Consider the following 56849-nt stretch of genomic DNA (forward strand, 5'->3'; position numbering starts at 1 on the left):
TCGGGGGCCAGGGTGATGTATGCGTCTGCCTCCGGCTTTTGCGCCAGCCATTCTGGCAGGCCGATCGCGGGTGCCACGCTGGGTATGTAGGCGCGCCCTGACTGCTCGCAGGCGGAGATTGCCACATTCTGCCAATGCTCGCGGCGTTTCTCGGCGCGATCGCCAGCAAGCTTGACGATGCTGCGCTGGCTGGCGATCGGCTGGATAAAGGATACGCCCATTTCCACCGCTTTCTGGATCGTGAAATCCATGCGGTCACCGGAAGAGATCGCCTGGGCCAGCGTGATCTTCAGAGGGGATTCCGTCTGGCAGGGCTGCGCTTCCAATATACCGAGCCGTACCTCCTGCTTGCGGATGGAGGTTATCTTGCCCAGGTAGTTCTGCCCATCGCCATTGAACAGGACCGCATGGTCTCCCGCTTGCATGCGCAGGGCCTTGCTGGCATGGATCGCCGCATTGTCTGGCAATGCCGTCTCGCTGCCGGGGGTAAGCGCTCCAGGGTGGTAAAAGCGAGGAATTGTCATGACGTGGTGGTAGTATTGAAGGTGAATAATTCTAATTGAAGGAGTAGGCATTATGGCAAGTCTGAACCCGCCAGTGTGTGATTTTGGCTGGAAAGCGCCTGATTTCAACCTGCCTGGCGTGGATGGCAGGCATTGGTCGTTGGCCGAGGCGAAGGGGGTCAACGGCACGCTGGTGATGTTCATCTGCAATCATTGCCCGTATGTGCAGGCCATCAGGGAACGGCTGGTGGCGGATGCGCGCGCGTTGCGCGAACTGGGCATCAATACCGTCGCGATTTCCTCGAATGACGCAGAGGCTTATCCCGAGGACTCTTTCGAGAAAATGGCGGAGGTCGCCCGCGAGTTTCATTTCCCCTTCCCCTACCTCTTCGATGAAAGCCAGGAAGTCGCCAAGGCGTATGGCGCGGTGTGCACGCCGGACTTCTTCGGCTTCAATGCGCATCTTGAGCTGCAATACCGCGGGCGCTTCGACAACCAGGGGCGCGTGATGACGCCGGTGGAGAACCCGACCCGTGATCTTTTCGACGCCATGCGGCATGTCGCCGAGACAGGGCGCGGCCCGGTCGAGCAAGTGCCGTCGATCGGATGCTCCATCAAGTGGCGGGAGCCTGTCTAATTGGTCTGCTAGGGAAATGGGGCGTTACTTCAGATATCAGCATTGGCATCAACATTCATCGTTGGTATTGCTGAAACCGCTCATCTAAGGAATAATTATGGGCTAAATACCTCTTCGGAACTGTGGCTTGCAACAGTTTCCGCATTCCGTCGATTCAAAGGGGTTTTCAAGAATTTGAGTGAGGCTTCCTCCAGCCTTTCCTGTGCTGGTGAAGCCTTTTTCTCTTCAACCGTAGGGAGATATGTATGGCAGCAACTCGTCAAGAATTGGCAAATGCCATCCGCGTGTTATCCATGGACGCAGTTCAGAAGGCAAATTCTGGACACCCTGGTGCACCGATGGGCATGGCAGACATCGCAGAGGTTCTCTGGAACCACCATCTGCGCCACAACCCAACCAACCCTAACTGGGCTGACCGTGACCGTTTCATCCTGTCCAACGGCCATGGCTCGATGTTGATCTACTCCCTGTTGCACCTGACAGGCTACGATCTGGGTATCGAAGACATCAAGACTTTCCGTCAACTGCATTCCCGTTGCGCCGGCCACCCAGAATACGGCTACGCACCTGGCATTGAAACCACCACCGGTCCCCTGGGCCAAGGCATCACCAACGCGGTCGGTTTCGCGATGGCTGAAAAGTTGCTGGCAGACCAGTTCAACAAGCCAGGCCACGAGATCGTTGACCACTACACCTACGTATTCCTCGGCGACGGCTGTCTGATGGAAGGCGTTTCCCACGAAGCCGCCGCATTGGCTGGTACATGGGGCCTGGGCAAGCTGATCGCCATCTGGGATGACAATGGCATCTCCATCGACGGTCACATCGAAGGCTGGTACACAGACGACACCGCCAAGCGTTTCGAGGCTTATGGCTGGCACGTCATTCCTAACGTTGATGGCCACGATCCTGCAGCGGTTGATGCCGCGATCCAGGAAGCCAAGAAGGTCAAGGACAAGCCAACCTTCATCGCTGCCAAGACCATCATCGGCAAGGGTTCCCCGAACAAGTGCGGTTCCCACGACTGCCACGGTTCCGCACTGGGCCTGGAAGAAGTGGCTGCAACCCGTGAAGCGCTGGGCTGGACACACGAGCCATTCGTTATCCCTGAAGAAGTTTACGCAGGCTGGGATGGCAAGGAAAAGGGTTCCAAGCTTGAAAACGACTGGAACGCCAAGTTCGAAGCTTACGCCAAGATCTACCCAGCGGAAGCTGCCGAGTTCAAGCGCCGTTTCGCAGGCGAACTGCCAGCAAACTGGAAGGAAGTGACTGACGCTTTCATTAAGGCAACCAACGAGAAGGCTGAAGGCGTTGCAACCCGCAAGGCTTCCCAGAACGCGATTGCTGCACTGGCTCCGGTATTGCCAGAGTTCATCGGCGGTTCCGCCGACTTGACTGGCTCCAACCTGACCAGCTACTCCGGCTTCAAGCACGTGAGCGGCAAGGAACCAGGTAACTACATCTCCTACGGTGTACGTGAGTTCGGTATGTACGCGATCATGAACGGTATGGCGCTGCACGGTGGCGTATTGCCATTCGGCGGTACTTTCCACATGTTCTCCGACTACGCGAAGAACGCGCTGCGTATGGCTGCATTGATGAAGCAACGCACTATCGCCGTGTTGACTCACGACTCCATCGGCCAGGGCGAAGATGGTCCTACTCACCAGCCAATCGAGAACACTGCCGGCCTGCGTTACATTCCTCGTATGGATGTATGGCGTCCTGCTGATTCCGTTGAAACTGCAATCTCCTGGGTTGCTGCCATCGAGCGCAAGGACGGTCCATCCAGCCTGGTGCTGAGCCGCCAGAACGTGCCTGGCATCAAGCACGACGAGAAGCACTTCGAACTGATCCGCAAGGGCGGTTATGTATTCTCCGACGTGGAAGGCAAGGCAGACGTGATCCTTATCGGCACCGGTTCCGAGCTCGACCTGGCAATCAAGGCTGCTGCAGAGCTGAACGCTGCCGGCACCAAGGTGCGCGTGGTTTCCATGCCATCCACCAACGTGTTCGACCGCCAAGACCAGACCTACAAGGACAGCGTATTGACTCCAGGCGTGAAGCGCGTGGCCGTTGAAGCCGGCGTGACCGACTTCTGGCGCAAGTACGTCGGCCTCGAAGGCGCTGTGGTCGGTATCGACACCTTCGGCGAATCCGCTCCAGGTGGCGCACTGTTCAAGCACTTCGGCTTCACTGTTGAAAACGTAGTGAACACCGTCAAGTCCGTGCTGTAATGGCGTGAACTAACTGAAAAAAAGGGGGCCAGTGTTACTGGCTCCCTTTTTGTTTTTCATAGAGAGGAAAACCCTATGACAATCAAGGTTGGCATCAACGGCTTTGGCCGTATCGGCCGCATGGCGTTCCGCGCGGCGATCAAGGATTTTACTGATATCGAGGTCGTGGCGATCAATGATTTGCTCGAGCCCGACTACTTGGCTTACATGCTCAAGCACGATTCCGTGCACGGCCGCTTCGATGGCGACGTTGCCGTCAGCGGCAACAACCTGGTCGTGAACGGCAAGACCATCCGCCTGACTGCCGAGCGTGACCCTGCAAACCTCAAGTGGGGCGAGGTCGGCGTGGACGTCGTGGTCGAGTGTACCGGCTTCTTCCTGACCGAAGAAACCTGCCAGAAACACATTGACGCGGGCGCCAAGAAAGTCGTGCAGTCCGCACCGTCCAAGGACGACACCCCCATGTTCGTCTATGGCGTGAACCATGACACCTACAAGGGCCAAGCCATCGTTTCCGCAGCGTCTTGCACCACCAACGGCTTGGCGCCGGTCGCCAAGGTATTGCAGGACAATTTCGGCATCAAGCGCGGCCTGATGACCACTGTGCATGCGGCAACTGCCACGCAGAAGACCGTGGACGGCCCATCCAACAAGGATTGGCGCGGCGGCCGCGGCATCCTGGAAAACATCATTCCCTCCTCCACCGGCGCAGCCAAGGCCGTGGGCAAGGTGATCCCGGAACTGAACAAGAAGCTGACCGGCATGGCATTCCGCATCCCGACCAGCGACGTATCCGTGGTTGACCTGACCGTGGAACTGAACAAGGAAACAACCTACGAGCAGATCGTCGCTGCGATGAAGGCAGCTTCCGAAAGCGGTCCGCTCAAGGGCGTACTCGGCTTTACTGACGAGAAAGTGGTTTCCACCGATTTCCGTGGCAACGCCTACCCATCGATTTTCGACGCCGACGCCGGTATCCAGCTCGACCCGACCTTCGTCAAGATTGTGGCCTGGTACGACAATGAATACGGCTACACCTGCAACATGATGCGCCTGGTGCGTCACATTGCCAGCTAGGCCGGGGAGCAAGCGATGACCGTAATCAACATGACGGAGCTCGACCTCGCGGGCAAGCGCGTCTTCATCCGCGCCGACCTCAACGTGCCGGTCAGCGATGGCAAAGTCACTTCCGACGCGCGTATCACTGCTTCCATTCCCACTATACGCCACGCCCTGGATGCCAAGGCTCGCGTCATGGTGACTTCCCACCTCGGCCGCCCGGAAGAAGGCGTATATTCCGAGGAAAACTCCTTGCAGCCCGTGGCTGACGTGCTGGCCGAACAGCTCGGCCAGCCGGTGCGACTGATCAAGGATTGGGTGGATGGCGGCTTTGAAGTGGCCGAGGGCGAAGTGGTCTTGCTGGAAAACTGCCGCTTCAACAAGGGCGAGAAAAAGAACGTCGAAGAAACCGCACGCAAATATGCCGCGCTCTGCGACGTGTTCGTGATGGACGCTTTCGGCACGGCCCACCGCGCGGAAGCTTCCACCTACGGTGTAGCGCAATATGCGCCTGTCGCCGCGGCCGGCTTGCTGCTGGTAGGCGAGCTGGATGCGCTGGGCCAGGCCCTGTGCGAGCCCGCCCGCCCCATGGTCGCGATTGTCGGCGGCTCCAAGGTCTCGACCAAGCTCACCGTGCTGGAAAGCCTGGCTGAGAAGGTGGACCAGCTCGTGGTCGGCGGCGGTATCGCCAATACCTTCCTCAAGGCGGCCGGCAAACCGATCGGCCGTTCACTGAACGAGGACGACCTGGTGCCTACCGCGCAATGCCTGATGGAGAAAATGGCAAAACGCGGTGCGGCCGTGCCGATCGCGTTGGATGTGGTCTGCGGCAAGCAGTTCGATGCCAATGAGCCTGCCGTGCTCAAGTCGGCGGATGACGTGGCCGACGACGACATGATCTTCGACATCGGCCCCGAGTCCGCCAAGCAGCTTGCCGAGATTATCCTCAATGCGGGCACCGTGGTCTGGAACGGCCCGGTCGGCGTATTCGAGTTCGACCAATTCGGCGAAGGCACCAAGACCATCGCCGACGCCATCGCCAAGACCAAGGCCTTCACCCTGGCCGGCGGCGGCGACACCATTGCTGCGATCCAGAAATACGATATCTATGACAAGGTGTCTTATATCTCGACGGCAGGCGGGGCGTTCCTGGAGTTCCTCGAAGGCAAGAAATTGCCGGCGGTGGAAATTCTGGAGCAGCGTGCCAACGGTTAAGCAATTGTTGAATTGATAAGAACCAAAGGGGCCTTCTGGCCCCTTTGGTTTTTCTCTCGGCCTATGAAGTTGAGCGATATGCGCTATATTTTGACGTCATGTATGAGTTGTGGCTGGAAATTGCATGGCTTGAGTTGACAGGCCGGTGTTCAATACTCAAACTTGAACTTACTAAACTAATAACAACTTGGCATTTTGCTTAATTTTAAGGGGCTCATTAGATTGTCACACGTACCATATCCCAAAAAATGGACTGCGATTATCGTTTCTCTTTCCTTGGGGCTACAGAGTTGTGTTACCACGGATCCAAAAACAGGTAAGCCATCGCTTGGTGAAACTTTTAAACAAACGTTCGCGAGTGATGATCCTTGCGCCAACAATGCCCGAAATATTGGCATTGTTGCCGGTGCGTTGATAGGAGGGTTGATTGGCAATAAGGTGAGCGGCAGTAACAAAGCCTTGGGCACTGCCATCGGGCTGGGGCTGGGCGGAGCGCTGGGCGGCTTGATCGGATCTGAAGTGGATAAGCGTCAGTGCGAATTGGCCAAGATTCAAAAAAAATACGACTTGGACATGCAGGTCACTCCCATAGAAGTGCAGGCGACCGAAGCCAATGTTTCCAGCGTGAAACAACCACAGAAAGTAGGTTTGTCGGTATCCGTGGTCGATGTGAATGACAAACCCCAGTTTCAGAGCGGTTCCGCCATTCTCGAGCCGAATGCCAATATACATTTCGCGGAAATTGCACGCCAATATTCGTTAAAAACACAGCTTGATGCTTTGGGCCCCAATGCCACGCAGCAGGAAAAAGACAAGGTAGCGCAAGCGTTCAAAGGGAAGAGAGTCCTATTGATCGGGCATACTGATGATACTGGCAATACGAAATTGAATGCGGAGCTTTCGGAAAAACGTGCCCGTGCCGTGGCTGCTTTGTTCAAAACCAATGGCGTTGCCGAAGAGCAACTCTATTATCAAGGGGCAGGGGAGACGCTGCCTGTTGCAGATAACCGGACTGATGAAGGGCGTGCCAAAAATCGGCGGGTCGAAATCGTCGATCTCAGCAATGAAGAAGTGTTTAATCTTTATTTGCAAACACGTCATGCCAATACCGCGTATTATCGGCCGGCCGAGCCGGTGGCAGCCCCTGTGAAACAGGCCGGATCCAATCCTGTCATGGTGAAATCAGGCAGTGCAAAAACGGTTGATAAAGCTGTTTCCAAGAGTGCTCCACCACCTGCCTCCAGGGATGTGAAGAAGGTTGTGCCAAAGACCGTGGCGCCAGTCACGATGGTTGCTTCTCATGCTATTGATTTTGGCGGTGTGCCTTTTAATTCGCAGGTGGCGAGCCTGGATGTGGGAGAAGTCAAATCTCCCAGCAACGGTTTACGTCTGATCAGCGAAGCACAGGCGAGCGATATGTCGGCGATCCGAACCTGCGACCTGGATCGTCCACGCCAAACTGGCGCGGTTAAGTCCCTGAAGGGGGATAAAGCAGTCGCAACCAGTGAACATTTACCTGGTTTATATGGGCGCAGTTGGTACGATAACGTAGGCGGGCACTTGGTTGTGCTGAACAAAGTGTCCGTCCTCCGCGATGGCGCGGCACCTGCCAATGCCCCAGAACTGAAGGTGTATACACGGTATGATGCTTCCAAAGCGAATGCCAAGGCGGACGTGGAGCTAAATCCAGCCGTCAATACGTATCAGGGGAGCAATGGCTTGCTGTATCGCGTGTTTGCGGAGGGTGAAGCTGGCATTAAGTGCATGGATATTCTCTGGCCGCAAGGCAGTGCCACCGAAACGAAGGGTGGCAAGATACTTTACAGCCGGGCCGGCAGTGATTATGTAGTGGATTTCAAGCCTAAAATGGTCAATGTTAAAAAGTAATTCAATAAGAATAAGTTAAGGGGGGAATAGTATGAAAGAGTTCTTTGCAACCTATCCATTGCTGGCCTGGAGCGTGGTCAGCACCATGATTGCCTTGATCGTCGTGGTGGCGTTATGGGAAAAATTGAAATGGTGGTGGCTTAACACCTGGATGAGTTTCCCGGTGATCGGTCGAATCAATACGCTATCGAAAGACCTCAATCGCGATGTGATCAATTCCTCATGGTTCAAGGCGGAAAAGTCCCTTTGCCGAGATTATAAGAAATTTATCCGCATTCAGAATGAGCAGGATTTTAATGACAAGATTGAATACTTGACTAAAGCCGGGGATAACGGCCGCAAGGCTATTCCCATGTGGATATGGGTACTGACCGTGGCCATGGTGTTTGTAGAGGCAATGGGCTTCAGCTACGTACTGGCCGGGTATACCTTGCCAGGTGCAAGTGAAAACCTGCAGCAGACCGGCGCTTACGGTATTGCATTCCTGATATCAATCATCCTGGTTGCCTTGACCCACTTCGCGGGGCATGAACTATACAAGTCGGGAAAAATTGCGCATGCGCGGCGCGAGTGGGCGGAAGATGGTCGCAAGCACAAGCTCACGACGGGGACTGTTCCCCTGGCGAAGCCTCAATCGATTGATGACGATCAGCCGCGCTATACTCAATTATGTAATCGTGTGGGGACTCACCCTAGTTACAAAATTACCATTCTCACTGTTGTGTTTGTGATTTCTGTTGCGGTGTTCGCGACATACGTTCGTGGTCAAGTGTTGGAGAAGTCCTTGCACCAAGAAGTGGTGGGAGCTAGTCAGGCTGCGGCTGTCAGTAATGCAGATGGGCTGGATTTTTCAAACGATTTTGCATTGCCCGAAGCTGATCTGGCTCAAAACCAAGCGGCAGTGGAGAAGGCGCTTCAGGATGAAACCTCCATAGACCGCCATGGCGGCTGGGCAACGTTCATCGTGCTGGCATTTGTATTCGTGTTCCTGCAAATTCTTGGGGTGATATTCGGGCATCGCTGGGGCTTTGCCGGCCAGAATAGCGCAGCAGCATTTGCCGATATCGGTTATGGCCGCTATAACACTTACGCTGATGTTCGCGAGCACTACCAGGAAATTACTGATACTGCGCAGTCCAAGCTCGAAACGCTGCAACAAAAATTGATGGATAGAAACGCTCAGCATGGCACCGATGGCATGCATACCAGTAAAAGTTTTTATGATTTCCTGGAACTGAGCCGTCAAGAGGAAGCCAAGGATAGAGAAAGCCAGCGTCAACATACGCAGCGGCAGGCTGAGGCGCGTCAGTCCAAGCCTGTTGTTGCGGATGCTCAGGATTTGAGTGCGGCAGTTTCACTACAGGAGGCCTTGCGCACCCTTGATAGCTTGCAGGATAAAAATGCAAAGAAGGATTTTATTCATGGTTTGCCAGCCACCTTGCAACAGGAAGTGTTGGAGGCAATCAAGAATGCCAGGCTGGCTGAGCAAGAGAAGGCAAGCCGTTCCAAGCTGGATTCAGAGCTGGATGATTTGTTATGAAATATATAAAACCTGCAGTTGCCGGAATATTGCTGGGAGTAGCCGGACTAGCGCAAGCAGGCGGGGCTGTGCTTGCCTGCTATCATGCCAAGCTCCCTTCTCCAAGCTTGAAGCCAGCTACTGAGATTTTTGTAGTGATAGACCAGACTACGGTGTTTGACAATGCGCTGAAGCAGTCTATTGCGAATAATCTGCGGCCATTCCTGAGTGCGAACAATGCATTTTCCGTTATCCGCTTTTCAGCTTATACGCAGGGGCAGTACACGGAGGTGTTGACTGCGGGCAGCCTTGATCCGCTCATTGATCAGGATGCCAGAAATGATATCTCCAAGCCGGTATTGGCCAAGTTTGATCAATGCACGGCCAATCAGCCAAAACAGGCGTCGCAACTGGCTGGGGCAGCATTAAAGAAAGCGTTTGGAGGAAGCAGCGCATCCATTCCTAAGTCGGATGTGATCGGAAGTCTGAAAGATATTTCCAACCGGGTACGCCAGTCGAAGGCAAGCCAGAAAGTCGTACTGGTAGCTTCGGATATGCTTGAAAACTCTTCGGTCACGAGTTTTTATATCAATCAGGCTGTGCGTACCATTCAACCGGAGAAAGAGTTGGCGCTGGTTGAAAAGCAAGGATTGTTTGGTGACTTTGCTGGTGCGAGGGTGTATGTAATTGGAGCCGGCTTGTTGGCGGATGATGCCAGGGCTAAAGCAGTGTACCGTTCTCCTCAGACCATGCAGGCGCTGGAAAACTTCTGGAAACAATATTTTCAGCGCTCCAATGCGCAATTGTTGGAGTTTGGGCAACCAGCCTTGCTGAATTCGATAAGGTAAAAAAACAGGTTTGGGAGTTGGCTTGTTTCTTAACTTCAGGGCATCAATCCCAAACAAAATATAGTGACCTCGCGTATTTGTACGTCTTGAGTCATGTAGTGCAACAAGCTCAGTCTAGTGTTTTTCTTAGTGAAGACAACCTCAATATGATTGATTGTTTCTTGGAAAAGGTATATTTTTTATACCATGTTAACTTTTGAGTTTGACCCGGTAAAAAGTCAGTCTAATCTTCTAAAGCACGGTATCAGTTTTGTTGATGCGCAAGCGCTGTGGAACGATCCAAACTTATTGGAGATTCCTGCAAAAACAGAAGATGAGCCGAGATATCTCATGATAGGGTTGATCCATGGCAAACACTGGTCAGCGATTATCACTTATAGAGATACCAATATCAGACTGATTTCCGTCCGTCGCTCACGCACCGAGGAGGTGGCATTGTATGAAAGCTAAAGATTTTGAGCAGCAGTTTGATGAGGATGTTGATATTACTGCTTCGTTGGATTTGTCAAAGGCAAAGCGCGTCCTGCATGCGCAAAAGCGTGTCAATGTTGATTTTCCAACATGGATGATTGAGTCTCTTGATCGGGAGGCTGGAAAGCTGGGTGTTACCAGGCAATCGATTATTAAGGTATGGCTTGCAGAACGCCTCGAGAAGGTTGGTTGAGTAAATACATTGCTTATGTGCGTGGGGCTTGATTTTTTGTCTATGCGAGTGATGACCAAGTGGCAGGATTTCTCAGAGCCTCCTCACAATCTTTTCATCACCAAAGCCATTGCACCGTTGTTTACCCATGATGGATTGTCATCCCGGCCACTGAGCCGCGATCTCGTGAACAGGCTCTTAGCGTATTAACTGCTTGGAGCGGATGCATGAAAAATTCAATTGTCGTGTTGTGCATGACTCTTTAAATATTTTGCTTCAAATGGTAATGATGCTCTGCGGATCGACAGCCAACGAGCAAGCGGGATTCTGTCATTATTTTTCCTGAAGATGTACTGCTAGATCATTTGACACACGCCAATACTATTCTTGCCATTCTTGTGGCACAAGATATGCACGATTCCCCCCAAACGCTGTCAGCATTAAGATGAATTCCTGAGCAATCGCAAGGAAAGGATGTCATGGCATTACGTAAAACCAAGATTGTGGCGACGCTGGGGCCGGCTTCCAGCGATGAGGCGGTGATCGAGCGGCTGATGGATGCCGGGGTGGATGTGGTGCGGCTCAATTTCTCGCATGGGTCTGCGCAAAACCATATTGCCCGCGCCGAGTTGGTGCGGGATATCTGCCGGCGCAGCGGAAGGCCGGTGGGGGTGCTGTGCGACCTGCAGGGGCCGAAGATCCGCATCGGCAAGTTCGAGAGCGACCGCATCCTGCTCAAGGTGGGTGACAAGTTCATCCTCGATGCGGCATGCAAGCTGGGCAACCAGGAGCGGGTGGGGCTGGATTACAAGACCTTGCCATCCGAGGTGGAGGCTGGCGCGGTGTTGCTGCTCGATGACGGGCGAATTGTGCTCAACGTCGAAACGGTGAACGGCGGCGAGGTGCATTGCACAGTGGCGGCTGGCGGGGTGCTGTCAAACAACAAGGGCATCAACCGCCAGGGCGGCGGGCTATCTGCGCCCGCATTGACCTTGAAGGACCAGGAGGATATCCGTACGGCAGTGGCGCTGGAGGCGGATTATATCGCCGTCTCGTTCCCGCGTAGCGGTGCGGATATCGAGTTGGCGCGCCAACTGGTGGAGGAGGCGGGCGGCCATGCGGCGATTGTCGCCAAGATCGAGCGCGCGGAGGCGATTGACGCGCTGGAGGAGATTATCGATGCCGCCGATGTGATCATGGTGGCGCGCGGCGACCTTGGTGTCGAGGTGGGCGATGCGGCGGTGCCCGGCTTGCAGAAGCGCATGATCCGCACGGCGCGCATGCGCAACAAGCTGGTGATCACGGCGACGCAGATGCTGGAATCCATGATCAGCAGCCCGATCCCGACCCGGGCCGAGGTTTCCGATGTGGCGAATGCGGTGCTGGACGGCACCGATGCGGTGATGCTCTCGGGCGAGACGGCGGTGGGGCATTATCCAGTCGAGTCCATCCAGGCCATGCACCGGGTCTGCCTGGAGGCGGAGAAGGAGTACGACAGCCACCATTTGCAGGCGCCGATCAATGACGAGTTCGAGTTCATCGATGAGGCGATCGCCATGGCATCGGTGTATGCGGCGGAGCATTTGAACGTGAAGGCGATCGCCGCCCTGACGCGGTCAGGTTCATCTGTCACCTGGCTGTCACGCTCGAACACTAATGTGCCGATTTACGCCTTGACGACGGAGCGCAACACGCGGCGCAAGCTGACGCTGTACCGCGGGGTCTATCCCTACCATATCGAGCTGCCCAGCCAGGAACTGAGCAAGATACTCTATGATGCGGAAGAGACATTGCTGCGGCTGGGCGCGGTGCAGCGCGACGACCTCATGATGCTGACGTTCGGCGAGCCGATCGGCAATGCGGGCGGCACCAATACCCTGCAGATCGTCAAGGTAGGCGAGCACAGGCGCGAGCGACATTTAACTGCCAGCAACACTAGCCGTGAACAACCCTAGGATGGATAACGATGGCCCTGATCAGTCTACGCCAATTGCTGGATCACGCTGCCGAGCATGACTACGGCGTGCCAGCCTTCAACATCAACAACCTGGAGCAGGTGCAGGCCATCATGCGCGCGGCGGATGCGTGCAATAGCCCGGTGATCCTGCAGGCGTCTGCAGGGGCGCGCAAGTATGCGGGCGAGGTCTTCCTGCTCAAACTGGTCGGGGCGGCCATCGCCAGTTATCCGCACATCCCCATCGTGCTGCACCAGGACCACGGCGCCAGCCCGGCGGTATGCCTGCATTCCATCAAAACTGGCTTCAGCAGCGTGATGATGGACGGCTCCCTGCTGGAGGACGCCAAGACCCCGGCCAGCTATGCCTACAATGTAGAGGTAACGCGGCAGGTGGTGATGGCCGCGCATGCGGCGGGCGTGTCGGTGGAAGGCGAGCTGGGCGTGCTCGGCTCGCTGGAGACAGGCCTGGCGGGCGAGGAGGACGGCGTCGGGGCGGAAGGCCTACTAGACCACAGCCAGTTGCTCACCAGCCCGGACGAGGCGGTGGATTTCGTCGCGCAGACGGGCGTGGATGCATTGGCGATCGCGATCGGGACTTCGCACGGCGCTTACAAGTTCAAGCGTCCGCCCACCGGGGAAACGCTTTCCATCAGCCGCCTGCGCGAAATCCATGCGCGGTTGCCGAACACGCATCTAGTGATGCATGGGTCTTCCTCCGTACCGCAGGAGTGGCTGCGGGTGATCAACGAATATGGCGGCGAGATTCCCGAGACCTATGGCGTGCCGGTGGAGGAAATCGTCAAGGGCATCCGAAGCGGGGTGCGCAAGGTGAATATCGATACCGACCTGCGGCTGGCTTTTACCGGCGCGTTGCGCCGCTTTCTCGGGCAACCGGAACACCAGGCGGAATTCGACCCGCGCAAGATTCTGGCGGCCGCGACCGGTGGCATGCAAGCCTTGTGTCGGGAGCGTTTCGAGGCATTCGGCTCTGCCGGCCATGCGGCGCAAATCCAGCCTATCCCGCTTGATAAAATGGCGCAGCGATACGCTGCTTTCTAAGAGCCTGTTCACGATCAATTCATAGGGCACGCATGGCTGCAACACGTGTCCGATCAAGGCGCAGTCCGCAGGTAATGCTCATTGCCTTGCCAAGGACTGCAACGCGGAGCGGGCGCGTTTTGATGCCATGCCCTCCGGGTTGACCCGGCAGCGCAGCCGCTGCTGCGTTGCAAATCCTCGCCGGGCAATAAGCCCGGTTACAATGCGCATGCTTGTGGTTTGCGCCTTGCATCAATTACCCTGCCGGGACAACGTGCCCTATGAATTGATCGTGAACAGGCTCTATCGCTTCACGGCGGCGGATATTTACAGCGTATAATGCCGGGATCATTTGCCCGGACCAGCGCCGCTATGCAACCCAATAAATACAGTAAATTAGGCCAACGAGGCATCGGCCTCGTCGAGCAGGCATTGCTGGTGTTCATCGCCTTGGCGACGATAGTGGCGACCGGGCAGGCCGCGCTGCATATCTGGGATATGAGGGCCGTGACCGTGGCGGATTTGCTGCTGCTGTTCCTCTATCTCGAAATCCTCACCATGCTCAACCACTACTTGAGCTCGGGCACGCTGCCGGTGCGGTACCCCTTGTATATCGGCATCATTGCGCTGGCGCGCTACCTGGTGCTGGATATCAAGGAACTGGAAGCCTGGCGCATCTTCGCCGTGGCGGCTTCCATCCTGCTGATCGCCGTCGCCATCCTGGTGGTGCGCTACGGCCATGTGAAGTTTCCTTATTCCGATGGCCCCGAACAGGACCATCACAAATAGTTTTTGATAAAGGTACACGTTTTGACTACTCCCCTCATGCAATCCAGCATCAAGAGCCTGAAACTCATCAATCAGGGCAAGGTGCGGGATATTTATGACCTCGACGACCAACACATGCTGCTGGTGGCGAGCGACCGCCTCTCCGCATTCGACGTTATCCTGCCGACGCCGATCAAGGACAAGGGCGCGATCCTGACCCAGATTGCCAATTTCTGGTTCGAGAAGCTCAAGCATGTCGTGCCCAACCACCTGACCGGCATAGACCCTAATACCGTGGTGAGCGACCCTGCGGAACAGGCGCAATTGGGGCCGCGCGCATTGGTGGTGAAGAAGCTCAAGCCGCTGCCGATCGAGGCGATCGTGCGCGGCTACCTCGCAGGTTCCGGCTGGAAGGAATACAAGGCCAGCCAGAGCGTGTGCGGCATCCCGTTGCCGGCCGGCCTGCAGGAGGCGGCGCAGTTGCCCGAGCCCTTGTTCACGCCATCGAGCAAGGCGGAAGTAGGCGACCACGACGAGAACATCACGCTGGAAAAATGCGCCCAGCTATTGGGTAAAGAGTTGGCCGACAAGGTGGCGCGCATCAGCGTGCAGCTTTACAAGGAAGCGGCGGCCTATGCCTTGAGCCGCGGCATCATCATCGCTGACACCAAGTTCGAGTTCGGGCTGGACGAGGCGGGCGAGCTGTACCTGATCGATGAAGTGCTGACGCCGGACTCATCGCGCTTCTGGCCTCAGGACCAATACCAGGTCGGCAGCAACCCGCCAAGCTTCGACAAGCAATACGTGCGCGACTGGCTGGAATCCACCGGCTGGAACAAGACGGCGCCCGGCCCGGCCTTGCCGGACGACGTGGCAGCCAGGACGTCGGACAAATACCGCGAGGCGTTCGAGCGCCTGACCGGTAAGCCTTTCTAGCCAGGACATGCCCTGAAAGAAAAGCTGAAAAAGCTGGCGCGGCAGCTCAAGACCGAGCTGGAAGTCTACCAGTTGGTGCTGCGCCATCCGCAAACGCCCTGGCTGGCCAGGGTGCTGCTGGGGCTGGCGGTGGGCTATCTGCTGCTGCCGTTCGACCTGATCCCGGATTTCATCCCCATCCTCGGGCAGTTGGATGACCTGGTCATCGTGCCGGGCCTGTTCTATCTGGGCATCAAGTGCGTGCCGGCAGCGGTGGTTGCCGAATGCAGGCAGCAGGTCGCCGACCGCACCGCAGCCCAAAGATGATTTTTGCCCCTGATTTACGCTAAAATCCCGCGTTATCTTCATATTATTCAAACCAAAACCTATTTAAGGATCAATCCATGTCCCTCTGTAATGTGCCGGCAGGCAAAGACATCCCTAACGACTTCAACGTCATTATCGAAATCTCCATGCGTGGCGAGCCCATCAAGTTCGAAGTGGACAAGGATTCCGGCGCCGTATTCGTGGACCGTTTCATGGGTACCTCCATGCACTATCCATGCAACTACGGCTACATTCCGCAGACGCTGTCTGAAGACGGCGACCCCGTCGACGTGCTGGTGATCACCCCGATTCCATTGCAGCCGGGCGTGGTGATCCGCTGCCGCGCGATCGGCGTGCTGACCATGGAAGATGATGGCGGCGTGGACGCCAAAGTGCTGGCCGTGCCGGTGGACAAGATCTGCCCGCAATACAAGGACATCAAGTCCTACCAGGATATCCCCGAGTTCCAGCTCGCGCCTATCGCCCACTTCTTCGAGCACTACAAGGACCTGGAAAAGGGCAAATGGGTCAAGGTCGGCGAGTGGAAGGATGTTGAAGACGCCAAGGCGGAAATCGTCGCTGGCGTCGAGAGGTTCGGTAAGTAATTCAGTCCCGCAATAGAACTGATCAGGATCACAAAGAGGAGCAATGCTCCTCTTTTTTTATGCAATAAAAGCAGCAAGTGGCATGCATAAAGGAATGTTGGAGGCCGTTGCTAATTCCGGCAAATAAATAGGTAATTGTCTTACTTCGGCGTGGCATTCATGTCATTATGATGACAGGCGCGTGAAGCTGAAGATTGGCTCAAGTGTTTGCGATTAAGCGGCCTTGTGCCGGGGATATGATGGGATGGATGACAATTGCGGCTGAATAGATGATTAGTCAACTGAAGCTTGAAAGCTACCAGCTCGAGGCATTGCTGGAGTCGCTGCCTATCCCTATTTCCTGTGCCAGCCTGCAAGGCGGCAAGATTCTATTCATGAACGGCAAGTTTCGCGAGACCTACGGTTACCGCAGCAGCGATTTTTCCTCGGTGGAAGATTGGATCGTGCGGGTTTATCCCTTGGCAAACCAACAGGTAAGTGCACGCGAAAGGTGGTCGGCATATTTTGAGGGCGGCGGCAAACAGGTCTACGAGGTCCCCGCGGTAGAAGTGAATGTCCAATGCGCCGACGGCAGCATCAAGACGGCGCTTCACGGCGGGGTGATCCTGCCAGAGGCCGGCTTGGCCCTGGCGACATTTGTCGATATCACCGAGCGCAAGCGGGACGAAGCCACGCTCAAGGCGCTTGCGGAAAAGGATGCGTTGACCGGCTTGCTCAACCGCAGGGCGTTCGACTTCTATCTCGAGCACCTAACGCAGAAAGCCGCCGACGAAAACCAGATGCTGCTGCTGATCCTGCTCGACCTCGACCGCTTCAAGGCGATTAACGACACCTACGGCCACCAGACCGGCGACCTGGTCTTGAAGCATGTGGCCTCGGTGCTGTCGGCCTGCGTCCGCTCCAGCGACCACCTGGCGCGGTTTGGCGGCGACGAGTTCGGCATCCTGGCGCCCAACATCACCACCAAGAACACCGCTGAACGCCTGTGCAGCAAGATTATAGACATGCTGCACGAACCTTTCGACATCGGCGCCGACAATCCGTATCGGATCAATACCAGCATCGGGTTCGCCATTTATCCGCTGGCCGCGACTTCCTGCCAGCAGCTGTTCAAGAAGGCCGACGAGGCGCTCTACATATCCAAGAGCAACGGCCGGGGAATGTGGACGGCCGCCAAAGAAGAAGGCTGATCATTCGCCCACCTGCAACAGCAGCCCCTTGCGCCTCGCGATTTGGAAGTAGCCGAGGAATACGGCGACACCGACGGCCAGGTAGATGATATTCAGCCCTATTGCCCAGGCCATGTGGCTTGCATTGAAGCTGTGCTCTAACAGCAATGCGCGCATCCCTTCGAACACATGGCTTGCCGGCAACGCCAGGGCGACAGGCTGCAGCCAGCCGGGCAGGGTGGCGACCGGGTAATAGATGGCACAGAGCGGCTGGATCGCAAACACGCTGACCCAGGCGATGCTTTCCGCGCCCATGCCGTAGCGCAGCACGATACCGGATACGATCAGGCCGATCGCCCAGCCCATGACGATGAGGTTGAGGAAGAAGGCAATCAGCGGCAGGCCCATGTCGTAGATGTTGTAGCCGAACAGCGGGATGGCGATGAGGGTGGCGCCGCCGATGCCGATCAGGGTGCGGATCAGGCTCATGAGCAGCAGCGATGCCACCATTTCATAAGGCCGCAACGGGCTGACGAACAAATGGCCCAGGTTGCGCGACCACATTTCCTCCGTGAACACCAATGCAATGCCGAGCTGACCGCGGAACAGCACGTCCCAAAGCAACACCCCGGAAAGCAGGATGCCGCTGGCCTGAGCGATCAGGCTGCTGTTTCCTTGCAAGTACAAGGTGATGAAACCCCACAGTATCATCTGCACCGTAGGCCAGTAGACCATTTCCAGCACGCGCGGCCAGGAAGATCGCATCAGGTAGAGGTGGCGCAATGCTACCGCGCCGATGCGCCTAGGAGAGAAGTGGATATCCTGCATCAGGCAGGTTCCTTATGGCGCGCGATGTCGATGAAGACTTCCTCCAGGTTGTTGCGACCGTACTTGGCAAGCAGGCCGGACGGGGTGCCGGTATCCACCACCTGGCCTTTGCGCATCATGATCACGTCAGTCGCCATGCGCTCGACCTCGGCCATATTGTGCGATGCCAGCAGGATGCTGGCGCCAGTGTCGCGTTGGTATTGCTCCAGGTAGCTGCGGATGGAGTCCGCGGTGTCAGGGTCCAGCGATGCGGTAGGCTCGTCCATCAGCAGCAACTCGGGTTCGTTGAGCAGCGACTTGGCGAGGGAAACACGGGTTTTCTGGCCGGCCGAAAGCTGCCCGTAGCGCTTGTCCAATAGCGCATCCAGGTGCAGCGCCCCGGCCAGTTCCTCAATGCGCGGCTTGAGCCTAGGCAGCCGGTACAAATGCCCGTAGACGGTGAGGTTCTCGCGTATCGTCAGGCGTTGCGGCAGGTCGACGTAGGGAGAGGAAAAATTCATGCGGTGCAGAAGGCGGTAGCGATGCTGCAGCATGTCCTCGCCAAGGATGCGGATCTGTCCCTGGCTAGGAGTCAATAACCCCAGCAGCATGGCAATCGTCGTGGTTTTTCCCGCACCGTTGCCGCCCAGCAAGGCCGTGGTGACGCCGCGCTTGGCCTGGAAGCACAGGTTGTCGACGGCACAGAACTGGTCGAAATACTTGTACAGGCCGTCGACCTCGATGACGAATTCCTGGCTCATACCAAACTCCAGAGCATCTTGATGCCTACCACGTAGAGCAGCAGCGCAAACAGCTTTTTCAACACCGGGACCGGCAGCCTATGGGCCAGGTAAGCGCCAAACGGCGCGGTGAGCATGCTGGCGAGCGCAATGCCGGCGAATGCCGGCAGGTAGACATAGCCCAGGCTGTATGCGGGCAGATTGCCCTCCGCCAGGCCTGTGACGACGAAACCGAGTGTGCCGGCGACTGCGATCGGCAGCCCGATCGCAGAGGAGGTGCCGATGGCGTAGCGCGCGTTGAAATTGCAATAGATCAGGAACGGCACCGATAGCGATCCGCCGCCAATGCCGACCAGGCTGGAAAGCACGCCGATGACGCCTCCCATGCCCAAGGTGCCGGCCTTGCCTGGCAATTGCCTGTGGGCCGCCGGCGTGAAGTTAAACACCATCTGGGTGGCGATCAGCAATACGAACACGGCGAAAATCACCTTGAGTATCACGGTATCCAGCTGCCCGGCCAGTACGGCGCCGAGCAATGTGCCGATAACGATGCCGGGCGCGATCAGTTTGACCGCGGACCAATGCACGTTCTGTTTTTTATGGTGGGCGCGCGCCGAGGAAATCGAGGTGACGATGATCGTCGCCAGCGAGGTGCCGAGCGCGATATGCATGATGTGCTGCGGCGGGAACGCCAGTGAGCTGAAGATGACGACCAGGATGGGCACGATCACGGTGCCGCCGCCTACGCCAAGCAGTCCCGACAAAACCCCTGCCCCTGCCCCGGCAATAAAATAAAGTAAAAATTCCATATTGATCCGACAAAATCCTGGTGAATGTCAGGGACAGGCGAAGGTGCTGCTAGCGGCGGCTGGAAAGCCGGGCAATGGCATCGCCCAGCGGCGAGCCCTGCAGTTCGCTTGCCAGCTTTTCAAGGCTGGCTGCTGCGGCCGGGCTGAGCGTGCGCACTTTCTTGGCAGGCGTGCCCGCGGCAGATTGCACTTGCACTTCCACCCGAATTGAAGTAACTTCAAGCCCTTGTTTTTTCAGCCCAAGCATCAGGCTGGGCAGCATCAATTTGATTTTTGCAGCGACTGCGCCATTGGTGGCATAGACCGTCAGGCGCTTGTGGCTGAGACTCCCTGCCTGCGTATAAGGTTTCAGCGCGGCGGGTACTACGGCGTTCCATTTCTGCTGCGAAAGTGTCAGTTGCTCTGCTTGTTGCGAAAGAGCCGCCAATTCGGCATTTTCAGTAAACAATGCACTTACACGCAGCATGCCGGGCTCTCCCAAGGGGAAGTAATGAACATCATTTTAGTATCGAATAGTACTGCAAGGACCCGTAGCATCCCGCTGCCACTGGCCTTGCTCGTCATTGGCCTGCTGAGCGCGCTGCCAGCCTTGCTGCTTTGGGTGCTTATTGTGCCACAGGGTACCCACCAGCACAAAGGCGCCCCGGCTTCCATGCATTTCGCGAGCGCAGGCGAGCAGGCGCATATCGATGCGTTGGCGCAGCAGCTTGGCGAGATAGAGGCGAAGGTGTTGCGTCTGGATGCATTGGGCGCGCGGCTCTCCAGCCTGGCAGGCGTCAAGGCCAGCGACGCCGATGCCTTGCCGCCGGGGCGGGGCGGCCCCATGGTAGATGCGCGTACCATGTCCGAGGAGGAATTGAAGCAGCGCATCCAGGCATTGACGCAATCGATAGACCTCAACAGCGACAAGCTGAGCGTGCTCGAAGCCTCCCTGTTGCAGCAGCGCCTGAAGGCGAGTACATTGCCGAGCACCATGCCGACCGATGTGGCGTATAACTCCTCCAGCTATGGCTGGCGTGTCGACCCGTTTTCCGGCAAGGTCGCGTTCCACGAGGGCCTGGATTTCGTAGCGGACAGCGGGACGCCTGTGTATGCTTCTGCCGCAGGAGTTGTAACGGCTGCGGAGCAGACTCCCGACTATGGTAGAATTGTCAAGATTAACCATGGGTCGGGGCTTGAAACCCGTTATGCCCATGCATCCCAGTTGCTGGTGAAGGCTGGTGACCGTGTCGAGCGAGGCCAATTGATCGCCCGCGTCGGCAGTACCGGGCGTTCCACCGGGGCCCACCTGCATTTCGAGGTGCGCTTGAACGGGGCCGCGCTGGATCCGCGCAAGTATTTGCAAAGCGCGAATTAGATTTTGATTTTATTAACCAAACTTATTTTAAAGCTAACCTAGAGGTTTCCGTCCATACGGAAAAGTGGTGCCACTTCATGTTATCCGCGTTGTTCAAGAAAATCTTCGGTAGCCGCAACGAGCGGCTGGTCAAGCAATATGCACAGAACGTCAAGGCCATCAATGCGCTGGAACCCAGCATGCAGGCGTTGACGGACGAGCAGCTCAAAGCCAAGACGGAGGAGTTCAAGCAACGCTACCAGCAGGGCGAGTCGCTGGAAAAACTGCTGCCCGAGGCGTTTGCCGTGGTGCGCGAAGGTGGCCGCCGCGTGCTCAACATGCGCCATTTCGACGTGCAGTTGATCGGCGGCATGGTGCTGAATGCGGGCAAGATTGCCGAAATGCGCACCGGCGAGGGCAAGACCCTGGTGGCGACCCTGCCTGCCTACCTCAATGCCTTGACCGGCAAGGGCGTGCATGTGGTCACGGTGAACGACTACCTGGCGCGGCGCGATGCCGAATGGATGTCCCGCCTGTATAACTTCCTCGGCCTGAGCGTGGGCATCAACCTCTCGCAAATGCCGCACGATGAAAAGCAGAAAGCCTATGCGGCCGACATCACCTACGGCACCAACAACGAATTCGGTTTCGACTACCTGCGCGACAACATGGTGTTCACGGCGGAAGAGCGCGTGCAGCGCAGCCTCAACTATGCGCTGGTGGACGAGGTCGACTCCATCCTGATCGACGAAGCGCGCACCCCGCTGATTATTTCCGGCCAGGCCGACGACAGCGTGGACCTCTACCTGCAGATGAACAGCATCGCCGCCAAGCTGGTGCGCCAGGAAAAGGAAGACGGCGAAGGCGACTTCTGGGTGGACGAGAAATCGCATCAGGTATTGCTCTCGGAGCAAGGGCACGAGCATGCGGAGGCCTTGCTGGCCGAGGCGGGCTTGCTGGCCGAGGGCAGCAGCCTCTACGACGCTGCCAACATCAGCCTGGTGCATCATATGTACGCCGCCCTGCGCGCGCAATCGCTTTACCACCGCGACCAGCACTACGTGGTGCGCGATGGCGAAATCGTGATCGTCGACGAGTTCACTGGCCGCATGATGGCGGGCCGCCGCTGGTCAGACGGCCTGCACCAGGCGGTGGAAGCCAAGGAAGGCGTGACCATCCAGAAGGAAAACCAGACCCTGGCTTCCATCACCTTCCAGAATTACTTCCGCATGTACGGCAAGCTGTCCGGCATGACCGGCACCGCCGATACCGAAGCTTACGAGTTCAACCAGATCTATGGCCTGGAAACCGTGGTGATTCCTACGCACCGCCCATTGCAGCGCAAGGACCACATGGACAAGGTGTATCGCACCGCCAAGGAAAAGTACCAGGCGGTGATCGACGATATCAAGGAATGCCAGAAGCGCGGCCAGCCCGTGCTGGTAGGCACCACCTCGATCGAGAACTCTGAACTGATTTCCAGGGTGTTATCCGAGGCCAAGCTAGAGCACCAGGTACTGAACGCCAAGCAGCACGAGCGCGAGGCGCACATCATCGCCCAGGCCGGCCGTGCCGGCATGATCACCATTGCCACCAATATGGCGGGCCGCGGTACCGATATCGTGCTGGGGGGCAATCCGGAGGACGAAATCGCGGTGCTGGAAGCGGACGAGAGCTTGTCCGAATCCGACAAGGCGGCGCAGGTCGCCAAGATCAAGGCCGACTGGCAGGTGAAGCATGACGCCGTATTGGCGGCAGGCGGCCTGCATATCATAGGCACCGAGCGCCATGAGTCCCGGCGCGTGGACAACCAGCTGCGCGGCCGTGCCGGCCGCCAGGGCGATCCTGGTTCCAGCCGATTCTACCTGTCGCTGGAAGACCAGTTGCTGCGTATTTTCGCTTCCGACCGTGTCGCCGCCATCATGGAGCGCCTGAAAATGCCGGAAGGCGAGGCCATCGAGCATCCATGGGTCACGCGTGCGATCGAGAACGCCCAGCGCAAGGTCGAGGGCCGCAACTTCGATATCCGCAAGCAACTGCTGGAATATGACGACGTATCGAATGATCAGCGCAAGGTTATCTACCAGCAGCGCAACGAATTGCTCGAAGCCGCAGACGTGGGCGAGACCATTGCCGTGATGCGTGTGGACGTGATCCACGACTTGATTGCGACCTATATTCCGCCCGAAAGCCTGGAAGAGCAGTGGGACATTCCTGGCCTGGAAAAAGCCCTGCAAGCTGATTTGGGCCTCGAGATCCCGTTGCAGAAGATGCTGGAAGATAATCCCAACCTGCATGAAGAGACTTTGCGCGAACATATCGTCGAGACGGCCAATGCCGCCTACCAGGCGAAGGAAGACCAGGCTTCGGCTTCGGTCATGCGCCAGTTCGAGCGCGCCGTGATGCTGCAAAGCCTGGATAACCACTGGCGTGAGCACCTGGCGGCGCTGGATCATTTGCGCCAGGGCATCCACCTGCGCTCCTATGCCCAGAAGAACCCCAAGCAGGAATACAAGCGCGAGGCTTTTGCCCTGTTCTCCAGCTTGCTGGATACCGTCAAGCGCGAAGTGACCCAGGTGACCATGCTGGTCAAGGTGCAGAGCGAGGCGGATGTGCAAGCCGTCGAGAAGCCTGCCGAACTTGAGAACGTGCAATACCAGCATGCGGACTATGACGAAGCGCTCGGCAATGCCGATGACTCCGATGAGGCCGGCGAGCAGTCGGTCACGACATTCGAGCGTGCCGGCGCCAAGGTGGGCCGTAACGATCCTTGCCCTTGCGGTTCCGGAAAGAAGTACAAGCAGTGCCATGGCAAGCTGAGCTGATGCCAGGATCGAACAGATGCAGGCGCAAGCCCCGCAATTAGTTTCTCCCTGCATCGGGGCATGCGCGCTGGATGGCCGCCGGGAGTATTGCACGGGCTGCTTGCGTACGCTTGCTGAAATTCGCGACTGGCGTACCATGAATGATGCCGAGCGCCTGCAGGTGATGCGGGCGCTGGCAGCAAGGCGTCTCAGGCAGGCTTGAGGCAAAGGGTGGTCAATAGAATTCAGCGATAGTACAAGTAGCTTCGACAAGGCAGAGCGACAAGGTCAGGAAAGTGTTGTTGGCTGCCTTAAGCCGGGATATCCCGGCTTTTTTATTGCCTGCATTCCTGGGACTGTCGGGCATGCGTCAGCCGATTACGGTAAAATCAGCCTTTTGCGTTCCTGAGAAAAACCATCATGCCAGTCAATCTCGTCGCGCCCGAGGCGCATTCCCTGTTGCCGGTTCCAGGCGTAGAGCTTGGTATTGCAAAAGCCCATATCCGCAAGCCAGACCGCAAGGATATGCTGGTCATCAGGCTTGCCGAGGGTGCACGCGCGGCTGGCGTATTCACCAAGAACCGCTTCTGTGCGGCGCCAGTGACCGTCTGCAAGGAACATTTGGCCAAGACCGGCGGCGATATTCGTGCGCTGGTGGTCAATACCGGCAATGCCAATGCGGGAACCGGCGAGACTGGCCTGGAAAACGCGCGCGCTACATGTATTGAGCTGGCTAAGCTGTTGCAGCTCAAGCCTGAGCAGGTGTTGCCCTTCTCCACCGGCGTCATACTGGAACCATTGCCGATGGACCGTTTGCTGGCCGGCCTGCCTCAATGCGTGGCTGACCTGGGTGAACCACGCTGGTTCGATGCCGCCGAGGCCATCATGACGACCGACATCGTCTCCAAGGGCACTTCGCGTCAAATCACCCTGGGCGGCAAGGCCGTCACGGTTACCGGGATTTCCAAGGGTTCCGGCATGATCCACCCGAACATGGCGACCATGCTGGGCTATGTGGCAACGGATGCCGCGATCGGCCAGGCGGCGTTGGAAGCCTTGATCGATCACGCGGTGAACCGCTCCTTCAACTGCATCACGGTCGATGGCGATACCTCGACCAACGATTCCTTCATCGTCATGGCGACCGGCAAGGCAGGCAATGTTGAGATCGTTGATGTCGCCAGTGCGGAATTCCAGCAATTGCAGGATGCCATCACCGAAGTGGCGGTTGAGCTAGCCCAGGCGATCGTGCGAGACGGCGAAGGCGCCACCAAGTTCATGACGATCCAGGTCGAGTCCGGCAAGGACGTGGAGGAGTGCCGCCAGGTCGCCTACGCGATTGCGCACTCGCCATTGATCAAGACCGCCTTCTTTGCCTCCGACCCCAACCTCGGGCGGATTCTCGCCGCGATCGGCTATGCAGGCGTGGACGACCTCGACGTGAATGCCATGCAGCTTTACCTGGGCGATGTACTGGTGGCCGAGCATGGCGGACGCGCGGCAAGCTATGTGGAGGAACAAGGCGCTGCCGTGATGAAGGAAGCCGAAATCACCGTGCGCGTCGTGCTGAACCGCGGACAGGCCAATGCCACGGTCTGGACCTGCGATTTTTCCTATGACTATGTCCGCATCAATGCGGACTATCGCAGCTAGGACGACTCATGGCCGATCTCGAGCAATTGATCACCCGTGCCGAAGCTGTGCTGGCGAGGCTGGAAAGCTTCTTGCCGCCGCCGGCACCCGAACCTGACTGGAACGCCATTGCCTGGCGCTGGCAGGCATTGAACGGACGCGGCCACCTGGTGGCCGTGGAGCATCCGCATCACATCAGCCTGGACGACATCCGCAACGTGGATGAGCAAAAGGCTGAAATCGTGCGCAACACGGAGCAGTTCGTGCATGGCCATCCAGCCAACAACGTGCTGTTGACCGGCGCGCGAGGCACCGGCAAGTCCTCACTCGTGAAAGCGGTGCTGGGCGCGTTTGCGGGCCAGGGTTTGCGCCTGGTGGAGGTGGACAAGCAGGACCTAGTGGCATTGCCGGAAATCGTCGCCTTGCTGCGCGAGCGCAAGGAGCGCTTTATCGTCTTCTGCGACGACCTTTCCTTCGAGTCCAGCGATCCGGGCTACAAGGCGCTCAAGGTGGTGCTGGACGGTTCGATCGCGGCGACATCGGACAATGTCGTGGTGTATGCCACTTCCAACCGCCGCCACCTGATGCCTGAATACATGGCGGAAAACCTGGAGGTGACGCGGCATGGCGACGAGATCAGGCCAGGTGACACCACCGAGGAAAAGGTATCGTTGTCCGAGCGTTTCGGCCTCTGGCTGTCGTTCTATCCGTTCAGCCAGGATGAATATCTGTCCGTCGTTGCGCAATGGCTCAAGCATTACGGTATCGAACAAGTGGACGAGGAAACCCGCAGCGCCGCCTTGCTGTTTTCGCATACCCGAGGCGCGCGCAGCGGCCGGGTGGCGTACCAGTTTGCCCGCGACTATGTCGGCCGCCAGGCCTTGGCAGGAGCCAGACATCCATGAGCGTAGTACGTGCCGCCGTAGCCATATTGCAACGCCCTGACGGCCAGGTGCTGCTGGCCGAGCGTCCTGCCGGCAAGCCTTGGGAAGGCTGGTGGGAATTTCCCGGAGGCAAGATAGAGTCCGACGAAACTCCATATCACGCCCTGGTGCGCGAGTTACGCGAAGAGCTTGGGGTCGAGGTGGAAAAGGCCTATCCCTGGCTGCTGCGGCGCTTCGAATATCCCGACCGCAAAGTGGAGCTGCATTTTTTCATCGTGCGCGAATGGCAGCATGAACCGCGTGGCTGTGAAGGACAGAAACTGAGCTGGCAACGTCCTGCCGCATTGACCGTAGGTCCGATGCTGCCCGCCAATGAGCCTATCCTGGCAGCCCTGGGCCTGCCGTCCATTTATGCGATCAGCAATGCGGCAGAACTAGGGGAGCAGCGCTTCCTGAAACGCTTGCAGCATGCCCTAGACCAAGGGCTGCGCTTGCTGCAGTTGAGGGAAAAGCATTTGCCTGAGGAGAGCCTGCAGCGTTTGGCGGAGCAAGTGCTCAAGCTAGCGCAGCCTTACCAGGCCAGGGTGCTGCTCAATGGCGAGATTGAGACTGCGCGGGCATTGGGCATGGCCGGGGTGCATCTGTCTTCCGAGCGGCTGATGGCGCTTTCGGAGCGTCCTAGTGGCATGCTGTGCGCTGCCTCTTGCCATGATGCGCAGCAGCTCGCGCATGCCCAATCCTTGGCGCTGGATTTTGCCGTGCTGTCGCCAGTACTGCCGACATTAAGCCATCCTCAAGCCCAGGTATTGGGCTGGGAAGGCTTTGTCGCCTTGGTGCAGGACAGCAGCCTGCCGGTCTACGCATTGGGCGGCCTGCAGCAGGCGCATATGGAACAGGCATGGCAGCACGGCGCTCACGGTATCGCCATGATGCGCGGAGCATGGGACTGATCATGTCGCGCAAGCTATTGGCGCGGCTGGCGGTTGTGCTGGTGCCCGCGCTGGTGCTGTTGGCTTATTTATGGCTCAAGCCTGGCGGAGGCACGGTCGAACCGTTAGCGATCGCCTGCGAGGATATTGTGCGCGGATGCCGTCATGACGACCTGACAATCCAGGCGATGACAACGCCCAAGGTCATGCAGGCGTTCGAGATGCGGGTAACATTGCCCGAGGCGGAGTCGGTGCAGGCCAGCTTTGATATGCAGGATATGCAGATGGGGGTCAACCGCTACCGTCTCCAGCAGCAGCCTGATGGCAGCTGGCGCGCCATGGTGACCCTGCCGGTATGCGTGAGCGGCAGCAGCGACTGGCTGATGACGCTCGATATCAAGCGTCCGTCCCAGCCATTAAAGACTCAATATAAACTCGAATTCAGCGCCCAGCCTTAACCTACTATTCGTGCGCTAGTATTCGTCGTCGTCAGGCTTGGGGTTGGTGTCCGGGATGCGATAGCCCTCACTGGCCCATTGGCCCAGGTCGATCAGGCGGCAGCGTTCCGAGCAGAACGGACGGTATGGGTTTGTGCTGGAGTATTCCGACAATTCCCCGCATTGCGGGCAGGGAACCAGTTTTTTGCCTACAGGTTGCACAATGTCAATGAGAAATCGATGTTGGAGTCGCAAGGACGCGGCCGTTGGGCGTTGTCCAGGCTGTTGAAGCGGATGTTGATGGCGTACTTGTTGGCGCTCACTTCGGGAAAGCAGGGCGTATCGTCGCTGATCTCCACCCGCAGCATCTGCGCAGGCTTGGCGCCTCCCAGCATTTGCTGGTAAGCCCCGTTGACGGCGGTCATGCTGGAAGTCGCTCCGCTGCCGCGCAGGATGTGCAGGATGATGCGGATGGCGTCGTACAGCGGCATCAATGGGCTCATCCAGACGCTGAGGTCGTGCTTGCGGCGCTCGCTGCTCAGTCCCAGCCAGTAGTGGTAGGACGGCAGGTCGAACTCACAGACGCCGCCTGGGATGACGGAGCGCTGCTTGATGCTCATCAGCCATTCGTTGTCGCGCAGGGTTTGTCCGAGCTTGCCTGGCGTATTGCGTAGCGGTCGCGCTGCATTCTCGATATCGGTCACCAGGTCGTTCAGCACTTTTTCCTCGATCGAGGGGTTGCCGCGCAGGTTGTTCATGACCATTTTCTGGCGGTCCAACTCTTGCAGCAGGTCCATCTTGAGCTCGGCCCGCTCTATGATGTCCAGGATCTGGAAAATGGACAGCAGGACGCTGTGGTGGACGAACTCGTGCTCCCCCTCAATGTTATGCAAGACCTTGATAAACAAGTCTTCCAGACGCAACAGGGTACGGATGCGTTCATTAAAAGGATAGTCGTAACTAGGCACGGGCTTCTCGAGGCTGATCCGTTTGTTTATAAAAGCTAGCGTGAATTATCAGATTTATTCGCTAACTATGCAAGTCTTAATGAATTTTTCATGCATCAGGCGAATTTTCTCTTCTAGTTCCTCAATACTGCCGTTATTGTCGATGATGTCGTTGGCGAGGGCGCGGCGGAAACTGCGCGAAGCCTGGGCGGCGATGATGGAACGCACCATGCTCTCGGTGAAGCCGTTGCGGTTGACCACCCGGCTGATCTGCTTGTCCTCGTCGCAGTCGATCAACAGGGTGCGGTTGACGATGCCTTCGTAGCGGTTTGTCTCAAAAAACAATGGGATGGCGAGTATCTGGTACGGGGCCTGGTTGTAGTTTTCCAGTTCTCGCAGGGCCTCGCCGTGAATGGCGGGGTGCAGGATGGATTCGAGTAGCCTGCGGTCGGCATCGTTGGAGAATATGCGGTCGCGTATTTTGCCTCTATCCATGGCGCCATCCGCGGTGACATATTCTGCGCCGAATGCTTCCGCTATTTTCGCCACCAATGGCTGGCCGGCGCCGGTCAGGCGGCGCGAAATCACATCGACGTCGACGACGGGCACGCCCAGCCCGCTAAATATTCTTGCCGCTTCGCTTTTGCCGGCACCAATGCCGCCAGTGAGTCCAACTACGTACATCTATCAGCCTCCTAGATATAGTTGAGAGAGTTGTTTGCCGAAGAATAGGGCTGCAATCCCGCCCAGGGCCAGGTATGGGCCGAATGGAATCGGGGTTTCCCGCCCATGCTTGGTCAACACGATCAAGCCGATGCCGATGATGGAACCAGCGACTGATGATAATAAAATGACAGCAGGGAGCAGCTGCCAGCCAAACCAGGCCCCCAGCGCCGCGAGCAGCTTGAAGTCGCCGTAGCCCATGCCTTCCTTGCCGGTGACCAGCTTGAAGAGCCAATATACGGACCAAAGGATGAGATAGCCCGCAGCGGCGCCGGTCACGGCAGACGTGATATCAGTAAAGCCGTGGCTGAGGTTGAACAGCAAGCCTGCCCAAAGCAGCGGCAGGGTGATGTCGTCCGGCAGCAGGTGCGTGTCGAGGTCGATGAAGGTCAAGGCAACCAGGGCGAAGATAATCAGCCAGCTTGCCACCGCGAGGCTCGAATAGCCGAAATGCCAGCTGGCGAGGCCGGTCAGCACTGCCGTGAGGATTTCCACCAATGGATAGCGCGGGCTGATAGGTGTTTTGCATTGCCTGCATTTTCCGCCCAGGAACAAATAGCTGACGACCGGGATATTCTCCAAAGCCGTGATGGCATGTTGGCAATGTGGGCAGCGGGAGCGGGGCGTGACAAGGTTGTAGCGGACCTGTTCCGGCTGGGCCTTGCCTTCCGCTTCCAGGCGCTCCGCCTGCCAGGCCAGTTCCATCATGCGCGGCAGGCGGTGGATCACGACGTTGAGGAAGCTGCCCACCATGAGCCCGAGCAAGACGGAACAAGTGATGAAGAGCGCGGGGCTGTCCCTCAAGGCGTCCAGCAAAACAAAATCAGGCATAAATTGGGGTTATCGGTAAACTTTCCGCATCATCGCACCGTTATATCAGTATGGCAACCGCAGTTGTGGCGTCCTGGAAAGACTTGAAATTAGGAAAATTATCGCCACGTTATAGTTGTCAATATTTTCTCATCACTAACCTGAAAGGAATGCACATGATGAATACTGCAGCTCAAACCGCATGGGATACCCCTGTCGTTTGCCGCGTCGAAGTGGATTTATCGGGTTGGTTGGAACAGTTGACTGGTAACGGTGACTGGGAAGTCTATGATGAGTCCGAGGATGAAAACTACATGAGTTTTGCCATGCGTCATGGACGGCAACAGGCGGAAGTTACCCTTTACCACAATGGCTACGCCACGGTCGACGTGGATGGCGAATCCCTGTTTGACGGTTCGCTGACCACAAGGACCAGCCATTGCGCCCACCTCAGCTACTATCACGCTGAGAATGGGGAGTTGATAACATTGAATTGATCGCTGGAATTAAGCGGTATGATAAAGAGCCCTGTTCGCAGGGCTCTTTTGGTTTTACGGGGTTTGTTTTTCCGGAACTAAGTCCAGATGGCAATGTCGTTTTGCTGGGTTAGAGTGAACAATGAAGAATGAACAACAATACCTTACATAAAATACAGCCCCGGCAAAGATTGATCGACCTGCTGAGCCTGGAACGCAAAGACATCCTGCTGATCATCATCCTGATGGGCGGGGTGGGCTTCATCAACCTGGCGATTCCGATTTCGGTACAGGCCCTCATCAATACGGTGACCATGGGCAGCCTGATGAAGCCGCTGCTCATCATTTCCTTCATGCTGTTCATTTTCCTGCTGCTCGCAGGCTTGTTCTACGTGCTGGAGATTTTTATCGTCGAGCTCATCCAGCGCCGTATTTTCTGCCGGATTGCCACCGATGCCGCCAACAAGACGCAAGGCGCGAAATATGATGCGGCGGATGCGGAAGACCTGCAGGAGCTGGTCAACCGCTTCTTCGAGGTGACGTCGGTGCAGAAATCGGTCGCGACATTGCTGACGATAGGCGTGGCGACCATCCTGCAAGGGGTGGTGGGCAGTATTATCCTGGTTTTCTATAGCATTTATTTCGCCGTGGTGGTGGCGTTGGTCATGTTCATCATCCTGGTGATTGTCTACGTCATCGGCCGCAAGGCGCCATTGACGGCGATTGCGGAGTCCCATGCCAAGTTCGAATTGGCCGCCTGGCTCGAGACGATTGCCCGCAACCTCAATACCTTCAAATTCTCCTCGGGCGTGAGCCTGGCGCAGGAGCGTACCAGCCAGTTGGCGTCCGAATACCTGGAAAAGCGGAGCGCGCATTTCCGCATCCTCATCAAGCAATATCTGGGAGGCGTCCTCATCTATGCCTTGGGTGGCACCGCCATGCTGGCGCTGGGGGGCACTCTGGTGATCAAGGGGCAGATCAATCTGGGGCAATTCGTCGCGGCGGAATTGATCATTTTCGCAGTGCTGGCTTCTTTCCTGCGGTTTATCGGCCAGCTTGAGTATTACTACGACCTGCTTGCCAGCCTGGACAAGGTCGGCTATATCCAGGACTTGCCGCAGGAGAGGGCGCCGTCGCGCGAGATCGCGGTGCAACGGCCCATCAAGTTGAGCGCGGTGAACCTCGGCTATCATTACCTGCGGCATACCGCTTCGCAATCCGGGATCAGTTTCACCTTGCAGCCGGGCAGCAGCCTGGCGGTGCTGGGGGTCGCCGGCAGCGGAAAATCCTCATTGGCGGCATTGCTCACCGGCTTGAAGCAGCCGGAAAAAGGGCATGTCGAGTTCAATGACATCGTGATCGACCAATTCAAGCTGAATGAGCTGCGCAAGCATATTGGATGCGTTGGCAAGCCCGAGATCATCGAGGGCAGCATCGTTGAGAACGTATTGATCGGGCGCGACGACATTGCGCTCGGGACAGTGACGCAACTGTTGAGCAAGCTGGGATTGATGCCCAGTATCAACCAGTTCCGCGATGGGCTGGATACTCGGCTTTCCGTCAATGGTGCGCCGCTTTCCACCACGCAGGTCAATCTCCTGATGCTGGCCAGGGGGATTGTCGGGCAGCCGGGATTATTGATCGTGGATGGCGTGCTGGATTCCCTGGACGAGGCCGACCTCGACCGTGTCTTGCCCTTGTTGCTGGACCTGCCCGATCGCAGTGTGGTGATCATGACGCGCCACGCCTCGATTGCCCAGCGTTGCCAACAGACCCTTGCGCTGGAGCTGCTTGATCATGGCGCCTAACCTCATGGAAAACCAGAAGTTCTTGAAATACACGGCCACGCCCAGGGCGGTGAAGCGCATCCTGGTCTGGATCGTGGTGCTGTGCTTTATCGTGCCGACGCTGATGTTGTTCCTGCCTTGGCAGCAAAACGTGCAGGCCATGGGTGCCGTCACTGCCTTTGCGCCGTTGGAAAGGCCCCAGAGCGTGGATGCGCCGGTAGGCGGCGTCATCAAGCAATGGTTCGTGCGGGAAGGCACGCGCGTGCAGGCGGGCGACCCCTTGCTGGAAATCAGCGATGTCGACCCCAGGTTCAAGGACAGGCTGGCCGCGCAACGCCAGACCAGTGCTGCCAAGCTCAAGGCCAAACAGGATGAGCTGCAGGCCTATGAGGTGCGATTGCAAAACCTGCTCGCCGTACGCCAGGCGCGGGTGGCCGCCGCGGATTACGGCCTGGACGTCGCCAGGCAGAAAGTGGTGGCCGCCGCGGAAAATGTCGAGTCCGCCCAGGCCACGCTGGACGCCGCCGATTTCCAAGTCAGCAGAATGCAGCGCCTAGTGCAGGAGGGGCTGGTTTCCAGGCGCGATGTGGAATTGGCGGAGCGGGACAGGGCGGTGGCCCTCAGGAGCGTGAACAGCACCAAAGCGGCGCTGGATTCGGCGCGTGCCGAGGAAAAAACCGCGGCGGCCAATCAGGCGCAAGTCAAGGCCGAAACCCAGGCCAATATCGATGCCGGCCGCGCCCTGCTCAGCAAGATAGGTTCGGAAGTGGCGGATACCCAGAACGAATTGACCGGCCTCGAGATCAATCTGTCGCGCCAGGAGTCGCAACTGGTGCGGGCGCCGCGTGCCGGTACCGTGTTCAGGGTGCCGGTGAATTCACAATCCCAGGTAATCAGCCAGGGCCAGCCGCTGCTGGTGATCATTCCCGACAGCGAGCAACAGGCGGTGGAGCTGATCGTGAGCGGCCTGGATGCCGCCTTGATCCTGCCTGGCAGCCGCGTCAGGCTGGAGTTTGACGGCTGGCCGGCGATCCAGGTTTCAGGCTGGCCCAATGTCGCCATCGGCACGTTCGCCGGCAAGGTGGCCTTTGTGGATGCCAGCGACGACGGTACGGGTCGCTTCCGCGTCATGGTGGTGCCGGATGAAACCTTGCAGAAGTGGCCTAGCGAACGTTTCCTGAGGCAGGGCAGCTCCTCTCGTGGCTGGATATTGTTGGAGGAAGTGTCGATAGGCTACGAAATCTGGCGCGTGCTCAATGGCTTCCCGCCGCGTATCCCGCAGCCTGCGGCCACATCCAATCGAGGCGCTTGATGATGAAGCGCATCAAACCGGGTTTTATCATCGGTGGTTGCCAGGCATTGGCCTGGCTGTGCTTGGCGGCGATAATGCCGGTATCTGTCTGGGCTGCGCCAGACACAGGCGAGGCGCAATCCTCTATCGGACTACCGCAAGGCGTAGAACTCGACAGCATGAGCCGGGGCAGTGCCACGACCCTGGACGAAGGCTACGCGGCGGCACAGCGACAGTACAAACTGTCCCCGCCCAGGAAACTCAATATTAAGCTGGATGACGTGCTGGCGGACCATCCTGGGCAACCGGCATTCATGCCTGCCGGAGTCGAGCATGAATTGAGCATCGCGGATGTCCGCGCCAGGGCCTTGCAAAACAACCTTTCCCTGAAGGTGGTGCAATTCGATCCGCAGATCGCCCAGAGCGCGTTGGGGGCAGAGCGGGCCAAGTTCGACAACATCATCTATGCCAGCTTGCAGCGCCGGCGAGAGAACCGGCCGCTCACCAGCGGCGACATCGTGCAGCTCAAGGCGGAGGATACCCAGCTGGATGGGCAGTTGGTCAAGCTGGACAAGGCCGAGCAGCAAATTGACTACCTCGACGGCGAAGCGGGGATTGCCATTCCACTCAGGACCGGGGGGGTGGTGCGGGTGAGTACGCCCTTCGAGCGCAAGCTGACCGAGGGCAGCCTCGGCACTGACGAGTACAGGCGCGCAACGCGCTTCTCGATCAGCCAGCCTTTGCTGCGCAATGCCGGGGGCCGGGTCAACGAGGCCAGCATCCGCATCGCCGACCTGGATAGGCAGGCGGTGGATGCCAGGACCAGGCTGCAATCCATACGCGTGATTTCATTGATAGACAAAGCCTATTGGGATCTTTACGCAGCCTGGGCTGAGCTGGACGTGCGGCGCCAGCAATACGAGCTGGCGGCGCGCAACCTCGAGATGGTGCGCCGCAAGGTGGAAGAGGGTCTGGTGGCGAGCATAGAGGCCAGCCGCGCCGAGATCGGGATCTCCGATCGCATAGAGGCGTTGATCATGGCGAAGACGCGTTTGCAGCTGAGCCAGCGCCAATTACAGTTCCTGCTCAACGACCCGCAATATGCATTTTCAGGCGATGCGCTGATCCGGCCGCGGTCCGAGCCCATCCTCGTGCATTACGAATTCGACAAGGACAAGCTGGTCGAGTCTGCCCTACAAGGGCGGCTGGAGCTGCTCGAACTGGAATTGAAGCTGGCGGCGGATATCAACAAGGTGGAATACCTGCAGAACCAGACCTTGCCCCTGTTCACGCTGGATTACAGCTATGGCGCCTTGTCGGCGGGAACCAACAGCCTTTCCCGCGCCTATGACAGCCCGTTCGACAATCGTTTCAATGACTGGTCCGTGGGCTTGCGTTTCGAGCTGCCCATGACCAACGAGGCGCGCCGTAACCAGCTGCAGCAGGCCGTGCAGCAGCGCATGCAGCGATTGGCGACCAAGGAGTTGCAGGTGCTGACGGTCAAGCGCGAGATCCACGACGGCGTAGACCAGGCGGAGCAGCATTGGCAGCGCATCATTGCCGCGCGGCAGCAGGTCATGCTGGCAAGCGTCAATTATGACGGCGAGCTCAAGCAGTTCAATGAGGGGCTGCGCAACATGACCGAGGTGCTGGAAATGTTGAGCCGCCTTGGGGAGTCGCAGATCAAGGAAATCAGGGCCATGGTGGATTACCAGGCGGCGTTGATCGATATTGCCTATACCACGGGCACCCTGTTGGGCTACGGGCAGGTGGAACTGGGTTCCTGATTGGCTGCTTTAATAGCTTCGCGAGACGGCAAATTCGGCGAGCTGCAGCAAGGCCTGTTTGTAGACGGAGTCGGGCAAGTGGGTAATGGTTCTGCAGCCGGCCGCGGCTTCGGCCTTGGCGACTTCAAGCACGTGCTCCAGGGCGCCTGTCGCTTTCACCGCCTCTATCACTGCCGGCAACTCATCCAGGCCGCCTTGCTCGATTGAGTTGCGGATGATGGCGCGCTGCGTTTGCGTGCCGTGGCGCATGGCATACAGCAACGGCAGCGTGGGCTTGCCTTCGGCAAGGTCGTCTCCCAGGTTCTTGCCGATCTCGCTGCTGTCGCCGCTCAGGTCGAGCACGTCGTCAACCAGCTGGAACGCCGTGCCCAGGCGCATGCCGTATTCCGCCATGGCGGCCTCATCCTGCGCGTTGGTGCCGCAGATGATGGCGCCAAGCCGCGTCGCCGCTTCGAACAGCTTTGCCGTCTTGTAATGGATGACCTTCAGGTAAGCCTCGTCGGTGATATCGGCGTCGTGCACGTTGAGCAGTTGCAGCACTTCGCCCTCGGCGATCGTGTTGGTGGCTTCTGACAGCACCTCCATCACGCGCATGCTCTGGATGCTGACCATCATCTGGAAGGTGCGGGAGTAGATGAAGTCGCCGACCAGCACGCTGGCGGCATTGCCGAACAAGGTGTTTGCTGTCGCCTTGCCGCGGCGCAGCGAGGATTCGTCGACCACGTCGTCATGAAGCAGGGTCGACGTGTGAATCAGTTCTATCACGGCTGCCAGTTCGTGGTGCTTGGCTTCAATGCGGCCGAACGCGCCTGCCGAAAGCAGTACCAAAGCGGGTCGCAGGCGCTTGCCGCCGCTGTTGACGATATAATCGGCGACCTGGTTGATCAGGACGACATCGGAATGCAGGGATTTGCGGATCACCGCATCGACCTGTTGCATGTCATCTGCGATGCACGATTGAATAAAAGCTAGGGACACGTCTGGCTGCCAAAAATAAGTCTCGGGATTCTAGCATATGCAATGCGCGATACAGTGCCCGCATAACGGGCGCAACGCCTTAAAAATTGCGATTCTGCCGGGTTGGAGGAGTGGGCGATAATAGCATTTGCTTTCCGTGCGATTTTCCGTATAATGCCCGATTCATTTGAATGCGTAGCAAACGAGGCATAACCATGTATGCAGTTATCAAAACTGGTGGCAAACAATATCGCGTAGCCGCTGGTGACAAGCTTAAGGTAGAAAAGTTGGCGGGCGAAGTCGGCAGCGAAATCACCCTCGACAAGGTATTGTTGGTTTCCGATGGTGACAATACCACCATTGGTTCCCCTCTGGTTCAAGGTGCGAGCGTACAAGCCAAGGTTGTGGCTCACGGTCGTGGCGACAAAGTACTGATCTTCAAGATGCGTCGCCGCAAGCACTATCGCAAGACTCAAGGCCACCGCCAGAGTTTCACCGAAATCCAGATCGAAAAGATTGCTGCTAAGTAAGGAGTAGTTAGAAATGGCACACAAAAAAGCAGGCGGTAGTTCCCGTAACGGTCGCGACTCGAACGCACAGCGACTGGGCGTAAAGGCTTTTGGCGACCAGTTTGTTTCCGCTGGCAGCATCATCGTCCGCCAGCGCGGCACCAAGATGCACCCGGGCGAGAATGTTGGTATCGGCAAGGATCACACCTTGTTTGCCAAGGTTGACGGCAAGGTGGCTTTCTCCGTGAAAGGCGCGCTGGGCCGCAAGTTGGTCAGCATCATCCCAGCTTAATTCTGGCGTGATTCGGAAAAAGCCCTATCCAACGATAGGGCTTTTTTATTTTAAGCGGTATTTTAGGCGGTATGATGACTGCCTTAACGAATTGAACCTGTGAAATAGCGACCATGAAGTTTATAGACGAAGCCACGATCAAGGTCTACGCCGGCGACGGCGGCAACGGCGTCGCCACATTCCGCCGCGAGAAGTACGAAGCCATGGGTGGCCCCAATGGCGGCGACGGCGGCCGTGGCGGCTCAATCTACATGATCGCCGACCGCAATATCAATACCTTGGTCGATTACCGCTATATGCGCGTCTTCCGCGCGCAACGCGGGGAAAACGGCCGCGGCTCGGACCAGTACGGTGCGGGCGGCGAGGACATGGTGCTGCGGGTGCCGGTGGGAACCGTGATCAGCGACAAGGCGACCGGCCAGGTGCTGACGGACCTTGCCGAGCATGGCCAGAAGGTGATGGTGGCCAAGGGCGGCAATGGCGGCCTTGGCAATATCCACTTCAAGTCCAGTACCAACCGTGCGCCGCGCCAATGCACCAAGGGCGATACTGGCGAGGAGTTCGAGCTTTACCTTGAACTAAAGGTATTGGCCGACGTCGGCTTGCTGGGGATGCCCAACGCAGGCAAATCCACTTTCATCCGGTCGGTATCCGCCGCCAAGCCCAAGGTGGCCGACTATCCGTTTACCACCCTGCATCCCAATCTGGGCGTGGTGCGCGTCGATGCCAACCGCAGCTTCGTGATTGCGGACGTTCCGGGGCTGATCGAGGGTGCCGCCGAGGGAGCAGGCCTGGGCCACCAGTTCCTGCGCCACCTTTCCCGTACCCGTCTCTTGCTGCACTTGGTGGACCTGGCGCCGTTTGATGAGGCCGTCGATCCGGTGCGCGAGGCCCTGGCCATCACGGAAGAATTGCGCAAGTACGACGAAGAACTCTACAACAAGCCGCGCTGGCTGGTGCTCAACAAGGTTGACATGCTGCAAGACAGCGAGGAAAAGGTAGCCGAATTTGTCCAGAGGCTGGGCTGGAAGGGTCGCTATTTCGCCATTTCCGCATTGGCTGGCATAGGCTGCCGCGAATTGACCTATGCCATCATGGAGCATGTGGAAGAAACCAGCCGGGCTGACCACGAGGCGGCTGAGAGCGCCGGCACGGCCCCGGTAGCTGGAGACTAGGCAGGACCGGCAGAAATGACGTCATTGCTATTGAATGCGAAGTGCCTGGTCGTCAAGGTCGGCTCCAGCCTGGTGACCAACAATGGGGCCGGCCTGGACAGGGGTGCCATTGCGGCCTGGGCCGACCAGATTGCCAGGCTGGTCAAGTCCGGCAAGCAGGTGGTGCTGGTGTCGAGCGGCGCTGTGGCCGAGGGTATGCAACGCCTGGGCTGGAAGAAGCGTCCGGTCGCGATCAATGAGTTGCAGGCGGCGGCTGCCGTCGGGCAGATGGGCTTGGTGCAGATGTACGAAACCTGTTTTGCCTCGCACGGCCTGCATACTGCCCAGATCTTGTTGACGCATGCCGACCTGGCGGACAGGAAACGCTACCTGAACGCACGCACTACCTTGCGTACCTTGCTGGATTTGGGCGTCATCCCCGTGATCAACGAAAACGACACCGTGGTGACCGATGAGATCCGCTTCGGCGACAACGACACCTTGGGATCGCTGGTCGCCAATTTGATCGAGGCTGATGCGCTGGTGATCCTTACCGACCAGCCCGGCTTGTATTCCGCCGACCCGCGCAAGCATCCCGACGCGGAATTCATCCAGCATGGAACTGCCGGCAACCCGGCCTTGGAGAAAATGGCCGGCGGCGCTGGCACCTTGATCGGCAGCGGCGGCATGCTCACCAAGATACTTGCGGCCAAGCGTGCTGCGCGCAGCGGGGCGCATACCGTGATTGCCTCTGGCCGCGAGCCCGATGTGCTGGTGAGGCTGGCGCAGGGCGACGTGGTGGGCACCCATCTCAAGGCGCGCCAGGTTAAGACCCTGGCGCGTAAGCAGTGGCTGGCCGACCATTTGCGTCTGGCGGGCAAGGTCATATTGGACGACGGCGCCGCCAGGGCGTTGCTTGAAGGTGGGCGCAGCCTGCTGCCGATCGGCGTGATCGCGGTGGAGGGCAGTTTCGAGCGCGGCGAAGTGGTGTCGTGCGCGAATGCCGCCGGGCAGGAAATCGCACGCGGCTTGGTGAATTACAGCGCGCTGGAGACCGCCCGCATTCTGCGCAAGCCGAGCCACGAAATTGAACATATCCTGGGTTATGTCGATGAGCCTGAATTGATTCATCGCGATAACCTGATTCTGGTGTAAGGGGAAATCATGTCCAAACCATTGGTTGGTATCATCATGGGCTCAGATAGCGACTGGCCCGTCATGCGCGCAGCGGCCCAGATGCTGGCTGACTTCGGCATCGCCTATGAGGCGCGCGTGGTGTCTGCGCATCGCACGCCGGACCTGATGTTTGAGTTTGCCGAACAGGCTGCCGAACGCGGCTTGCGCGTCATCATTGCCGGTGCTGGCGGTGCGGCGCATCTGCCGGGCATGGTGGCTGCGAAGACTACGTTGCCTGTACTTGGCGTGCCGGTGCCATCGCGCCACCTGCAAGGGCAGGATTCCTTGCTGTCCATCGTGCAGATGCCAAAGGGCATTCCGGTCGCGACATTTGCGATCGGCGAGGCAGGTGCTGCCAATGCCGGTCTGTTTGCCGCCGCTATCCTGGCGACGACGGATGCCGGGCTCGCACAGAAGCTGGCTGAGTTCCGTGCCGCACAGTCCTCGCGGGTGCTGGACATGGCATTGCCGGACCAGCCTTGATGAGTCTTGATAATAATGCTGAATATCGAGTTTTGAGGAGTTTTCGTGAGTAGTGCAAAAACCATATTGCCCCCGGCGATGCTGGGAATGCTGGGCGGCGGCCAGCTGGGCCGCTTCTTCGTGATTGCGGCTCATGAGATGGGCTACAAGGTGGCGGTGCTGGATCCCGACCGCAACAGCCCGGCGGGCAAGATTGCCGATGTGCATCTCTGTGCGGCTTATGACGATGAGGCGGCATTGCAGTCGCTGGCTGAGCAATGTGAAGCCATCACTACCGAGTTCGAGAACGTGCCGGCATCCACGCTGGAATACCTCGCGCAGCAACGTACCGTGCGTCCTGCGGCAGCTTCGGTAGCGATTGCGCAGAACCGCGTCGCTGAAAAGAACTTTTTCCGCGATTCCGGCTTGCCGGTGGCGCCTTATGCCGTGATCCGGCAGGCTGCTGATATCCCGGCTGCCGATAGCGGGCTTTATCCCGCCATCCTCAAGGTGGCGCGCTTCGGCTATGACGGCAAGGGCCAGGCACGGGTGGCGACGCCGGAAGAGGCTGGCGCCGCTTTCGAGAAGTTCGGCGCGGAGGTCTGCGTGCTCGAGCGCATGCTCAAGCTGGATTATGAAGTCTCCGTAGTGTTGGCGCGCGACGCGGGCGGCAATGTGGAGACTTTCCCCGTTGCGGAAAACAGCCACCTGAACGGCATTCTCGACGTCAGCATCGCCCCGGCGCGCGGCGATGCTGCGGTTAGGGACCAGGCCCGCCAGCTGGCGGTGGTGGTGGCGCAAAAGCTCGATTACACCGGCGTACTTGGTGTCGAGTTCTTCGTCAGCGAAGGCCGTTTGCTGGTCAACGAAATGGCGCCGCGCCCGCATAATTCCGGGCACTACACCATAGATGCATGCGTGACCAACCAGTTCGAACAACAGGTGCGCGTACTGGCAGGCCTGCCGCTGGGCGATGCGCGTCAGCACAGCCCGGCCGTGATGGTGAATTTGCTGGGCGATATCTGGGGCGATGACGAGCCGGCATGGGGCGATGCCTATGCCGAGCCGGGATTGAAAATGCACCTTTACGGCAAGCATGAAGCCAGGCCTGGCCGCAAGATGGGGCACTTTACCGTGATCGGGGATAGGCTCGACCAAACCCTGCAGGGCGCATTGAAAGTGCGCCATGCCTTGGGAATTGAGGATTGACGAAGCGGAGGCCGGATTGAAATAAAAAGCCAGGCGTCTGCCTGGCTTTTTTAGTTTTTTGCTGTTACTTGGCAGGGTAAGTCTTGGTTCTTAACTTGCTCGACTGCTTTTGCTGCTCACCGTTAAAGCGTTAGCCAACTCTTGGGTAGGGATCGTGAGTAAGGACTGCAATCCTAGTCGGGCAATAAGCAGGGTTTTGTAAGCGTAGGACAATAAAAAACGCAATAAAAAAGCCGGGAGGTCCCGGCTTTTTACACAAGCATGCAAGCTGGATTAGGCAAGTGCCTTGATCGCTGCGCTCAGGCGGCTCTTGTGGCGAGCGGCCTTGTTCTTGTGGATGATCTTCTTGTCTGCAATGCGGTCGATCACGCTGACATTCTCGTTGAACACGCTTTGAGCTGCAGTTTTGTCGCCGGCTTCAACCGCTTTGATGATCTTCTTGATCGCGGTACGCAGAGCCGAGCGCAAACTTGCATTGTGGGCGCGTTGCTTGATTGCCTGACGTGCACGCTTTCTCGCCTGTGCGCTATTAGCCATGGATGATAATTCCTGTAAATTGAAATCGAAGCCCGGCATATTAACTAATTTTCCTGGCGAATGCAATCCCTATGTAGAGCTTTCAGTGAGTTGCGGGACGAGGCGTGATAAAATCCCCGCTTTGGTCTATCCCTTGGACTCGATTACTCGTGATGCGTGTGCAATGAATCTGTTAAAAGCGTTAGCTGCTGTCGGGAGCATGACCTTTGTTTCCCGGGTACTGGGGTTCGTCAGGGATACGTTAATCGCAAGGGTGTTCGGTGCAGGAATCTATACGGACGCCTTCTTCGTCGCCTTCAAGATTCCCAACCTGTTGCGCCGCCTGTTTGCCGAGGGTGCCTTTTCCCAGGCTTTCGTGCCGGTCCTGGCCGAATACAAGAACCGCCGCGGCCACGACGAAACCTATGACCTGATCAGCAAAGTGGCGACCTTGCTCGGCCTTGTGCTCATGGGTGTGACCTTGCTCGGCATGCTGGCGGCTCCGGTAGTCGCCTACGTCAGCGCGCCGGGCTGGGCGCATAGCGAGCCTGAAACCTTCGCGCTGACCATCGACATGCTGCGCATCATTTTCCCCTATATCCTGCTGATCTCCTTGGTGTCGCTGGCAGGCGGCGTGCTCAATACCTATAGCAGGTTTTCCGTGCCGGCGTTTACGCCGGTCTGGCTCAACATTGCCTTTATTCTCGCCGCATTGTTCTTCGCCCCTTATTTCGACCCGCCTATCATGGTGCTGGCCTGGGCTGTATTCGCAGGCGGCGTGCTGCAATTGGCTTTCCAATTGCCCTTCCTGCGCAAGATCGGCATGCTGCCGAAGTTGCGGTTCGATTTCCGGGACGAGGGCGTCTGGCGCATCCTGCGTTTGATGGGGCCCGCAGTGTTCGGCGTCTCGATTGCCCAGCTGTCATTGCTGATCAACACTATTTTTGCCTCTTTCCTCGAAAGCGGCAGCGTGTCATGGCTTTATTATGCCGACCGCCTCATGGAGTTTCCTACCGGTTTGCTGGGTGTCGCGCTGGGGACCATTCTGCTGCCCAGCCTGTCGAAAAGTGTCGCGGACAAGGCGGAGCACGAATATTCCGCGCTGCTGGACTGGGGCTTGCGCCTGACGTTGATCCTGGCTTTGCCGGCGGCGGTGGCGCTCGCGGTGTTGTCTGTGCCGCTGGTGACGTCCTTGTTCCATTACGGCGCCTTCACCGAGCACGACGTCTGGATGACGCGCCAGGCGCTGATTGCCTATAGCCTGGGATTGCTGGGCTTGATCCTGGTCAAGGTGCTCGCGCCCGGCTTTTATGCGCGCCAGAACGTCAAGACGCCGGTCAAGATCGCGGTGGTGACCTTGTTCGCCACGCAATTGATGAACCTGGCTTTTGTCGGCATTTTCCGCCATGCGGGACTGGCGCTGGCGATTGGCCTGGGCGCTTGCATCAACGCCGGCCTGCTCTATTACAATTTGCGCAAGAGCGGCATTTACCAGCCTCAGCCCGGCTGGTTGGGCTTCATTGCACGCGTCGTCGTGGCCTTGCTGGCGATGGGGGCCGCGCTCTGGCTAGGGGCGGGTGATAGCGGATACTGGCTGCATGCCAGCTTGTGGAACAAGCTGGTGTATTTGCTGGGGCTCGTGGGCCTCGGTGTGGCCGTCTATTTTGCCGCCTTGTGGCTGATGGGCTTGCGTATCCGCGACTTCATCAAGCGTAGTGTGAGCTGAGGAACGGGGCGACATGCAGATATTCCGTCATTTCCACCAGGCAGCTCATCATCCGCTTGCGGTTGCGATCGGCAATTTCGACGGCGTGCACCTTGGCCACCAGGCCTTGCTGCGGCGCCTGATCGAGGTGGCGGCCGAACAAGGGCTGAAGTCGGCGGTAATGACCTTCGAACCGCACCCCAGGGAATTTTTTGCCCCTGACAAGGCGCCGACGCGGCTGACTTCCTTGCGCGAGAAGCTGGAATTGTTTGCAGAGGCCGGCGTGGATTATGTCTATGTCTGCCACTTCAACTGCCGTTTCGCTGCCATTACCGTCGAAGCCTTCATGCAGGATATCCTGCGCAACGCCCTGGATGCGCGGGCCATTCTGGTCGGCGAGGATTTCCGCTTTGGCGCCGGGCGCCAGGGCAGCATGCAAGACTTTGCCCGCGGCGGCTTCAGCCTGCAAAGCCAGCCGCAGGTCAACCTGGACGGCAAGCGCGTTTCCAGCACGGCAATACGCGAGGCGCTGGCAAAAGGCCAGTTGCTTGAAGCTTCACGACTGCTGGGGCGCCCTTACAGCATCAGTGGCAAGGTGGTGCATGGCGACAAGCTCGCGCGCGAGCTTGGCTATCCCACGGCGAATATTCACATGCTGCACGATAGGCCGCCGCTTTTCGGCATCTATGCGGTAAAATTAGAGGGTTTGGTCGAGGGCGACGATTGGCCCGGCGTCGCCAGCCTCGGCGTGCGCCCCACGGTGAAGCAGGATGGCAAGCCGACGCTGGAGGCGCACCTGTTCGATTTCAACGGCGATATCTACGGCCGGCATGTGCGCGTGAAATTCATGCACAAGATACGCGACGAAATGAAATTCGACAGCCTGGATACCTTGAAATACTGGATAGCCAAGGATGCCGAGATGGCACGCGCGTATTTCAGGGAAAATCCCTGAGCGTGAAAACTTGAGCGTGAACCGATTTTTGAAGATTAATTAAAAGCCAGACCAATGAGCGAAAACACCAAATACAAGTTGAACCTGCCCGAAACCAGCTTCCCAATGCGCGGAGACCTGGCGAAGCGCGAACCCGCATGGCTGAAAAGCTGGCAGGAAAAACAGGTGTACCAGCGCATACGCATTGCGCGCAAGGGCGCGAAGAAATTCATCCTGCACGACGGCCCTCCTTACGCCAACGGTGCGATCCACCTCGGGCATGCCGTCAACAAGATATTGAAGGACATCATTGTCAAGTCCAAGACCCTGTCCGGCTTCGATGCGCCTTACGTGCCGGGCTGGGATTGCCACGGCCTGCCGATCGAGCTGGCCGTCGAGAAGCAGCACGGCAAGGATATCCCGCCCGCCCAGTTCCGCGAGCTGTGCCGCGCCTATGCCGCCGAGCAGGTGGTGAGGCAGAAGCAGGACTTCATCCGCCTGGGCGTACTGGGCGACTGGGACCATCCCTACCTGACCATGGATTTCCAGACCGAGGCCGACATCATTCGCGCGCTCGGCGACATCTACGAGAACGGCTACCTCTACCAGGGCTCCAAGCCCGTGCATTGGTGCGTGGACTGCGGCTCGGCATTGGCAGAGGCCGAAGTCGAGTACGAGGACGTCAATTCTCCTGCGATCGACGTCGGTTTCAAATTCGTCGATAACGCTGCGCTCGGCGCGGTGTTCAATACCGCCGTCAATGGCGATGCTTACGCCGTGATCTGGACTACCACGCCCTGGACCTTGCCCGCCAACCAGGCGGTAAGCGTGCATCCCGAGCTGGATTACGACCTGCTGCAGACCTCGCGCGGCTTGCTGGTGCTGGCGCATGAACTGGCCGAAGCGACGCTCAAGCGCTATGGCGAGGAAAAGGCGCAAGTGCGCGGCTCTGCCAAGGGTGCGGCGCTCAAGGGCCTGCTGTTGCAGCATCCTTTCGACCAACGCACCGTTCCCGTGATCACCGGCGAGCATGTCACCACCGATGCCGGTACCGGCCTGGTGCATACCGCCGCTGCCCACGGCAACGACGACTGGCTGGTGATGCGCGCCCATTATCCCGAGGAAAAGCCGCGCGTGCTGATTGGCGGCGACGGCAAGTTCTTCAACAGCGAGCTGGTCGAGCTGGCGGCAATCCGCGGCTTGAACCGGCAAGAGGCTAACAAGGTGATCCTCACCGTGTTGCAGGAGAAAGGCGCATTGTTCGCCAGCGCGCGTCTGAACCATAGTTTTCCGCATTGCTGGCGCCACAAGACGCCATTGATGCAGCTGGCGACCCACCAATGGTTCATCGGCATGAACCAGGTCGGCAGCAATGGCAAATCGTTGCGCGAACTGGCAAACAAGGCGGTGGACGATACGGCGTTCTATCCTGCCTGGGGCCGTGCGCGCCTTGAGGCGATGATCAAGAACCGTCCCGACTGGTGCGTCTCGCGCCAGCGCAACTGGGGTGTGCCGATGCCGTTCTTCGTGCACAAGGAGACTGGCGAACCGCATCCGCAAACTGCGAAGCTGCTCGAGACTGTCGCCTTGCAGGTGGAACAGCAGGGCATCGAAGCCTGGTTCTCGCTCGACGGCACGGCGTTCCTGGCCCAGCATGCGCCCGATAATGCGGATCAGTACAAGAAGGTGACGGATACGCTGGACGTCTGGTTCGATTCCGGCGCCACGCATGCGGCAGTATTGAAGCGCCGTCCCGAACTGCAAAGCCCAGCCGACCTGTACCTGGAAGGTTCGGACCAGCACCGCGGCTGGTTCCAGTCCTCCTTGCTCACCGGCTGCGCGATCGATGGCCGCGCGCCTTACGACGCCTTGCTCACCCATGGTTTCACCGTGGACGAAAAGGGCTACAAGATGTCGAAATCGCGCGGCAACGGCATTGAGCCGCAGGATATCTGCAACCGCCTGGGTGCGGACATGCTGCGCCTGTGGATTGCGTCCACGGACTATTCCGGCGAAATGTCATTGTCCGAGGAAATCCTCAAGCGCGTGACCGACAGCTACCGCCGCATCCGCAACACCTTGCGCTTCCTGCTCGCCAATCTGGCCGATTTCGATGCTCAGCAGGATTTGCTGCCGGTCGATCAATGGCTGGAGCTGGACCGCTTCGGCCTTGCCCTGACGCAGAAATTGCAGGAGCAGGTGATTGCCGACTTCGACCGCTATGAATTCCACCTCGCGGTGCAAAAGCTGGTGGGCTTCTGCTCCGAGGAACTGGGCGGCTTCTACCTCGATATCCTTAAGGACAGGCTCTACACCTCGGGCGACAAGTCGCACGCGCGCCGTTCCGCGCAGAGCGCGCTGCACCACATCACCCATGCCTTGATGCGCCTGATGGCGCCTATCCTCAGCTTCACTGCGGATGAAATCTGGAACACCCTAGGCCTGGATGCCAAGGCCACCGTGTTCGAGGAGATCTGGTATGCCTTGCCGGAGCATGGTCTGGACCAAGCCGCATTACAGGCATGGGGTAAGGTGCTGGAAGTGCGCAACGTCTCCAACAAGGCGATCGAGAACGAGCGTGCGCAAGGCAAGATCGGCGCATCCCTGCAAGCAGAGCTGGATATCTATGCCAGCGGCGATATTCATGCCGCGCTGGCACGGCTGCAAGACGACCTGCGCTTCGTGCTCATGGCGTCGCGCGCCACCCTGCATGCGCGCGAAGGCGAGCTGGAAGTGAATGTGAGCGCCAGCGCACATGCCAAGTGTGAGCGCTGCTGGCATTACCGCGCCGATGTCGGCAGCGATGCCGCGCATCCTACTATCTGCGGGCGTTGCGTCAGCAACTTGTTCGGCCAGGGTGAGTCACGCCATTATGCTTAAATGGCTGGGCCTGAGCGGCATCGTCATTGCGCTGGACCTCTACACCAAGCACCTAGTGCTCAAGGCGTTCGAGTATGGCGAACACCTGCAGATGACATCGTTCTTCGACTTGGTGCGCTACCATAACGAGGGCGCCGCATTCAGCTTCCTCGCGGCGGCCGGCGGCTGGCAGCGTATCTTTTTCAGCGCGATTGCCGTGGTGGCTTCCGTCATCATCATCCGCCTGTTGCGCAAGCATCCGCAGCAGCACCTATTCTGCCTTGGGTTGGCCCTGGTGCTGGGCGGCGCGCTAGGCAACCTCTATGACCGCGTGACCCTGGGCTATGTGGTGGACTTCCTGTTCTTCCATTACCAGGAATACTACTGGCCGGCGTTCAACGTGGCGGATTCGGCGATTTGCGTGGGCGTCGCGTTGCTGATACTGGACAGTTTCAGGAAGAAAGCCTGAGTTACTAGAGAAGTGAATAAACAGAAAAAGCACACCGAGGTGTGCTTTTTCTGTTTCATGTCATATCGTCTTGGAGACGTTTAGTACTGCAAGGCAGAGCAACGACGCTAGAAGGATTTTCTTAAGCCGCTTGCTTGAGGCTGGCGATATCGATCACGAAGCGATATTTCACGTCGCTCTTCAGCATGCGCTCGAACGCATTGTTGATTTCCTGGATCGGGATTAGTTCGATGTCGGAGATGATATTGTGCTCGGCGCAGAAATCCAGCATTTCCTGGGTTTCCTTGATGCCGCCGATCAAGGAGCCGGCCAGCTTGCGGCGCTTGAAGATCAGGTTGGCGACGCTGGGAGAAGGATGCGGGCTGTCGGGCACGCCTACCAGGCACATGGAGCCGTCGCGCTTGAGCAGGGCCATGAACGGGTCAAGGTCGTGCGGCGCGGCGACGGTATTGAGGATGAAGTCGAAGCTTTGCAGGTGCTGCTGCATTTGCTCAGGGTCCTTGGAGATGATGACTTCATCGGCGCCCAGGCGTTTTGCATCCTCGACTTTGCTCGGGGAGGTGGTGAACAGCACCGTGTGTGCGCCAAACGCCTTGGCGAATTTGACGCCCATATGGCCGAGGCCGCCCAGGCCGACGATGCCCACTTTCTGGCCGGGGCCGACATTCCAGTGACGCAGCGGGGAGTAGGTGGTGATGCCGGCGCAGAGCAACGGCGCTGTCGCTGCCAGGTCGAGCTTGTCGGAAATCTTGAGCGTGAAGCGCTCATCCACCACGATCAGGTTGGAATAGCCGCCGTAGGTTGCCTGGCCGGGCATGTTCTTGTCCGGACTGTTGTAGGTGAATACGGAATGGTTGCAGTATTGTTCCAGGCCTTCCGCGCAATCGGGGCAAGTGCCGCATGAATCCACCATGCAGCCTACGCCTGCCAAATCGCCAACCTTGAACTTTTTGACATTGTTCCCAACCTGGGTCACGCGTCCCACGATTTCATGGCCGGGCACCAGCGGGAATGTGGAATTTCCCCATTCATCACGCGCTTGGTGCAGGTCCGAATGGCACACGCCACAGAACAGGATCTCGATCTGTACGTCATTCGCCCCGACCTGGCGGCGCTCGAACGAGAAAGAGGACAATGGCGATTTTGGATCATGTGCGGCATAACTGATGGCCTTGGTCATTTTGGCACTCCTGTAAGCGAAAGGGGTTAAAAGGGAGATGCTGGCATTATGACGCGCTTCATTGATCCAATAAATGGAAATAATGTAATTTCACAATTCCTGAAAAATTAATTATCAAGCCCCAGCCGGCCAGGAACGGCCTGCCGGGGCTTGTCTATGTTTTATTGCCCTAGCGATGTGGTCAACCGCGGCGACTGTCGACGGACAACCAGAGCGTGGGAGTGCTTGCCAGGATCAGGAAACCGCCCGCAATGGCCAGATCCTTGAGGAACAGGATGGATTGCAGCGAGTCCTTCAAGTCGAAATGGAAGAGGAAGGCTGCCGCGATGCAGAAAATGGCGAGCAACCAGGAAACCAGGCGTGTCTGGAAACCGATTACAATCGCGATTCCGCCCAGGAGTTCAAGCGCTATCGTGGGCCATAGCAGTATGCCTGGCACCCCGGCAGACTCCATGTAGGCTACCGTGCCGGTTTGGTCCGCAATCTTTCCTGCGCCCGCAACGATGAAAATGATGGCGATCAGGATACGACCAACTAGGTGTGCATATTGATTCATTCATATCTCCTCTGCGTTTGGTATTGGAATAATTGGCAGGCAGCAATTAAAACTCATACACTGCCAAGCTCCACCATAAAGCAAAATGGATGAGGATGCCATGCCGGCATATTGATCCAGTCCGGGGACGGCCTCGTATCCACTGCTCATGGCCAAAATCAGGCAAGTCATGCCTGAGATGCGTGCTTGACCAGTTGCTGGAATCGGCGGCAATAAAAAAGGGGCTTGAAAGCCCCTTGTGCGATAGCGTGGATATTCAGTGGTTCGAGTTCACGCGGATTTTCTGCAGGATGATAGTGGACAGTTCTTCAATCGAACGGCTTGTGGAATCAATCCAACTGATGCTTTCACGCTGCATCAGGTCCTCCGCCAGGCGGATTTCATGGCGGCAATTGTCCAAGGACGCATAGTGGCTGTCGGGGCGGCGTTCGCTGCGTACGCTATGCAGGCGTTCGGGATTGATCGACAGGCCGTAGAGCTTTTCCGGGTGCTTCTTCAGCGCCTCAGGCAGGGTGCCGCGCTCGAGGTCTTCCGGAATCAGCGGGTAGTTCGCGGCCTTGATGCCGAATTGCATCGCTAGGTACAGGCTGGTCGGCGTCTTGCCGCAACGGGATACCCCCACCAGGATCACTTGCGCTTCGCTGAGGCCGAAATCCGTCATGCCGTCATCATGGTTGAGCGTGAAGTTGATCGCATCGATGCGCTCATAGTAGCTGTTGCCCAGCACGCTATGGGCGATGCCCGAGGTGCGCGAAGGCTGTTCCTGCAATTCCTCGGCCAGCGGGTCGACGAACGAGCCGAATACATCCAGGTGCACGGCGTTGCTTTGCTTGAGCATGTCACGCAGGTCGGTGTTGACCAGGGTCATGACGACGATAGGCCGTGCCCCGTCAGCTTTCTCCGTGTCGGCGATCTTGACCAGCGCTTCTTCCACTTTCTGCTCCGAGTTGGTGAAAGGCAGGCGGATATGCTTGAAGCTCACTGTGGGAAAGTGCGCCAGCAGGTGCCCGACGGACTCGGCGGTAATCCCGGTACCGTCGGAAATGAAAAATACACTGCGTTTCTGCATGGTGCGCTATCCCTTGGCCTAAGTGAGTTACTTGCTCTTGCTGATACGTTGCCAGGTGTTGATCACGGTATCAGGGTTGAGGGATACGGACTTGATGCCCTTTTCCACCAGCCATTCCGCGAAGTCGGGATGGTCGGAAGGCCCCTGGCCGCAAATGCCGACGTACTTGTCCAGGCGATTGGCAGTGCTGATCGCCATTTCCAGCAACACCTTGACCGCAGGGTCGCGCTCGTCGAAGCCGGCAGCCACCAGGCCTGAGTCGCGGTCCATGCCCAGGGAGAGCTGGGTCAGGTCATTGGAACCGATGGAGAAACCGTCGAAATATTCCAGGAACTGTTCAGCCAGCAAGGCGTTGGATGGAATCTCGCACATCATGATCAGGCGCAGGCCGCTCTCGCCGCGCTTGAGGCCGTGCTTGGCCAGGATCTCGACTACCTTGCGCGCCTCGTCCAGTGTGCGCACGAACGGGATCATGAGTTCAACGTTGGTGAGGCCGAGTTGCTCGCGCACCTTACGCATCGCAATGCACTCAAGCTCGAAGCAGTCCTCGAAATCGGGAGAAATATAGCGCGTTGCGCCGCGGAAGCCCAGCATCGGGTTTTCTTCTTCCGGCTCATAGATCTCGCCGCCAATCAGCTTGCGGTATTCGTTGGACTTGAAGTCGGACATGCGCGCAATGACAGGCTTGGGCCAGAATGCCGCACCGATGGTGGCCACGCCTTCGGCCAGCTTGTCGATGTAAAACTGGCGAGGGCTTTCGTAACCCTTGGCGCGACGCTTGATTTCCTCCTGCAGGTCGGCAGGCACGCTGTCAAGGTTGAGGATGGCCTTGGGGTGGATGCCGATCATGTTGTTGATCACGAATTCCAGGCGGGCCAGGCCGACGCCGTCGTTCGGGATTTGCGCGAAGCTGAACGCCATGTCGGGGTTGCCGACGTTCATCATGACCTTGACAGGCGCCGGCGGCAGCTTGGCTTCTTCTTCCTGGGTGACGGTGAAAGGCACTGCGCCGGCATAGACGTAGCCGGTTTCGCCTTCTGCACAGGAGACGGTGACGACCTTGCCGTCTTCCAGCAGGTCGGTGGCGTTGACGCTGCCGACGATCGCAGGGATGCCCAGCTCACGCGCAATGATGGCCGCGTGGCAGGTGCGGCCGCCGCGGTTGGTCACCAGCGCGGATGCGCGCTTCATGACGGGCTCCCAGTTCGGGTCGGTCATGTCGGCCACCAGGACGTCGCCAGGTTGCACGGTATTCATTTCGGAAGCGTGCTTGACCACGCGTACCGGGCCGGAGCCGACTTTCTGCGTCACGGCGCGGCCGGTGATGATCGCGGTGTTGCCGCTGCTGTTGATCTGGAATTTCTCGACCACGTTGCCGCTCTGGGACTTCACGGTTTCCGGACGTGCTTGCAGGATATACAGCTTGCCGTCTACGCCGTCGCGGCCCCATTCAACGTCCATCGGGCACTTATAGTGTTCCTCGATCAGGACGGCAAAGCGGGCAAGCTCGAGGATTTCCTCGTCGGCGATGGAGTAGCGCGCGCTTTCTTCCTTGCTGTTTTCCACGGTATGGGTGCTCTTGCCGGCGACATTGCTGTCGCTGAACACCATCTTGATCAGCTTGGAACCCAGCGTGCGGCGCACGATGGCGGGGAAGCCCTTGGCCAGCAATGGCTTGTGGACATAGAACTCATCGGGGTTCACCGCGCCTTGCACCACGGTCTCGCCGAGGCCGTAGGAGGAGGTGATGAAGACCACGTCGCGGAAACCGGATTCGGTATCCATGGTGAACATGACGCCGGAGCTGCCGAGGTTGCTGCGCACCATGCGTTGCACGCCGGCAGACAGTGCTACATCGGCGTGGATGAAGCCCTTGTGCACGCGGTAGGAGATGGCGCGGTCATTGTAGAGCGATGCGAACACTTCCTTGATGGCGTGCAGGATATTGTCCAGGCCATGGATGTTGAGGAAGCTTTCCTGCTGGCCGGCAAACGAGGCGTCAGGCAAGTCTTCGGCCGTCGCGGAAGAGCGCACGGCAAAGGTCATGTCGTCGCCGGAATCGGCGGTCAGCGTCTTGTAATGTTCGGCAATCGCGTCTTGCAGTTCCTTGGGGAAGGCGGTATCGACAATCCATTGGCGGATCTTCTCGCCGGTGGCGGCCAATGCGTCGACGTCGTCGACGTCGAGCTTGTCGAGCTCTGCATTGATGCGCTTGTCGAGGCCGTCCTGTGCCAGGAATTGGCGGTAGGCGTGAGCTGTCGTGGCAAAACCACCTGGCACTCGTACGCCCTTGGCAGTGAGTTGGCTGATCATTTCGCCCAAAGAGGCATTCTTGCCGCCAACTGCAGGCACATCAGTGATGCGCAGCTTGTCAAAGGCGATTACGTAATCCAACATGTTTACTCTCCATCAATTACATGGCGCTGGGCGCACGTAAGTTTTTGTTTCAGTATGGCTTTCCATTAAGCATTGAGCTGCCGGGGAGCGTAATACTAAAAAGCTAAAGATTTTAAGGGGATGTAGATAAGAAAACCAATATTTTGCCTTATTCTGGGCTTTTGTGTCACGCGTCACCGCATGTGGACAGCAAAATATCCCTTTGCAAACGCAATAATCCGGGATTGTAAACGCTGTGCAAGAGCTTGTGGATAGGGACTAGTCCAAATGGGCTAGGGAATTCTGAGTTATTTCCTATTTCCTGGCAGGGTGCTTGTTCAGCTTGCGCTGCAGGGTGCGCCTGTGCATGTTGAGGCTGCGCGCAGTGGCGGAAATGTTGCCGTCGTTTTCCTGCAGCACGCGCTGGATGTGCTCCCACTCCATGCGGTTGACCGAAAGCGCATTTTCGGGGACGGGGGCGTTGACGTCGCCTTCCGTGCGCTCGAATGCGGCAAGCACCTGGTCGGCGTCCGCAGGCTTGGCAAGGTAGTGCGTCGCGCCCAGCTTGACCGCCTCCACGGCGGTGGCAATGCTGGCATAGCCCGTGAGCACCACGATGCGGGTCTGGTTGTCCAGCTGATGCAAATGCCTGACCAGCGCCAGCCCGGAATCCCCGGGCATGCGCAGGTCGATGACGGCGTATTCCGGGCTTTCGTCCACATAGATGGCCATGGCCTCGGCCACATTGTGGGCGACCTGCACCAGGAACCCCCGTTTCTGCATGGCTCTTTCCAGGACTTGCGTGAAGACCTCGTCATCGTCCACCAGCAGCATTGTCGGTTGGTCTTGAAGCGGTTCTTGTGTCATGGCGTGTGTTTCGGCGTGGACTGCAATTGGAGGGTTTTCAACGGAATGCGCACCCGGGTTAACGTACCTTGGGGTTCCCTGGGTGTGAACGCGACTTCGCCATCGAATTTTTCCAGCACGGACTTGGCCAGGAATATGCCCAGGCCCAAGCCGCCGGCGTCCTGCTTGGTGCTATGGAATGGCCTGCCCATCAACGCGAGCCGGTCCGCGCTCGGGAAGCTGCCTTGGTCATGGATGTCGACGACCAGGATATCCTGCTCCACCCGGGCAGCCAGGCTGATGCCGTCGGGCGAGGCGTCGGCGGCATTGTTGATCAGATTGGTGAGCGCCTGGCCCAAGGCAAGGTCGGCCACAATCACCGGGCTCGGTTGCGGCAGCTGGATATCCAGCTTGATCGGCGTGGCCGGGCGCATCTCCTTCCAGCGTGCAGTTACTTGCCCGATGAAGGTGTCTGCAGGCATGGAGGAGGCGGCTTCGGAGCGCATCATGCCCGCCGATGCGGTGATGGATGAGAGGATTTCCTTGCAACGGTCGATTTGCCTGCGCAACAGGGTGAGCGAGCCGGACAGCTCTGGGTCGTGCTGATGCTCCTGCACCAGCTCCTGGGCAATCACCGCCATGGTGGAGAGCGGGGTGCCGAGCTCGTGCGCCGCGCCTGTCGCCAGGGTGCCGATTGCCAGCATGCGTTCGCTCGCGAGCACTTTTTCCCGTGATTCGGCCAGCAGCTTGTCATATTCGCGCAGGTTGCGTCCCATGCGCTCCACGAAAAATGCAATGACGACCGCGCTGACGACGAAACCGCCCCACATGCCGAGCAAATGCAGGCTGAAGCCCTCGTCATGCTCGTGGTAGGAAGCGCCGTGATGCACTGTGCTATGAATGGTCAGCGGCTCGTACCAGAACATCAGCAGGCTGTAGGCGGCAATGACCAGCGCCGCGATCAGCCATGTATAGCGCCATGGCAGCGCGACGGCGGCCACGGATAGCGGCAGCAGATACATCCAGACGAAAGGGTTGCTGTAGCCTCCCGTGACATAGAACAGCCAGGTGAGCAAGGCAATGTCGAGCAACAGCTGTGTCAGAAGCTCGAGTTCATGGATGCGTGCCTGGCGCCACAGGCGCAGCCAGCTGAGTAGGTTGACGGCCAGCATGAGGCCGATGGCGCTGGCGACCTCGAAGGTGGGCAGCGCGATGTCGAATGCCCGGGTGGCGACTAGGCTGGCCAATGCCAGGGCGGCCATCATGACGACGCGCAGCCACAGCAGGCGGCGCAGGTTCGTGGCAAAGGCAAGTGAGGACATGGGGCGATTCTACCCTAGGCAGGGCTTGGCAATGCATGCGGCAGAATGCCGCATCCGCGCAAATGCGCCTTGCTTGGCGTGCGAGAGGCTGCGACAACATGTCGCATTCCCAGGCACCGGCACTGCATTTAATATTCCCTTATCCAATTGAGGATACCTCGTCTAAAGGCCGATGGCCTTTTCGCAGAGGCTGGGTACTTGCTGGTGCCCAGCCTTTTTCTTTATCCGTACGCTGCAGTTTGCTTCAATCCCGATGGCATGCCTGGCCCGTGCGCGCGGGCTAGATATCCAGCCGGACAGAGGCGTAGATGCCGCGGCCTTCGCCAGGTGAATGCAAGGTTTGCTCATAGGTTTTGTTTTCGTCAGTGTCATAGTAGGCATATTCGTAGTAACGGTCCGCCAGGTTGCGTACTTGCAGTTCCAGGCTGACGTTTTTCCGTACTTGCCATGCAGCGCCCAGGTTGACGAGGAAATAGCCGCCATATTTGCCCCAGGTGTTGGAGCGCTCCAGGTAGTAATCGCCTTGCCCGTTGCCCCATGCGGAAAGCTTGAGCGTGGGCAGGATGCGGTAATCCGCGCCCAGCCCGTAAATCTGCCGTGGCACATGGTCGATCTCGTTGCCCTTGTTGCCTAGTTCGGTGTTGCCCGGCTTGGTGATTTCCGAGCGCTGTACGGACAGGTTGGCCCAGACATCCAGCTTTTCCGTCGGGCGTAGGTTGGCCTGGAAATCGATGCCCTGGCGCAAGGTCTGGCCGATGTTCTCGGAATCATTGCTGGCGCTGCCCAGGATGCGGCGCGCCTCGTTGCTGGCTTTCTGCTCCCAGGCCGCGATACGCCCGTCGATCCAGTCCGTAGGCTGGAATTTCAAGCCGACCTCCCAGCCGTCGTTGATGGAGGGCTTGAGGTCGGGCGCGAGCGGGTTGGTTTTATAGGTGGCTGCGCCAATACCGACCTGGAAGCTGCGCCCCCAGTTGCCATAGACGCTGTAATGCTCTGACAGGCTATATACCGCGCTGATCTTGGGCTGGCGGATGGCGCCGTAGTCCTGCGCATCGGCATTGCTGCCATCAAGCAGGTTCTTGAAGTCGCCGTCCACGCGGTCCACGCGATAGGCCGGCACGATCTTGAGTTTGGTGGTGGGGCGGATCACCGCCTGCAGGTAGACGCCGTAGGTGTCGAACTCGTAATGCTGGTTGCGCGTTGCGCCCAGCCGGTTGCGGGCATTGGTCGTGTAGCGGTAGTTTTCATTGTTCTGCCATTCGGCGCTGAAGCCGCCTTCGACGGCCAGGCTGTGCAGGCCGAGGTGGTCCACCTCGGGCCGCCAGGTCAAGGTGGATAGTACCCCGGTATGGTTCTCCCTGAGCAGGCGTTCCTGCTGGTTGGCGTTCATGACGGAAAACCTCACCCAGCGTTGGTCGTCCATGGTGTTGAGGTAGGCCTTGTTGGACCAGAACCAGTGATCGTTGATGGTCCAGTCGAAATGCAGGCTGAGCTGGTTGAGCTCGCGCTCTCCGCCGTCAGCGGCATTGTGCGGCATGGATTGCCGGGGGTGGGCGCGCGATTGCGCATAGGTCAGGTAGCCGGCTTCCTGGGCGTCCTGCCGGTAATGGCGTGCGATCAGGCCGGTGCGGAAGCGGCCGTCCTCGGAATCGTAAAACCACTTGCCTGCCACCGAATGCTTGCGGGAATCCGAATGGTCGCGGTAACCGTGATACTCCTGCACTGCCGCAAA

The 56849-nt window shown here is 58.2% G+C and carries 55 protein-coding genes (2 of these 55 cut by a window edge); 37 read left to right on the top strand and 18 right to left on the bottom strand.

Going from position 1 to position 56849, the window contains the following annotated elements:
• Positions 1-524 carry the 5' portion of a 16S rRNA (uracil(1498)-N(3))-methyltransferase gene (locus ACW4YW_RS12490; protein WP_457137852.1) on the bottom strand. 214 nt of this gene lie to the left of the window's left edge, so only the first 524 of its 738 coding nucleotides appear in the window; its start codon is at positions 522-524; its stop codon lies off the left edge, out of view.
• Positions 525-576: 52 nt separating this feature from the next.
• On the opposite strand from ACW4YW_RS12490, the gene ACW4YW_RS12495 reads away from it, so the two are divergent.
• The 16 genes from ACW4YW_RS12495 (at position 577) to ACW4YW_RS12570 (ending at position 17348) form a co-directional block, all read left to right on the top strand.
• On the top strand, positions 577-1140 hold the full coding sequence (locus ACW4YW_RS12495) for a thioredoxin family protein (protein ID WP_457137853.1): 564 nt from the start codon (positions 577-579) through the stop codon (positions 1138-1140).
• Between the two features lie 245 nt (positions 1141-1385).
• A complete protein-coding gene (gene tkt, locus ACW4YW_RS12500) occupies positions 1386-3377 on the top strand; it encodes a transketolase (protein ID WP_457137854.1) in 1992 nt (663 codons plus the stop codon).
• 75 nt (positions 3378-3452) lie between these two features.
• Positions 3453-4454 (top strand): type I glyceraldehyde-3-phosphate dehydrogenase, encoded by a 1002-nt coding sequence (gene gap / locus ACW4YW_RS12505; RefSeq protein WP_457137855.1) that lies wholly within the window; start codon positions 3453-3455, stop codon positions 4452-4454.
• A 15-nt stretch (positions 4455-4469) separates the two neighbouring features.
• On the top strand, positions 4470-5651 hold the full coding sequence (locus ACW4YW_RS12510) for a phosphoglycerate kinase (RefSeq protein WP_457137856.1): 1182 nt from the start codon (positions 4470-4472) through the stop codon (positions 5649-5651).
• Positions 5652-5873: 222 nt separating this feature from the next.
• Positions 5874-7538, top strand: coding sequence for an OmpA family protein (locus tag ACW4YW_RS12515; RefSeq protein WP_457137857.1), 1665 nt, complete (start codon positions 5874-5876; stop codon positions 7536-7538).
• Positions 7539-7569: 31 nt separating this feature from the next.
• The gene (locus tag ACW4YW_RS12520) at positions 7570-9078 is read left to right on the top strand and encodes a hypothetical protein (RefSeq protein WP_457137858.1); all 1509 of its coding nucleotides are present in this window, start codon (positions 7570-7572) and stop codon (positions 9076-9078) included.
• Positions 9075-9905: a hypothetical protein gene (locus tag ACW4YW_RS12525; protein ID WP_457137859.1), complete on the top strand. Its 831-nt coding sequence runs from the start codon at positions 9075-9077 to the stop codon at positions 9903-9905. Before ACW4YW_RS12520 ends, ACW4YW_RS12525 begins: the two co-directional genes overlap by 4 nt.
• Before the next feature lie 186 nt (positions 9906-10091).
• Positions 10092-10355: a BrnT family toxin gene (locus tag ACW4YW_RS12530; RefSeq protein ID WP_457137860.1), complete on the top strand. Its 264-nt coding sequence runs from the start codon at positions 10092-10094 to the stop codon at positions 10353-10355.
• Positions 10345-10569: a type II toxin-antitoxin system BrnA family antitoxin gene (brnA, locus tag ACW4YW_RS12535; protein WP_457137861.1), complete on the top strand. Its 225-nt coding sequence runs from the start codon at positions 10345-10347 to the stop codon at positions 10567-10569. Before ACW4YW_RS12530 ends, brnA begins: the two co-directional genes overlap by 11 nt.
• Positions 10570-11027: 458 nt before the next feature.
• Positions 11028-12503 (top strand): pyruvate kinase, encoded by a 1476-nt coding sequence (gene pyk, locus ACW4YW_RS12540; RefSeq protein ID WP_457137862.1) that lies wholly within the window; start codon positions 11028-11030, stop codon positions 12501-12503.
• Positions 12504-12514: 11 nt separating this feature from the next.
• Positions 12515-13564 carry a class II fructose-bisphosphate aldolase gene (gene fba / locus ACW4YW_RS12545; RefSeq protein WP_457137863.1) on the top strand — a complete coding sequence of 350 codons (1050 nt, stop codon included), beginning with the start codon at positions 12515-12517 and terminating at the stop codon, positions 13562-13564.
• Positions 13565-13915: 351 nt separating this feature from the next.
• A complete protein-coding gene (locus tag ACW4YW_RS12550; RefSeq protein WP_309566260.1) occupies positions 13916-14332 on the top strand; it encodes a phosphate-starvation-inducible protein PsiE in 417 nt (138 codons plus the stop codon).
• A 21-nt stretch (positions 14333-14353) separates the two neighbouring features.
• Positions 14354-15247: a phosphoribosylaminoimidazolesuccinocarboxamide synthase gene (locus tag ACW4YW_RS12555; RefSeq protein ID WP_457137864.1), complete on the top strand. Its 894-nt coding sequence runs from the start codon at positions 14354-14356 to the stop codon at positions 15245-15247.
• A gap of 75 nt (positions 15248-15322) precedes the next feature.
• A complete protein-coding gene (locus ACW4YW_RS12560) occupies positions 15323-15553 on the top strand; it encodes a YkvA family protein (protein ID WP_457137998.1) in 231 nt (76 codons plus the stop codon).
• 77 nt (positions 15554-15630) lie between these two features.
• Positions 15631-16158: an inorganic diphosphatase gene (ppa, locus tag ACW4YW_RS12565; RefSeq protein ID WP_309566263.1), complete on the top strand. Its 528-nt coding sequence runs from the start codon at positions 15631-15633 to the stop codon at positions 16156-16158.
• Between the two features lie 269 nt (positions 16159-16427).
• Positions 16428-17348, top strand: coding sequence for a diguanylate cyclase domain-containing protein (locus ACW4YW_RS12570; RefSeq protein ID WP_457137865.1), 921 nt, complete (start codon positions 16428-16430; stop codon positions 17346-17348).
• Here ACW4YW_RS12570 and ACW4YW_RS12575 read toward each other — a convergent pair whose 3' ends face one another.
• Genes ACW4YW_RS12575 through ACW4YW_RS12590 form a run of 4 tightly spaced genes read right to left on the bottom strand, consistent with a single transcriptional unit; the run spans position 17349 to position 20149 of the window.
• The gene (locus tag ACW4YW_RS12575; RefSeq protein ID WP_457137866.1) at positions 17349-18155 is read right to left on the bottom strand and encodes an ABC transporter permease; all 807 of its coding nucleotides are present in this window, start codon (positions 18153-18155) and stop codon (positions 17349-17351) included.
• Positions 18155-18895 carry an ABC transporter ATP-binding protein gene (locus ACW4YW_RS12580; RefSeq protein WP_457137867.1) on the bottom strand — a complete coding sequence of 247 codons (741 nt, stop codon included), beginning with the start codon at positions 18893-18895 and terminating at the stop codon, positions 18155-18157. Before ACW4YW_RS12580 ends, ACW4YW_RS12575 begins: the two co-directional genes overlap by 1 nt.
• Positions 18892-19683: a sulfite exporter TauE/SafE family protein gene (locus ACW4YW_RS12585; RefSeq protein WP_457137868.1), complete on the bottom strand. Its 792-nt coding sequence runs from the start codon at positions 19681-19683 to the stop codon at positions 18892-18894. Before ACW4YW_RS12585 ends, ACW4YW_RS12580 begins: the two co-directional genes overlap by 4 nt.
• 49 nt (positions 19684-19732) lie before the next feature.
• Positions 19733-20149, bottom strand: coding sequence for a DciA family protein (locus ACW4YW_RS12590; protein ID WP_457137869.1), 417 nt, complete (start codon positions 20147-20149; stop codon positions 19733-19735).
• 24 nt (positions 20150-20173) lie between these two features.
• Here ACW4YW_RS12590 and ACW4YW_RS12595 point away from each other — a divergent pair, with 24 nt between their 5' ends.
• From ACW4YW_RS12595 to ACW4YW_RS12625, 7 genes are all read left to right on the top strand, one after another.
• Entirely contained in the window at positions 20174-21040 is an 867-nt protein-coding gene (locus ACW4YW_RS12595; RefSeq protein WP_457137870.1) for a M23 family metallopeptidase, read from the top strand.
• A gap of 77 nt (positions 21041-21117) precedes the next feature.
• Entirely contained in the window at positions 21118-23844 is a 2727-nt protein-coding gene (gene secA / locus ACW4YW_RS12600) for a preprotein translocase subunit SecA (protein ID WP_457137871.1), read from the top strand.
• A gap of 16 nt (positions 23845-23860) precedes the next feature.
• The gene (locus ACW4YW_RS12605) at positions 23861-24046 is read left to right on the top strand and encodes a DUF1289 domain-containing protein (protein ID WP_457137872.1); all 186 of its coding nucleotides are present in this window, start codon (positions 23861-23863) and stop codon (positions 24044-24046) included.
• 197 nt (positions 24047-24243) lie between these two features.
• Positions 24244-25476, top strand: a complete 1233-nt coding sequence (gene argJ, locus ACW4YW_RS12610) for a bifunctional glutamate N-acetyltransferase/amino-acid acetyltransferase ArgJ (RefSeq protein WP_457137873.1) — start codon at positions 24244-24246, stop codon at positions 25474-25476.
• A gap of 8 nt (positions 25477-25484) precedes the next feature.
• On the top strand, positions 25485-26360 hold the full coding sequence (locus ACW4YW_RS12615; protein WP_457137874.1) for an ATP-binding protein: 876 nt from the start codon (positions 25485-25487) through the stop codon (positions 26358-26360).
• On the top strand, positions 26357-27289 hold the full coding sequence (locus ACW4YW_RS12620) for a Nudix family hydrolase (RefSeq protein ID WP_457137875.1): 933 nt from the start codon (positions 26357-26359) through the stop codon (positions 27287-27289). The genes ACW4YW_RS12615 and ACW4YW_RS12620 overlap by 4 nt, the downstream gene beginning before the upstream one ends.
• Before the next feature lie 2 nt (positions 27290-27291).
• The gene (locus tag ACW4YW_RS12625; RefSeq protein ID WP_457137876.1) at positions 27292-27726 is read left to right on the top strand and encodes a hypothetical protein; all 435 of its coding nucleotides are present in this window, start codon (positions 27292-27294) and stop codon (positions 27724-27726) included.
• A 15-nt stretch (positions 27727-27741) separates the two neighbouring features.
• Here the strand turns inward: ACW4YW_RS12625 and ACW4YW_RS12630 are convergent, their stop codons facing one another.
• Genes ACW4YW_RS12630 through ACW4YW_RS12645 form a run of 4 tightly spaced genes read right to left on the bottom strand, consistent with a single transcriptional unit; the run spans position 27742 to position 30206 of the window.
• Positions 27742-27927, bottom strand: a complete 186-nt coding sequence (locus ACW4YW_RS12630; RefSeq protein ID WP_457137877.1) for a DNA gyrase inhibitor YacG — start codon at positions 27925-27927, stop codon at positions 27742-27744.
• Positions 27915-28673, bottom strand: coding sequence for a cell division protein ZapD (gene zapD, locus ACW4YW_RS12635; RefSeq protein WP_457137878.1), 759 nt, complete (start codon positions 28671-28673; stop codon positions 27915-27917). Before zapD ends, ACW4YW_RS12630 begins: the two co-directional genes overlap by 13 nt.
• Positions 28674-28727: 54 nt before the next feature.
• Positions 28728-29336 carry a dephospho-CoA kinase gene (gene coaE, locus ACW4YW_RS12640; RefSeq protein WP_457137879.1) on the bottom strand — a complete coding sequence of 203 codons (609 nt, stop codon included), beginning with the start codon at positions 29334-29336 and terminating at the stop codon, positions 28728-28730.
• A 3-nt stretch (positions 29337-29339) separates the two neighbouring features.
• Positions 29340-30206, bottom strand: coding sequence for a prepilin peptidase (locus ACW4YW_RS12645; protein ID WP_457137880.1), 867 nt, complete (start codon positions 30204-30206; stop codon positions 29340-29342).
• A gap of 155 nt (positions 30207-30361) precedes the next feature.
• Between ACW4YW_RS12645 and ACW4YW_RS12650 the strand changes: the two genes are divergently transcribed.
• From ACW4YW_RS12650 to ACW4YW_RS12665, 4 genes are all read left to right on the top strand, one after another.
• Positions 30362-30682, top strand: a complete 321-nt coding sequence (locus ACW4YW_RS12650; RefSeq protein ID WP_457137881.1) for a hypothetical protein — start codon at positions 30362-30364, stop codon at positions 30680-30682.
• A gap of 128 nt (positions 30683-30810) precedes the next feature.
• Entirely contained in the window at positions 30811-32469 is a 1659-nt protein-coding gene (locus ACW4YW_RS12655) for an ATP-binding cassette domain-containing protein (protein WP_457137882.1), read from the top strand.
• Positions 32459-33760 (top strand): HlyD family secretion protein, encoded by a 1302-nt coding sequence (locus tag ACW4YW_RS12660; RefSeq protein WP_457137883.1) that lies wholly within the window; start codon positions 32459-32461, stop codon positions 33758-33760. The genes ACW4YW_RS12655 and ACW4YW_RS12660 overlap by 11 nt, the downstream gene beginning before the upstream one ends.
• Complete coding sequence (locus tag ACW4YW_RS12665; protein WP_457137884.1) at positions 33760-35526, top strand: TolC family protein; 1767 nt, start codon at positions 33760-33762, stop codon at positions 35524-35526. The genes ACW4YW_RS12660 and ACW4YW_RS12665 overlap by 1 nt, the downstream gene beginning before the upstream one ends.
• Before the next feature lie 9 nt (positions 35527-35535).
• Here the strand turns inward: ACW4YW_RS12665 and ACW4YW_RS12670 are convergent, their stop codons facing one another.
• Positions 35536-36465 carry a polyprenyl synthetase family protein gene (locus ACW4YW_RS12670; RefSeq protein ID WP_457137885.1) on the bottom strand — a complete coding sequence of 310 codons (930 nt, stop codon included), beginning with the start codon at positions 36463-36465 and terminating at the stop codon, positions 35536-35538.
• 233 nt (positions 36466-36698) lie between these two features.
• On the opposite strand from ACW4YW_RS12670, the gene rplU reads away from it, so the two are divergent.
• The 6 genes from rplU to ACW4YW_RS12700 all read left to right on the top strand — a co-directional run bounded on the left by rplU (position 36699) and on the right by ACW4YW_RS12700 (position 41285).
• Positions 36699-37013 (top strand): 50S ribosomal protein L21, encoded by a 315-nt coding sequence (gene rplU, locus ACW4YW_RS12675; protein WP_011480440.1) that lies wholly within the window; start codon positions 36699-36701, stop codon positions 37011-37013.
• A gap of 13 nt (positions 37014-37026) precedes the next feature.
• Complete coding sequence (gene rpmA, locus ACW4YW_RS12680) at positions 37027-37284, top strand: 50S ribosomal protein L27 (protein ID WP_011480439.1); 258 nt, start codon at positions 37027-37029, stop codon at positions 37282-37284.
• Positions 37285-37397: 113 nt separating this feature from the next.
• Positions 37398-38459, top strand: coding sequence for an Obg family GTPase CgtA (gene cgtA / locus ACW4YW_RS12685; protein WP_457137886.1), 1062 nt, complete (start codon positions 37398-37400; stop codon positions 38457-38459).
• A 15-nt stretch (positions 38460-38474) separates the two neighbouring features.
• Positions 38475-39593 carry a glutamate 5-kinase gene (gene proB, locus ACW4YW_RS12690; RefSeq protein ID WP_457137887.1) on the top strand — a complete coding sequence of 373 codons (1119 nt, stop codon included), beginning with the start codon at positions 38475-38477 and terminating at the stop codon, positions 39591-39593.
• A gap of 9 nt (positions 39594-39602) precedes the next feature.
• Positions 39603-40097 (top strand): 5-(carboxyamino)imidazole ribonucleotide mutase, encoded by a 495-nt coding sequence (gene purE, locus ACW4YW_RS12695; protein ID WP_457137888.1) that lies wholly within the window; start codon positions 39603-39605, stop codon positions 40095-40097.
• Between the two features lie 45 nt (positions 40098-40142).
• Complete coding sequence (locus tag ACW4YW_RS12700) at positions 40143-41285, top strand: 5-(carboxyamino)imidazole ribonucleotide synthase (RefSeq protein WP_457137889.1); 1143 nt, start codon at positions 40143-40145, stop codon at positions 41283-41285.
• A gap of 273 nt (positions 41286-41558) precedes the next feature.
• Here the strand turns inward: ACW4YW_RS12700 and rpsT are convergent, their stop codons facing one another.
• Complete coding sequence (gene rpsT / locus ACW4YW_RS12705) at positions 41559-41822, bottom strand: 30S ribosomal protein S20 (RefSeq protein WP_457137890.1); 264 nt, start codon at positions 41820-41822, stop codon at positions 41559-41561.
• 163 nt (positions 41823-41985) lie between these two features.
• Here rpsT and murJ point away from each other — a divergent pair, with 163 nt between their 5' ends.
• The 4 genes from murJ to lspA are packed head-to-tail and all read left to right on the top strand — an operon-like array spanning position 41986 to position 47768.
• Positions 41986-43527 carry a murein biosynthesis integral membrane protein MurJ gene (gene murJ / locus ACW4YW_RS12710; RefSeq protein WP_457137891.1) on the top strand — a complete coding sequence of 514 codons (1542 nt, stop codon included), beginning with the start codon at positions 41986-41988 and terminating at the stop codon, positions 43525-43527.
• A gap of 13 nt (positions 43528-43540) precedes the next feature.
• The gene (locus ACW4YW_RS12715) at positions 43541-44461 is read left to right on the top strand and encodes a bifunctional riboflavin kinase/FAD synthetase (RefSeq protein WP_457137892.1); all 921 of its coding nucleotides are present in this window, start codon (positions 43541-43543) and stop codon (positions 44459-44461) included.
• A gap of 54 nt (positions 44462-44515) precedes the next feature.
• Positions 44516-47320 (top strand): isoleucine--tRNA ligase, encoded by a 2805-nt coding sequence (gene ileS, locus ACW4YW_RS12720; protein ID WP_457137893.1) that lies wholly within the window; start codon positions 44516-44518, stop codon positions 47318-47320.
• Positions 47313-47768, top strand: coding sequence for a signal peptidase II (lspA, locus tag ACW4YW_RS12725; protein ID WP_457137894.1), 456 nt, complete (start codon positions 47313-47315; stop codon positions 47766-47768). The genes ileS and lspA overlap by 8 nt, the downstream gene beginning before the upstream one ends.
• A 121-nt stretch (positions 47769-47889) precedes the next feature.
• On the opposite strand, the gene ACW4YW_RS12730 is transcribed toward lspA, so the two are convergent.
• The 7 genes from ACW4YW_RS12730 to ACW4YW_RS12760 all read right to left on the bottom strand — a co-directional run.
• A complete protein-coding gene (locus ACW4YW_RS12730; protein ID WP_457137895.1) occupies positions 47890-48948 on the bottom strand; it encodes an NAD(P)-dependent alcohol dehydrogenase in 1059 nt (352 codons plus the stop codon).
• Between the two features lie 181 nt (positions 48949-49129).
• The gene (locus tag ACW4YW_RS12735; RefSeq protein ID WP_457137896.1) at positions 49130-49504 is read right to left on the bottom strand and encodes a DoxX family protein; all 375 of its coding nucleotides are present in this window, start codon (positions 49502-49504) and stop codon (positions 49130-49132) included.
• A gap of 256 nt (positions 49505-49760) precedes the next feature.
• A complete protein-coding gene (ppsR, locus tag ACW4YW_RS12740) occupies positions 49761-50573 on the bottom strand; it encodes a posphoenolpyruvate synthetase regulatory kinase/phosphorylase PpsR (protein ID WP_457137897.1) in 813 nt (270 codons plus the stop codon).
• Between the two features lie 27 nt (positions 50574-50600).
• Entirely contained in the window at positions 50601-52970 is a 2370-nt protein-coding gene (gene ppsA / locus ACW4YW_RS12745) for a phosphoenolpyruvate synthase (RefSeq protein ID WP_457137898.1), read from the bottom strand.
• Between the two features lie 294 nt (positions 52971-53264).
• Positions 53265-53816 (bottom strand): response regulator transcription factor, encoded by a 552-nt coding sequence (locus tag ACW4YW_RS12750; protein WP_457137899.1) that lies wholly within the window; start codon positions 53814-53816, stop codon positions 53265-53267.
• Entirely contained in the window at positions 53813-55117 is a 1305-nt protein-coding gene (locus tag ACW4YW_RS12755) for an ATP-binding protein (protein ID WP_457137900.1), read from the bottom strand. Before ACW4YW_RS12755 ends, ACW4YW_RS12750 begins: the two co-directional genes overlap by 4 nt.
• A gap of 280 nt (positions 55118-55397) precedes the next feature.
• Positions 55398-56849 carry the 3' portion of a TonB-dependent receptor gene (locus tag ACW4YW_RS12760; RefSeq protein ID WP_457137901.1) on the bottom strand. The gene runs 612 nt beyond the window's last position, so only the last 1452 of its 2064 coding nucleotides appear in the window; the start codon falls outside the window, past its right edge; the stop codon is at positions 55398-55400.

The organism is Methylobacillus pratensis, from assembly GCF_054072455.1.

Bases quoted from the DNA above. Each gene is read 5' to 3' on its own strand.
- ACW4YW_RS12575 (WP_457137866.1), bottom strand. From the start codon at position 18,155: ATGCAGGATATCCACTTCTCTCCTAGGCGCATCGGCGCGGTAGCATTG.
- cgtA (WP_457137886.1), top strand. From the start codon at position 37,398: ATGAAGTTTATAGACGAAGCCACGATCAAGGTCTACGCCGGCGACGGC.
- ACW4YW_RS12580 (WP_457137867.1), bottom strand. From the start codon at position 18,895: ATGAGCCAGGAATTCGTCATCGAGGTCGACGGCCTGTACAAGTATTTC.
- ACW4YW_RS12520 (WP_457137858.1), top strand. From the start codon at position 7,570: ATGAAAGAGTTCTTTGCAACCTATCCATTGCTGGCCTGGAGCGTGGTC.
- argJ (WP_457137873.1), top strand. From the start codon at position 24,244: ATGCCAGTCAATCTCGTCGCGCCCGAGGCGCATTCCCTGTTGCCGGTT.
- ACW4YW_RS12510 (WP_457137856.1), top strand. From the start codon at position 4,470: ATGACCGTAATCAACATGACGGAGCTCGACCTCGCGGGCAAGCGCGTC.
- ACW4YW_RS12715 (WP_457137892.1), top strand. From the start codon at position 43,541: ATGCAGATATTCCGTCATTTCCACCAGGCAGCTCATCATCCGCTTGCG.
- ppsR (WP_457137897.1), bottom strand. From the start codon at position 50,573: ATGCAGAAACGCAGTGTATTTTTCATTTCCGACGGTACCGGGATTACC.
- ACW4YW_RS12570 (WP_457137865.1), top strand. From the start codon at position 16,428: ATGATTAGTCAACTGAAGCTTGAAAGCTACCAGCTCGAGGCATTGCTG.
- ACW4YW_RS12665 (WP_457137884.1), top strand. From the start codon at position 33,760: ATGATGAAGCGCATCAAACCGGGTTTTATCATCGGTGGTTGCCAGGCA.
- rpsT (WP_457137890.1), bottom strand. From the start codon at position 41,822: ATGGCTAATAGCGCACAGGCGAGAAAGCGTGCACGTCAGGCAATCAAG.
- ACW4YW_RS12645 (WP_457137880.1), bottom strand. From the start codon at position 30,206: ATGCCTGATTTTGTTTTGCTGGACGCCTTGAGGGACAGCCCCGCGCTC.
- ACW4YW_RS12530 (WP_457137860.1), top strand. From the start codon at position 10,092: ATGTTAACTTTTGAGTTTGACCCGGTAAAAAGTCAGTCTAATCTTCTA.
- purE (WP_457137888.1), top strand. From the start codon at position 39,603: ATGTCCAAACCATTGGTTGGTATCATCATGGGCTCAGATAGCGACTGG.
- gap (WP_457137855.1), top strand. From the start codon at position 3,453: ATGACAATCAAGGTTGGCATCAACGGCTTTGGCCGTATCGGCCGCATG.
- ACW4YW_RS12525 (WP_457137859.1), top strand. From the start codon at position 9,075: ATGAAATATATAAAACCTGCAGTTGCCGGAATATTGCTGGGAGTAGCC.
- rplU (WP_011480440.1), top strand. From the start codon at position 36,699: ATGTATGCAGTTATCAAAACTGGTGGCAAACAATATCGCGTAGCCGCT.
- murJ (WP_457137891.1), top strand. From the start codon at position 41,986: ATGAATCTGTTAAAAGCGTTAGCTGCTGTCGGGAGCATGACCTTTGTT.
- ACW4YW_RS12625 (WP_457137876.1), top strand. From the start codon at position 27,292: ATGTCGCGCAAGCTATTGGCGCGGCTGGCGGTTGTGCTGGTGCCCGCG.
- ppsA (WP_457137898.1), bottom strand. From the start codon at position 52,970: ATGTTGGATTACGTAATCGCCTTTGACAAGCTGCGCATCACTGATGTG.
- ACW4YW_RS12590 (WP_457137869.1), bottom strand. From the start codon at position 20,149: ATGCTGCGTGTAAGTGCATTGTTTACTGAAAATGCCGAATTGGCGGCT.
- ACW4YW_RS12650 (WP_457137881.1), top strand. From the start codon at position 30,362: ATGATGAATACTGCAGCTCAAACCGCATGGGATACCCCTGTCGTTTGC.
- ACW4YW_RS12735 (WP_457137896.1), bottom strand. From the start codon at position 49,504: ATGAATCAATATGCACACCTAGTTGGTCGTATCCTGATCGCCATCATT.
- ACW4YW_RS12595 (WP_457137870.1), top strand. From the start codon at position 20,174: ATGAACATCATTTTAGTATCGAATAGTACTGCAAGGACCCGTAGCATC.
- ACW4YW_RS12585 (WP_457137868.1), bottom strand. From the start codon at position 19,683: ATGGAATTTTTACTTTATTTTATTGCCGGGGCAGGGGCAGGGGTTTTG.
- ACW4YW_RS12660 (WP_457137883.1), top strand. From the start codon at position 32,459: ATGGCGCCTAACCTCATGGAAAACCAGAAGTTCTTGAAATACACGGCC.
- ACW4YW_RS12615 (WP_457137874.1), top strand. From the start codon at position 25,485: ATGGCCGATCTCGAGCAATTGATCACCCGTGCCGAAGCTGTGCTGGCG.
- fba (WP_457137863.1), top strand. From the start codon at position 12,515: ATGGCCCTGATCAGTCTACGCCAATTGCTGGATCACGCTGCCGAGCAT.
- ACW4YW_RS12750 (WP_457137899.1), bottom strand. From the start codon at position 53,816: ATGACACAAGAACCGCTTCAAGACCAACCGACAATGCTGCTGGTGGAC.
- ACW4YW_RS12495 (WP_457137853.1), top strand. From the start codon at position 577: ATGGCAAGTCTGAACCCGCCAGTGTGTGATTTTGGCTGGAAAGCGCCT.
- ACW4YW_RS12550 (WP_309566260.1), top strand. From the start codon at position 13,916: ATGCAACCCAATAAATACAGTAAATTAGGCCAACGAGGCATCGGCCTC.
- brnA (WP_457137861.1), top strand. From the start codon at position 10,345: ATGAAAGCTAAAGATTTTGAGCAGCAGTTTGATGAGGATGTTGATATT.
- ACW4YW_RS12605 (WP_457137872.1), top strand. From the start codon at position 23,861: ATGCAGGCGCAAGCCCCGCAATTAGTTTCTCCCTGCATCGGGGCATGC.
- secA (WP_457137871.1), top strand. From the start codon at position 21,118: ATGTTATCCGCGTTGTTCAAGAAAATCTTCGGTAGCCGCAACGAGCGG.
- ACW4YW_RS12755 (WP_457137900.1), bottom strand. From the start codon at position 55,117: ATGTCCTCACTTGCCTTTGCCACGAACCTGCGCCGCCTGCTGTGGCTG.
- ACW4YW_RS12655 (WP_457137882.1), top strand. From the start codon at position 30,811: ATGAACAACAATACCTTACATAAAATACAGCCCCGGCAAAGATTGATC.
- ACW4YW_RS12670 (WP_457137885.1), bottom strand. From the start codon at position 36,465: ATGCAACAGGTCGATGCGGTGATCCGCAAATCCCTGCATTCCGATGTC.
- coaE (WP_457137879.1), bottom strand. From the start codon at position 29,336: ATGTACGTAGTTGGACTCACTGGCGGCATTGGTGCCGGCAAAAGCGAA.
- pyk (WP_457137862.1), top strand. From the start codon at position 11,028: ATGGCATTACGTAAAACCAAGATTGTGGCGACGCTGGGGCCGGCTTCC.
- ileS (WP_457137893.1), top strand. From the start codon at position 44,516: ATGAGCGAAAACACCAAATACAAGTTGAACCTGCCCGAAACCAGCTTC.
- lspA (WP_457137894.1), top strand. From the start codon at position 47,313: ATGCTTAAATGGCTGGGCCTGAGCGGCATCGTCATTGCGCTGGACCTC.
- ACW4YW_RS12620 (WP_457137875.1), top strand. From the start codon at position 26,357: ATGAGCGTAGTACGTGCCGCCGTAGCCATATTGCAACGCCCTGACGGC.
- ACW4YW_RS12730 (WP_457137895.1), bottom strand. From the start codon at position 48,948: ATGACCAAGGCCATCAGTTATGCCGCACATGATCCAAAATCGCCATTG.
- proB (WP_457137887.1), top strand. From the start codon at position 38,475: ATGACGTCATTGCTATTGAATGCGAAGTGCCTGGTCGTCAAGGTCGGC.
- ppa (WP_309566263.1), top strand. From the start codon at position 15,631: ATGTCCCTCTGTAATGTGCCGGCAGGCAAAGACATCCCTAACGACTTC.
- tkt (WP_457137854.1), top strand. From the start codon at position 1,386: ATGGCAGCAACTCGTCAAGAATTGGCAAATGCCATCCGCGTGTTATCC.
- rpmA (WP_011480439.1), top strand. From the start codon at position 37,027: ATGGCACACAAAAAAGCAGGCGGTAGTTCCCGTAACGGTCGCGACTCG.